Genomic DNA, 56,288 nt, shown 5'->3' with positions numbered 1-56,288 from the left:
GCACTCACTTCAATGCACGCTCTAGACTAGACAACCCGCCGAAGACAACGGCACTCCCCCAATCGACCATGCTCAACAACGACATTCTGCGTTCTATCCGTTACATGCTCGATCTGAGCGACCAAAAAATCGTGGACATCGTGCAACTCACCGACCCGGTGTTTCCTATCGACAAAGCGCAGATTGCCGCCTGGCTGAAGAAAGAAGACGAAGCAGGCTTCGTCGAATGCCACGATGCGGTACTGGCGCATTTCCTCGATGGGCTGGTATTCCATTACCGTGGCCGCGACGAGCGCCTGCCACCGCGCCCGGTGGAAACGCACATTACCAATAACGTGGTGCTGAAGAAGCTGCGGGTGACGTTTCAACTCAAGGACTTAGACATGCACCAGATCTTCTACTCCGCTGGCTTGCCGGTATCCAAGCCGGAGCTATCGGCGCTGTTTCGGCAACCGGAGCACAAGAATTTCCGCCTATGCGGCGATCAGCTACTGCGCAACTTCCTCAAGGGTCTCACCCTGCGCCTGCGCCCAGCCGGCTAAGAGTGGCTAACAAAACGTCGCGAGGCGCTGTCGGGTGGGCGCGGACAGCCCGCCGGAACCGCCGTGTACAGGGGGACATGGGGATTCCGAGCACTGCCCGTGCCCGTCCAGCGGCGACGCCGTCGTTTTCTTAGCTACTCTAAGGCCGGCGAGGCATGCACACCATCGGCCAGAGCGGTTCCGGCGGCGATGCACGCGCCGCCCACAGCGATTCGGTCTAGGATGCGCCAGTTCCGCCACCAGGCGGGCGCGGCCGCCCAAACCGGCAGCGCCCGCTTCCCGTTCCGTTTTGAGGCTTTCATGAAACTAGAGGCGCTGTTCGACCAGTTGCACACCCTGCCGACCATTCCCCAGGTGGCGCAGGACCTGATCCTGCAATTCGATTCCCCCGGCACCAGCCTGGATGCGGTAGCGCGCAACATCGAGCGGGATCCGGTGATCGCGGCCAAGGTGCTGCGGCTGGCCAATTCGGCGCGTTTTCGTGGCGCACGCGATTCGACCACGGTGGAAGACGCCGCGCTGCGCCTGGGCTTCAACACCCTGCGCACGCTGGTGCTGGCCTCGTCGATGACCGGCGCATTCAAGGCCCCCCCGCATTTCGACCTGCGCGGGTTTTGGCTGCACAGCTTCGAGGTGGCCGGGATCTGCCGGCTACTGGCAAGGCAGAAGGGCCTGGATCCGGAAACCGCCTTCACCTGCGGGATGATGCACAACATCGGCGAACTACTGATCCAGACCGGCGCACCGAGCTATGCCGCACAGCTGCATCCGGACGCATCGTCCAGCGGTCGTGCCGCCGACGAAACCGTCCAACTGGGCTTTGGCTATCCGGAAGTGGGCGCGGAGCTGGCGCGGCGCTGGCAGTTGCCGCAGGTGATCCAGGCCGCCATCGCCTATCAGGCACGCCCGCTGCAAGCGCCGCAAGGCGAACCGATGCCACGTGTGGTGGCACAAGCCGCACTGGTCGCCGACGCCTTGAGGCACTACGGCAGCGCGACCGATGAAGCACGCCAAGCGGTGACCGGACCACTGTTGCAAGAGGTGGACCTGGACGCATTGTTCGCCGCCCTGCCCGAGGTGATCGAAGCCGATCGCGCCTTTACCGAAATGCTGCGCTAAGAGTTAACAACAAAACATCCCGAGTCACTGTCGGACCGGCGCGGACAGCGCACAGGAACCGCAGTGTACGGTGGGTACATGAGGATGAAGCAGTTGTTTCGTTCGCCACACTATAGAGTGGCGAACAAAACCTCCGGCACCTCGTTGCAATCTACTGCGACGAAAGCAGATCAGGTTTCGACCGATGGGCATTGACGGCGCGCATGCGCATAGTCGGTGCGTCGGCGCGATGCACCTCCCGCATCCACGGCCATCCGATCCATCTGCCAAGGAGTGTTTCATGTCTCACTCGATTAAATTTGCGCTGCTTGCGGCCTTATTCGTTTCCACCCATGTACAGGCGTATCAATCTCCAACGCACTGCAGCATCTTGCCTAATTACATCCGCGATGCCAGTCGCGACATGGCGTATTGCCTCACCATGCCCAGCCCGATCGCCGCTTGTGGTAACGCACAGTTGGACGTGCAGGTGTTCGGCAACAACGAAGGACGCTTGCCCAAGTCCGGAAACGGGCAGACCTATTATGAAGGCAAGGCAAGGCTCCCTCAGAACGATCAGGCCGGGACGTATCGGCTGGTGTTCCTCGTCACCGATGGCAAAAAGAAAAAGGCGATCGAGCAGCGTTACTACTCCGCCGACCATTACGCCACATTCTGCACGATCCAGTGATACGGGGCGCCCGGGCAGACCTGCGGGCCCTAACGTTCGCGCGACACCTGGACCGATCCTATGCCGCTAGCGCCACAGCTAGCGGCTGCGAGCTTGACGTCAGTCGCGCTGGTGCGCGCGGGATGCGCGTGTGCTGCCCGTCAGTATGAAACAGGGGCTGCCGCCTGAGAGTGCCAAATAGCGCTTGCGATGCCAGCGTCGCGGCAACGCGACTGTGCGGCGAGCGGTCTCCATGCGCTTAGTCCAGCATTGCGATAAAAGCGCCATCGGCCTCACGCCGGGCAGGGCCACGACAGTAGCAACGCACCGGAGCGAGGACGCGACGCTCGCTCCAGCACGCTGGCCATCGAACGAACCAAGACCAGCGGTATCGACTACCATCGCCGCAGTCGTGCGCGACCGACCGCCTCCTTCATCCACGTGCCCATGCCCGCAACCGCTCCGCCACACCCTACCGCAAATGCCCTCGTCAACCGTCTGCGCATCGTCGTCAAGCTCGCCGCCTGCATCCTGGCCTGCCTGCTGCTGATGCCGCTGCAATGGCTGCTGATGCGCTTCATCCGTGGACGCGGCGCATTCGTGCTGCCGCGGCTGTGGTTCACCTGCCTGCGCCAGGCGCTGCGTCTTCGCGTCGAGGTCATCGGCCAACCACGCGCTGCTGGCGGTACCTTGTTCGTCGGCAACCACCTCTCCCACTTCGACATCGTCGTGTTGGGCAGCCTGCTGCGCACACGCTTCATCGCCAAGAACGACATGGAACGCTGGCCCGGCATGCGCCACATCGGCGCAATGGCGCAAACCGTGTTCATCAGCCGCCGTCGACAGGATGCGGCCGCCGTCGCCACCGCCGTCGCCGCGCAACTGCGCCCGGACCATGACCTGGTGCTATTCGCCGAGGGCACCACCTCCTCCGGCGAGCACGTGGCGCCGTTCAAATCCAGCCTATTTTCGCTGTTCCTGGACGCGGACACGAACACGCCGCGCTGGACCTTGCAACCGTTCACAATGGAGCTGCGCAGCGTGGACGGGCAGCCGCTGGCACAAGGCGGCAATCGCGATGCCTATGCGTTCTACGGCGCGATGCAGGCCGGCGCACACGTAATGCAGTTCCTGCGCATGTCCGGCGCAGTGGTACGGGTGACCTTCCACACGCCGATCGCACTGGCGCCCGGCAGCGATCGCAAGGCGTTGGCCGCGCACCTGCACGGCATCGTCTCGTCGGCGCTCACCGCACCGACTCGTCCGATATCGCCATAACCGCCCCCTCTCCCGTGCATGGGAGAGAGGATGCAACGCGACGGCTTACTTCTTTGCCCGGCTGGCAGCAACCTTCTTACCCGCGCTCTTGCGTACAGCGGTCTTCTTCGCCGTGGCGCTTTTCTTGGCAACCCTGGCGACGGTCTTCTTGACCGCCTTCGCCGCTTTCTTTACCGCCTTTTTGACGACGACCTTCTTCGCGGCCACTTTCTTCACCGCTTTCTTGACCGCGACCTTCTTCGCGGCGACCTTCTTGACTGCCTTTTTCGGCGCGGCTTTCTTGGCGGTCACTTTCTTCGCCGGGGCTTTTTTGGCCACCGCCTTCTTTGCCGGAGCCTTCTTTGCCGCTGCCTTCTTGGCGGTCTTCTTCTTGACCGCCTTCTTCAGCGCAGCGGCTTCAGACTTGGCGCTGGCCCTGGCCGCCTCCAGTGTCTTGCGCGCTTTGGCGACGGTCTTCTTGACCGCCTTGCCGGCCTTCTCGGCGCGCTTGGCGACGGCCTTCTCGGCCTGCTTCACCACTTTGCGGGTCTTGGCGACTTGGTCCTGCACACGCTTTTGCACGTTCTCAGCGGTGTGCTTGACACTGGCGACGGCCTCGCTGGCAGTCGCAGCGATGGTCTCGCCCATGTTGGTGGCGGTTTCTTTCATGTTCTCGGCGACTTGCGTCAGCGTCGCCGTTACCCCATTGCCATTGCTCATAAAACCCTCCTCAGGGTGTCGGTGTTTGATACCACACGGACGATGCTATACCGATTGCAGCAAAGCGGGGAGCCAACGAGTGCGACATGCGGCGGACGGTCGGCAAACCCGCGCAATCGCGGCAGGCCACCGCCCAGCCCTGTGTCGGCACGGAGGCACGCAGAAGTCGCCAGCACAACGGGATACGAGCGCTCAGCAAGGAGAACCCTGGTGGCCGCGCCATCGCCCCGCGTTGCCTACAGATACAGTAACCAAGATCGCACGCACGCCAGCGCTCGGCAGCCCGGCTCTCCACGCAATCTGCGGCATGGTGGTGATAGCGACACACGGCGGCGAGGTGGCGGCTTTTCACCGACAGTTAAACGCCGTGCGTTCATCTTGATTTATGCCCTCAGGCGCCCATTTTCCCAATCCGTCTCCCGCGTCCCCCGGAATCCGACTCATGCGCCCGCTGCCCACGCTGCTGACCCTGACCGCCGCTGCTGCCTTCGGCGGTTTCGCTGCAACCGCGATCAACGCCCAATTGAACAATCGCGCCGATGCCGCGCCGACACCGGCGACGCGAGCCGTGGCGAACACGGCGGCGTTGCCGACGTCGGTCGCCGGCACTCCGCTGCCATCGCTGGCACCGATGCTGCAAACTGTCATGCCAGCCGTGGTGAGCATCAACACCAAGCAGGTGGTGCGGGTACGCAACCCGTTCTTCAACGACCCATTCTTCCGCCGCCTCTTTCCGGACATCCCGCAGGAGCGCATCAACGAGTCGCTGGGCTCGGGCGTCATCATCGATGCCAAGAACGGCTACGTGCTGACCAACCATCACGTGGTGGAGAACGCCGACGATGTGCAAGTGACACTGGCCGACGGACGCAGCTTCAAAGCCGAATTCATCGGCTCGGACGCGGACACCGACATCGCCTTGGTCCGGATCAAGGCCGACAATCTCACCGAAATCCGCCTCGGCGACAGCGACAAACTGCGCGTGGGCGATTTCGTCGCGGCGATCGGCAACCCGTTCGGCTTCACCCAGACCGTGACCTCGGGCATCGTCTCGGCGATGGGCCGCAACGGCATCCGCGGCCTGGGTTACCAGAACTTCATCCAGACCGATGCCTCGATCAACCCAGGCAACTCCGGCGGCGCGCTGGTGGACCTGCGCGGCGAATTGGTCGGTATCAACACCGCCAGCTTCAACCCGCAAGGCAGCATGGCCGGCAACATCGGGCTGGGCCTGGCGATCCCCTCGAACCTGGCCCGCGCGGTGGTCGACCAATTGCTTAAGAACAACGGTGTGATGATCCGCGGCACCTTCGGCATCGAGACCCAGAACCTGACCGCGCAGATGGCGCAAGGGCTGGGCCTGCCCTCCCCGCGCGGCGCACTGGTGACGCGGGTGCTGGCGGGCTCGGCCGCCGCCGCAGCCGGACTGCAACCGGGCGACGTGGTAACCGGCGCCAACGGCGAACGTCTGGACAGCGCCGAGGCGCTGCATAACTACGAGGGCCTGCAGCCGGTGGGCAGCACGGTCACGCTGGACGTGCGCCGGGAGGGCAAACCACTGCAACTCAAAGTCCGCCTGAAGGAACAGCCGCGCGCGGTGAGCGGCGAAGCGCTGGACCCGCGTCTGAGCGGCGCCACCTTCACCGACCTGCCCGAATCGCTGCGCCAGTCCGGCGTCTCCGGCGTACTGATCGGCAACGTGGCGCGCGGCAGTCGCGCGGCGCACAACGGCCTGGCCAGCGGCGATATCGTCGTCGCGGCCTCGGCCGGCGAGTTCGCCGACCTGGCCAGTTACCGCGCCAATTTCGCGCGCAAGCCAGCCCAACTGGTGCTGCGCGTGGTGCGCGGCGGCGTGCAGGCCGATTTAATAATGCAATGAGCGGCCACATCGGCACAGGCATGCGGCGCGGCGATTCTACGCGCGCCACCGCCCGTTCACTGACACTTTTTATACTTTAGCGATGGTATACGTCGCCTACATTTTCCGCAGCGTCCGCCAGTGGCGGTCGGAGCGCTCCCTTACCCCAGAGGAGACACGCACATGAATTCCAGCCCCACAAACACCGATCACCTCAAGGACAACCTGAGCGAAGCCGGTGCGCATCTGAAGTCGGCCGCCAGCTACGCAGGCGAGGCAATCAAGGGCGCAGTCGGTGCCGCCAGCGACGAGTTGAAGCTGGGCAAGGCCAACGTCAAGGCCGAACTGTCCGACAGCACACTATCGGGACTGGCGGCGGCCGAATTCGGTGGGGCGGCGGCGAAAGAGCAGGTAGACGCACTCATGGACAAAGGCCGCGACCTGATCGACAGCGCCGCCGACCTGATCCGCGAGCGTCCGCTGGCCTCATTCGGGGTGGCCTTCGCCGCTGGCTGGATCATCGCCAAACTGGCGCGCAGCGGCGGCGACAAGTAAGCCGCGTGAGCGACGCGCAAGCACGCGCCGGCACGCCCGACGGCGCTACGGCGGAACCAACGGCGGCAACGCCGTCGCTGGGGGAATCGTTGCGCATCTTCAGGGCGGCCGGTCGCGAAGGCTTGCACGCCTCACTGCACACCGGGCGCGCCCTGCGCCGGCTAGTGGCCGCAGACTTGGCCTTGGCTCGCGTCGCCCTGGTGCGAGCGTTGGTGTGGCTGATCGTCTCGGTGGCGTTCGGCGCCTCGGCCTGGATCCTGTTAATGAGCGCGCTGATCGCATTGCTGCATCGCATGGGCTGGTCGTGGCTCGCATCGATCACGGCAACTGCGGGAATCAGCCTCTTCTTCACCGCTCTCGGTGCCTGGCAAGCGCTGCGCTACCTGGAGATGAGCAAACTCGACGCCACCCGACGCCAGTTGGCCAAGCTGGGCATTGGCAACAGCGATGAGGACCACAACGACGCGTCCGCCCCGACCGGCAAGGCATCCGAATAATGAAATTGGATCAATTGCAACACCGCGTCGCCCGCGCCGAAGCAGTGCTGGAAGGACGCCGGGAACAGATGCGCACGCACTGGACCACGTTGCAGCAGGGCTGGCGCGAAGGCTGGACACCCCTGCGTATCGTCGTGGTCGGGCTGGGAATCGGTTTCCTGGTGGGACGCGCCGAGCCGGTCGCGGCGCTCGGCAAACTTGGCGGCGCGCGTTGGCTGCAAATGCTCAGCGCACTCTACAAACTGCTCAACGCGGCCACGGCAAGCTCAAACGCTCCCGAGCGCGCCGCAGACACGACGCAGGCGCCTGCCGGTACGGCCCCACATGCTGCGCCAGCGGACACCAGCACCACGGCACGGCACGGCGATCCGCTTGACGCGTCCAGGCCGGACGCCCCCAACCCGACCGACACGGCAACGGCCCTGTCCGAGCCTTGAAACACTTCACAACCGCGCGACAGCTAAGCGCTCGTCATACCGCGTCAGGCAGGATCGGCCTACACTGCGCTTCCTTTTCGAGGCCGGATGCTGCGTGTCTTATAACGCAGTCCAAGGCCACCGTAACGCAGATCCGATGAGTACCGTTCCCGATTCCGCGACCGACGACCACCCCGCGACCGCCGCGCCGCGCGATGCCTTGCCGATGCCGCACACCGCGCGGCCACGCGGCCCGGTGTCGCTGGTGGTGCTGGCGACGCTGGCCGTCGCATACACGCTGTGGGCCGCACAACAGGTGATCCTGCCGGTACTGCTGGCGGCCTTCTTCGCCCTGATCGGCAACCCGATCCTGCGCCTGCTGCGACGGCTGTACCTGCCCCGCTTCCTGGCCGCGCTGGTCGTCCTGCTGTCGGGCATGGCGCTGGCGGCCACGCTCACCGTGCAACTGGCCGGACCGGCCGCAGTCTGGGTACAACAGGCACCCGCACAGATGCGTCACATCGCCACCCAGGTGCACGACCTGACCAAACCGATGCAGTTGGCCAACCAGGCGGCGGAAAGCTTCGCCCGCGCCGCCGGCGGTGACGGCGGCCCCCGCGTACAGGTGATCCGCACGCAGATGGACGATCCCTACCGGGCACTGGTGCGGACCCCACGACTGGCCGCCTCGGCGCTGGCCGTGGTATTGCTGACGTTCTTCTTCATGGTGTTCGGCGAGAACCTGCAACGGCACGCAATCGCCTTACTCCCCAGCCGCCAGCAGCAGAAGTTCACCACCGACATCCTGCGTTCGATCGAACAAGAAGTGTCGCGCTACGTCCTGACCATTAGCGTCATCAACACACTGGTCGGGCTGGTGTTCGCTGTCATTCTGATCCTGCTGAACATCACACCGCAGGAGGCGCTGCTGTGGGGCACGGTAATGGCACTGCTGAACTTCGCGCCCTACGTGGGACCGCTGATCGGTGTGGTGCTGATGCTGCTGATGGGCTTCGTCGCGTTTCGCGACCCGCTGAGCGCAACGCTGCCGGCACTGTTCTACCTGGCGCTGCATCTGCTGGAAGGCCAGGTGGTGACACCGATCGTGCTCGGCCGGCGCATGGCGATCTCGCCCCTGATGCTGATCCTGGCACTGATGCTGTTCGGCTGGCTGTGGGGAATGATCGGACTGCTGTTGGCAGTGCCGTTGTTGGTGTGCATCAAGATAGTGCTGGCACGGGTGGATGGCATGCAACGCTGGGCGCGACTGCTGGAGTAACTCCTGGATCGGCCGGCTCGGGACTCGGGGAAAGATGGATCGCGGCGCTGTCTACCGACAACACTGGGGCGCGACATCGCATCGCGTAAAATGGGCCGAGTGACTTCTTCCCCCACTTTCCCCATCCGCGCGATCACGCTGGATCTGGACGATACCCTGTGGCCCTTCGCGCCGATCGGAGCGCGCATCGAACAGGTGCTGCACGACTGGTTGCTGCAACATAGTCCGCGCACCGCCGCATGCTTCCCGATCCCTGCCATGCGCCAGTTACGCGACACGGTGGTCGCCGCACACCCGCATCTGCGCCACGACATGAGCGAACTACGACGCCTCACCCTGCGTCAGGCACTGCGCGAGAGCGGCGCCGATGAAACACTGGCGGAACCGGCCTATGCGGTCTTCCATGCCGCACGCAACCAAGTGGAATGCTTCCCGGACAGCCTGCCCGCACTGCAACGTATCGCCGCGTGCATGCCAGTGGCGGCACTGAGCAACGGCAACGCCGATCTGGCCACGATCGGACTGGAGCGGTATTTCGCCTTCCAACTCAGCGCCGGCGAACATGGTGCGGCCAAGCCGGACCCGAGTATCTTCCAAGCCGCCTGCGCGCGCCTGGCATTGCCCTGCGCGCAGGTCCTGCATGTCGGCGACCACATCGAGATCGACGTGGTCGGTGCGATGCAAGCCGGCCTGCGCGGCTGCTGGATCAACCGCGAAGGGCAGCTCTGGGATCGGCCTACACCACCGGATCTGCAGTTCGACACGCTCACCGGCCTGGCCGATTGGCTGGAGACCACGCAACCGCTCCACACGGCGCACGCATAAGCAGCGCCGGCCACATCGCTAGCCATTTTCCCTTTCCCTCCCAAGCACAAGAAGGATCTCCCGATGTCTTTGCCGAACGGCTTCACCGACGCTTCGCACACACCACTGCCGCTGTACGTGCTCGAACGCGAACATCTGGCCGAGTGGCGCGCGGCGCAGTCGCCGGCTTGGGTGGCGTGGATGGACACGCAGCAGTTCATGGCCGCACCCGGCACGGTGCTGTTGCTACCGGGCCCTGATGGCGTGGCCGCGGCGGTCCTCGGTGTCGGCGATCGCGGCGATGCCTATGCCTATGCGCACGCGCCGTTCGCATTGCCGGCCGGCAGTACCTGGCATCTGGCCAGTGCGCTGGACACCGAGGCGTTGGCCGCGCTGCACCTGGGGTGGGGCCTGGGTAGCTACCGCTATGCCGGTTACAAGCAACCGCCACGCTTGCCGGCGTCGCTGTTGGCGACACCGCAAGCGGAGGTGCTCGATTTACTCGAAGCCTGCGTGCGCGTGCGCGACTGGGTCAATACGCCAACCGAGCACATGGGACCGGAACAACTGGAAGCAATCGCCCGCGCGATTGCACAAGCGCACGGCGCGCAGTTCGACAGCATCGTCGGCGACGCACTGCTGGAGCAGAACTTCCCGACGATCCACGCAGTCGGTCGCGCCTCCCACCGCGCGCCACGGCTGTTGGTGCTGCGCTGGGGCGAGGACACGCATCCGCACTTGGCGCTGATCGGCAAAGGGGTGTGTTTCGATACCGGCGGCCTGGATCTGAAACCCGCCGACGGCATGCGCCACATGAAGAAGGACATGGGCGGCGCGGCGCATGCGCTGGCGCTGGCCGGGTTGGTGATGGCACAACGCCTGCCACTGCGGCTAACGGTGTTGCTGCCAGCGGTGGAAAACGCGATCGGCCCGAACGCATTCCGCCCTGGCGACATCATCGCCACCCGCCAGGGCACGACCGTGGAAATCGACAACACCGATGCCGAGGGCCGGCTGGTGCTGTGCGATGCACTCGCCTACGCCAGCGAGCAGAATCCGGACGCGATCATGGATTTCGCCACCTTGACCGGCGCAGCGCGCATCGCCCTTGGCCCGGACCTACCGGCGCTGTTCTGCAACGACGACGCGCTGGCGCAAGCCTGGATCGAGGCCGGCGAGCGCCACCGCGACCCGGTCTGGCGCATGCCACTCTGGCGTCCTTACCTACGCTACCTGAGCAGTTCGGTGGCCGATCTGGCCAACGCCGGCTCACGCATGGCCGGCGCAGTGACTGCGGCGCTATATCTGGAGCGCTTCGTACCGGCGCGGCAGACCTGGGCGCATCTGGACGTATACGCCTGGAACGACAGCGAGCGCCCTGGCCGTCCGGCCGGTGGCGAGGCACTGGCATTGCGCTCGGCCTACGCCATGCTCAAGGCCCGCTACACGCGATAGGCAATCGCCGCGCGGCGCAGGGATAGCCCGGACACCGCTGCGCGAAAGCAAGCGTACTTGCGATCGGCGCACGACACCGCGCGCCGACATGGCGCGCCTTGCGCGCGACGCAATCACCGAGGTTTTCTCAGCGATTCAATGCCTGCAGCGAATCGCGCTCGATCCCGGCGTAGATGGCGAATGCGTCATGCACTGTCGCGCCCAGCGCTTGCTCGAATGCGGCACGGTTGGCGTGCGCCGCGTAGCCGCGCTGTTCGCCGCCACCGAGGTTGGACTGGAAGATGCCAGCGGCGCTGACCGGCAAGAAATCCTCATAGACAATCGGGTCGGCGCTGACCAAACCATCGGCGATCAACGCCTCGGCCGGCTTGCCGGCCAGCGCGGTCGCGCCGGCGGCGCGACCGGCGTCGGTGAGTGCATAGCGAAAATAGCCCAAGCCTTCGCGGCGCAGCGTGGCTTCATCATCGGGGAAGTCGGCGAACGCGGCCTGCAGGCGCGCCATGTAGTCGCCACCGGCGCTGCCGTCGGCGCCGCGCGCACGCTCCAGCAGCGCGTCGTACAGCGCGCGGCCTTTCGGCGTCAGTGCCAAGCCCCGCTGTTCGATCTCGCCGAAACGCGCGGTGTGGGTGCCGACCTCGGCACTGCCCGCGCCGGCGGGGAAACGCACGGTTTCTTCCAGTGCCTTGAAGCTGGTCTGGCGTAGCAGGATCGGGCAACGCCGGCGCGGCGGTCCTTCGATCACCGCCTTGGCCTCGATACCACGGTGCAGCATCTGCACCTGCGCCGCGTCGATATCCAGAGTCCGCGGAGTCAGATGGTTAATATGCGGACCGTGGAAGCTAACCACATCGGCAACCAGCTTGTGCGCGTCGCTCAACGCACGGTAGATCGGCAGCGATACAGTCGCATCACTATGCCAGCGAAAGGTTTCCAGTACTTGGGTGACGAAGCGGTGCGCGTCAGCCTCGCCCAGGCCGCCGTCGCGCTCGCAGCGCGCGATCAATTCCAGCGCGCCATCGCTGAAGATGCGTCGCCGCGCGAGAATCTGCGCCGCCTGCGCGCGCAATGCCAAGTCTTCGATCAACTCCAGTCGCAGTAACGAAGTGAACACGCGGAACGGATTGCGCGCCAACGCTGCCGCATCCAGCGGACGGAATGCGGTGGAATGCACCGGCACGCCCGCGACCGAGAGATCGTAGTAATCGACCGGCACCATCCCCATCACCGCGAACAGGCGCCGCAACATGGCCAATTCTTCCGCCGTACCGACACGGATCGCTCCATGCCGTTCCTGATCCAGCCGCGCGCGTTCATCGTTGCGCTGCAACTGCGCTTCCAGCGCCGGATCGGCGGCCAGCGTCTGCGCGTTGACCTGCGCCACCAAGTCCATCAGCGTGCCGTACAACGGCACCTCGGCGCGATACATGTCGGACATGGCCTGCGCGAACAGACTGCGGATGGCGTCCGGCGAAACGAAGGCAGTGGTCATCGGCGCTCCGGAGCAACGGTGATGCCGGCGACTGGACCGGCGGAAGTGGCATTCTCGCGCCGTCACGACGACACGACCAGTCGTGCGATCGAATGCCGCGAATCGGATGCTGCGCCTGCGCCGTAACTACGGTTGCGCTGCGGCGCGGCCGCCGAGTTGGCGGCGCAACAGCGCGTCCAGCACGATCGGCCGGTCCCAATGATCGTAACTGGCGACGATGGCATGGCGCAGCGCGCGGTACGCCAGCGACCCCGGTGGCGCCTGCAATCCCGTGGCGACCTCTGCCCAACCAGCCTGCGCACCAGTGGCGCTGCGGGCGCGTACCACCTCGCGATAGGGTCGTCCGGTAGCCGTGGCCAGGAACCCGGCAAAATAGATATCGCGAGCCGACCAATGGCATTCACGCAGCAACGCCTCGGCGTAGCCGCGCGGCATCTGCGCATAGCGCGCAACCTCGTCGAGAAAACTGTCCGGATAGCGCACGGCATAACGATCGATATCCAGCAACTGGCGATCGACCCAGACATCGCCGCTGGCGGGCATCTCGGCAGGCGCTGCGGCGGCGAACGCAGACACCGACACAGACGTGTCCTGCGCTGCGGCAATGCCGACAACGAGCAGCAATACGAACAGCAGCGAACCAGCAGCGTGCAAACGGAACGACATGCACCGATTCTGCCGGATACCACAGGAGCTGTCAGCGCCCCAGAGGCCCGCCACCGCCTGCAGCCACTCACCGCCATCGATGCAACGCATCGGACGCGAGGCAGTGCTCGGCCGCATGCGCCCAAGGGATGGCATCGGGGGTGGGTGCCCCTGCCGTCCAATACAATCAACGGGTGGCTCCACTTCCGAGCGCAGCAAATTGCCATTCATCACAAAACGTTCGGTGCCGAATTTGACCAGCCCCTGTCGACTGCCGCAGGTCTTCGGATTCTTACCCGATACCACGTCGATGTACGCGAAGAACAACTCGGCAAAACCAGGCGCACCCATCACCGCCTTCACCATCAGACCGATCAGGCCATCTGCATCACCATGATCGACTTAAAGTAGCTAACAAAGCCACTGTGTCGCCGCCGAACGGGCGTGGGCAGTGCTGGGTGCCCCCCTACTGCGGTTGCTGCGCGCTGTCCGCGCCCAGCTGACAACGATTTCGCGACGTTTTGTTAGCCACTCTTATTTTCCGTCACGATTATTGCTGCCGCCAACCATGCCAGCATGATGTTTAGCGACATAGGCTTCGTATTCCTTTGGGGTAAGCTTGCCGTTGTGGTCGGTATCGGCCTGCGAGAAAATCTGGCTCAGACCGGCGTTGACCTGCGCCTCCTGCTTGCTGATGGCACCATCTCTATCGGTATCGACATCGGCCCAAGTCTGACCAGGACCAGACATATCGGATTGCGTTCGCTGCCCAGTGGTGCTGGTGTACGACTGCGCTTGCCCAACGGCATCGCTGCGCTGCGGATGCTGAGCGAAAGCAGGCAAGGCCAACGCAGCGACGAGAAGGACAACGGAACCGAACAGCGGGGTGCGAATACGAATGTTCACGTGTGAATCCTCCTTATGCTCTTTCGGGAAGTGACATGTACCGGCCAATTCCGGCACACACCGCCACAGTGGCTCTACCGAACTGAATCCATTACCCGACGCGAAATTCCATAAAACAGAGTATTAACCACAGCACACAAGCAATGTGCCAACGCCGCAGTTACGATTCAATGAACTTGTGGTGACTCGAGCATTTAAAATATTCAGACTACAGAAAAAACCGTATGGTTTAACGTGTTTCGTGACCATAATCGGCCGCCTTTTTTTTTGAGCAAGAACTGAATACGATCCAGGCCAAAGCCACGCCGGCAAGTGCGCACCCAACCTCCAACACAACACGCGAGCCCAACTCGTCTGGATCGTGGATGCTGGCCAGCGCAATGCGCGCATATAGTGGCGACTCCAGGCGCACGATGCTGGTGTAGAACAGGCTCCAGCAATCGATCCCTGCCGATGCCGTCACCGCAAGCAGGCATGCCCCACCCAGCCGCTGGCCCTCGGACCAACGTAAACGCCGGCCCAGCCGCTGCCACAGCGCATACACTAGGAATCCGACCGCCAACGCGATCAGCCCGGCTTCCAGCGAGCCCAGCAAGCCAAAGTGCAGCGGCAGGTTCATCGGATCGTGTCCTCGGTGGGCAAGAACGCCAGTCTAGACCGTGTCATGCACATTGAAGTAAGTGCAACGCCAGCTGGAGTACGTTGAAACAAGGCGCCCCCATGCCAACATACACGGCCGGCGTGAGACACGCACGAACGACACGCTAGAACTCGTTATGCTCTATCGGCGGCGGTGACGACAGCGATTGCGGCTGCGGCGCAAGCAATGGCTGGGTCAGCGCATAGAGAATGCGCAGATCTTCCGCATCGAACGCGGTGGCTTCATTGCCCCGGTAATGATGATGGAACGCGCGCATCGCGGCGGCGCGATCGCCGATCGGATAACCGAACAGCGCCAGCGCCTGCCACGGATCGAAGCCGGACGGCGCCGGTGGCGCATCGGCGGCCGGCCAACGACCAAACCCGGCATCGGCCAACTGCTTCCACGGGAACAACGGGCCCGGATCGACCTTGCGCGACGGAGCGAAATCCTCATGCCCGACGATCTGGGTACGCGGAATGTGCAGGCGCGTGCACAAATCCTGCAGCAACACCAGCAGGCTATCGATTTGCGCTTGCGGAAACGGGGTCTTGCCGTCGTTGTCCAACTCGATACCGATCGAGGCCGAATTGACGTCGGTGATGGTACCCCAACGTCCGACACCGGCGTGCCAGGCGCGCAGTTGGTCGCTGACCAACTGATAGCGTTTGCCGTCGGGACCGATCAGGTAATGCGCACTGACCAACTCGCCCAAACCGTTTCGCGAACGCAGCGTATCCAAGCTTTCCTGCAATGAATTTTTGCCGGTAAAGTGGATCACGATCAGCTGCGCGCGACGCTGGTTGTAATTGGGCGACGGAACCCACTGCGCCAGCGGATTGTGCGGCGGCGCATGCGCGCAAGCACCGAGCAATGCGACCAGGACCAACAACGATAGCCGATGCACGACGAGCAACGCAGGCACAGTCAAACGACGGATCATGGGCAACTCCAAGATGGATAAGCAAGAATACACATCGGCAGGTCAAAATCATGTCAGAGCGCAACGGCCACCATAGACATTGGCCGAGCAACCCCACTATAGAGTGCCTCGTTAAAACGCCAGCTGTCGCGGGCGCAGGATGCAGCGGGACCGCGATCACACCTTGACAGAAAAAATCCGGGAATCGAAGATCATTCTCGGCATGCGCCAGGTTCCGACATTCTTTCCGCATCATCAGGATTTCATGACCACCATGCGCGGCCTGTGCCTGTTGCTCGCCGCCGCATTGAACAGCACGGTGGCCGCACACGCCGCGGATGCGCTGCCCTGGCAACTACAGACAGTGCAATTGCAGGCCGACCACTGGATCGCGCGGTTGCCCGCATCGCTGCACCCACTACTGGATGCAGCCCAGGTATCCGCTTTCAATGCACATTTGCTGCATCACGATATTTCCATGCACGATCTCGCCGCGCTGCCTGTGCGTCTCAGCGCGGCGCAGGTGCGCGCGCAGATTCTGAGCGTTTCGGCAACACCAACGCACAGGCTTTACGACGCGCGAGGCAACACGCTCGATGCCAAGCAACTGCAGGCATTGCAATCCGCACTTGCGCTGCAAACCCTGCCGGAACAGGTAACCCCGCGTTATGGCCTGGTCGTGCGACACGCGGATTTACGCCTGTTCCCCACTGCGCAACGCGTGTTTAGCGCGCCCGACGACCACGACATCGACCGCTTCCAGGAGTCGGCCCTGGCCCCCGGCAGTGCGGTGGCAATCCTACATGTCAGCCATGATGGCCAATGGCTGTTCGTCCTGGCGTCGAACGAAGCGGCCTGGATTGCTCGCGACCGTGTCGCCGAAGCCGAGCGTGCCACGGTGCTGGACTACATACAGCGCGAGCCGCGGCTGCTGGTGACCGGCACCCGCGTGTTCACCGTCTTTACTCCAGAGCTACCGGACGCATCGCAGGTGGCTTTGGACATGGGCAGCACACTACCTCTGATGCAGAAATGGCCACCATGGCAACCCGTCAACGGCCAATCGCCGCTGGCCGCCTACGTGGTGCAATTACCGCTGCGCACACCTGACGGCCACTTGCAGTTGGCACCAGCGCTGGTCCCGCGCGTTGCGGATGCGCGCGACGCACCACTCCCCGCGACCCCGCACGTTCTACTGCAGCAAGCATTCAAGTTTCTCGGCGAGCGCTATGGCTGGGGCGACAGCCACGATGGGCACGACTGCAGCGGCTTCGTCGTCGATGTCTACCGCAGCCTCGGCATTCTCTTGCCGCGCAACACAGACGACCAGGCACGCAGCCCCAGCCTCACCACCGTACCCTACAACGCTGGCGCGCCGCTGCCGCAACGACAGAAAGTGCTAGCGCAGTTGCAGGTCGGCGACTTGGTGTACATCCATGGCCACGTGATGCTGGTGATCGGCCACGAGCACGGCCGCACTTGGGTGATCCACGACGTGGCCGCAGCCAGCGACCGCAACGCCGCCGGACAACTGCAACGGGTGCCATTGAACGGTGTTTCGGTCACGCCGCTGGAATCGCTGTTGCTCGCCGACGGCACCCCCTTCATCGACCGCATTACCCGCATCCAGCGCATCCTGCCGATTCCGAGCCAATGAAAATCACCGACATTCGCCTGGGAATGCTGCGCGTGCCACTGCACACTCCGTTCAAAACCGCACTGCGCACCGTGCAGGCAATCGAGGACGTCGTGGTCATGGTGCACACCGACAATGGCCATATCGGCTACGGCAGCGCCGCGGCCACGCCACCGATCACCGGCGATACCCACGGCGCGATCATTGCGGCGATCGAGCACTGCATCGCACCACGCCTGATCGGCGAAGACATCGCCGATCTCAATCGGATCATCGGCCGGATCCAGCGCGCGCTCGCGCACAACAACAGTGCCAAAGCCGCGCTGGACATCGCCATCCACGACCTATGGGCGCAAAGCTATGGCGCGCCACTGTATCGCCTGCTCGGCGGCGGCACTCCGACCCTCGTCACCGACCTCACCATCAGCGTGAACACAATCGACACGATGGTGCGCGATGCGCACTCGGCCATCGCGCGCGGTTTCGTCGCGTTGAAGATCAAGGTCGGCCAGGACACCGCCGAGGACATCGCGCGGGTCAAGGCAATCCACGACGCGGTCGGTGGCCGCGCGCAACTGCGGCTGGATGCCAACCAGGGCTGGACACCGAAACAGGCGGTGCACGCCATGCGCACGCTGGAGCAAGCCGGCGTGGTGCTGGAACTGCTGGAGCAACCGGTCAAGGCCGACGACCTCGACGGGCTCAAGTACGTCACCGAACGGGTGCAAACCACGGTGATGGCCGACGAAAGCGTCTTCGCGCCAGCGCAGGCGATCGCGCTACTGCGGCAGCGCGCGGCGGACATCCTAAACATCAAATTGATGAAAGCCGGCGGCATCGCCAATGCGCTGCGCATCGCCGACATCGCCGCAGCCTATGGCGTGCCGTGCATGATCGGCTGCATGTTGGAATCGAGCATCGGCGTGGCCGCGGCAGCGCACCTGGCGGTGGCCAGAGCGAACATCATCACCAAGGTGGACTTGGACAGCCCATCGTTGGGAATGTTCGATCCGGTAGACGGTGGAGTGCGCTTCGACGAGGCGCAGATCCACATCAGCGATGCGCCGGGGCTGGGCATCCGCGCGATTCGTGGACTGGAACCGTTGCCGCGCAGCGCATAATCGCCACGATCCGATCCCACGCGACCGAAAGGACTCCATGATCCAATACATTGCACAGGTCCCACCCAGCGCAGGACATCGCCTCTGCCTGCACCCTTGGCGCGCACCCGACGAAACCAGCACCGACAACGCCGCGAACATACCGACCGACATGCCGGAACCGCCGCCCGGTCGGTGCCCCATGGCGGCATCGCGCTGCGTGTTGTCCTCGCCTCGTGCATGCGCTCGGCGACGCGTGCGCTGGGCAGTTCAGGCGACAGAATCCGCGCCATGAACCGACCGCCCACGCCAAGCCTGGTCCGTGCGGTCAGCCGCTGGCAAATCGTCGGCCTGTCGATCAACGACGTGATCGGCAGTGGGATCTATCTGCTGCCCGCCGCCGCCGCTGCGCTGCTGGGGCCACTGAGCCTGTGGGCGGTGCTGCTGGCCGGGCTGGCGGTTGCCTTGCTGGTGTTGTGCTACGCGCAGGCGGCCAGCTACTTCGACGACCCCGGTGGCAGCTATCTGTATGCGCGCGAAGCGTTCGGCCGCTTCGTCGGCTTCGAGATCGGCTGGATGATCTGGCTGACCCGGATCAGTTCAGCGGCGGCGCTGGGCAACGGGCTGGCGGACGCCGTCGTGCGCTTCTGGCCGGCCGCCGCGCATGGCGGCGCACGCCTGAGCATCGTCGTCGGCGCGCTCGGCCTGCTGACCGCGATCAACGTGATCGGGGTGAAGTCGGCGGCACGGACCGGCGTGGCACTGGTGATCGGGAAGTTGCTGCCGCTGGCGCTTTTCGTGGGGATCGGCCTGTTTTATGTGGATCCATCGTGGGTCTTCTCCGGCAAGACCCCGGACCTGCACGATGTCGGCACCATGGGCGAAGCGGCGTTGTTGCTGTTGTTCGCCTATGCTGGTTTCGAAAACATCCCTGCTGCGGCAGGCGAGTACCGCAATCCGCGCCGCGACGTGCCATTCGCGCTGATCACGATGATCGTCACCGTCACCCTGATCTACGCTGCGGTACAGGTGGTGGCGCAGGGGACGTTGGCCAACGTCGCGCAATCGGCGACACCGCTGGCCGATGCCGCCAGCGGCTTCGGCGGCGAGGCGCTGGCACTCATCCTCACCATCGGCGCCACCATCTCCATCCTGGGCACCACCAGCAACACGGTGATGCTGGGGCCACGCTTTCTGTTCGCGCTGGCCAAAGACGGCTACGGCCCGGCGTTCCTGGCGCGGGTGCATCCGCGTTTCCATACCCCGGCGGCGGCGATCCTGTTGCAGGGCGTGCTGTCGCTGGCACTGGCGCTGTCCGGCTCGTTCGTGCGACTGGCGCTGCTGTCGATGGTCACGCGCTTGTTCGCCTACACCGGCACCGCCGCGGCAGCCTTGGTGCTGTCGCGGCGCTACCGCGACCGCCCCGGTGCGCTGCGCCTGCCTGGTGGGCCGCTGATCCCACTGGCCGCATTGCTGTTGGCGTTGGCACTGCTGCTCAGCGCCAGTTGGCAGAACCTGGCCGCCGCCGGCGTGGCATTGCTGATCGGCGCGCTGCTGTACCGCTTTCCGCGCAAGACACCGGGATGAAACATGCTTGCGCATGTCTCGCCATCGCGACATGCATGCGGGCGAAATGACCCTCCCGTCACCACCGACCGTAAAGCGCGCCGTGCTGTTATCAGGCTTGTGCGAGTAACTCGAACCCCACCGGCTCGCCGCTGGTCGCGGACGCGCACACCCATAGATCGAATTGTCCAGGTTCGGTTGTGCAGCATCCATCGCGACCGGTGAAGGCGAGCGCGTGCCGGTCCAATGTGAACACCACCTCCATGCCCTGCCCCGGCGCCAGGCGTACCTTACGGAACGCCTTCAATTCGCGCACCGGACGCACCCGACTGGCGACGCGGTCGTGGATGTACAACTGCACCACTTCCTCGCCCTCACGCTCGCCAACGTTGTCGATGCGGGTGGTGACAGTCAGCGTATCGTCCCAGCCCAACCGCACGTGGTCGAGTTGCGGCGTGCCGTAAGCGAAACGGGTGTAGCTGAGGCCATGACCGAACGGATACAGCGGCGCGTTCGGCACCTCGCGCCAGCGCGCCTTGAACTCGCGCATTGTCGGCAATTCCGGTCGTCCGGTGCGCGGGTGATTGTAGAAATACGGCTGTTGCCCGGCATCCAGCGGAAAGCTCACCGGCAACCGCGCAGAAGGGTTGTAGTCGCCGAACAACACATCGGCCACCGCCGGGCCGGTCTGCGTGCCCAGGTACCAGGTCACGACGATGGCGGCGGCATCGCGCACCGCGCCCTGCAGTGCCAGCGCGCGGCCATTGCGCAGTAACACCACCACGGGCGTACCGGTGGCGGCGACGGCCTCGGCCAGTGCCTGCTGCGACGGTGGCAACACGATCTGCGTGCGCGACTGCGCCTCGCCGCTGTAGCGCTGCGGCTCGCCCAGCGCCAGCACGGCCACGTCGGCGGCGCGCGCGGCGGCGACGGCCGCGTCGATGCCGCCGTCCAGCGGTGCTTCCAGCGCGCAGCCAGGCACCACGGCCAACGCCTGCGCATCGTCCAGCGCTGCGCGCACCCCATCCTCCAGGGTCACGTAGCGCTCTTTGTCTCCGAACAACGTCCAGCAACCTTCGATGTTGTCGCGGTCCTGCGCGAACGGACCGATCAGTGCGATCTTCTGCCCGTATTTCCGCAGCGGCAGTACCGGACCATCGTTCTTGAGCAGCACGATCGAGCGCCGCGCCGCCTCGCGCGACAGCGCATCGTGTGCGGGGAGATGAGACTGGTCGGCCTCGCGTGCCGGATCCAACGAACGATACGGATCCTCGAACAGGCCGATGGCATCCTTCAGTGCCAGCACACGGCGCACCGCCGCGTCCAGCAATGCCATCGGCACGTCGCCGTCTTCCACCAGCGAGGGCAGATGCGCGGCGTAGAAACCGCTCTGCATACTCATATCCATGCCGGCGAGAAACGCTTTTTTAGTCGCGTCGCGCTCGTCGGCGGCGTAGCCGTGCGCGATCAGTTCCATGTCGGCGGTGTAATCGGAAATCACCACGCCGGGGAACTGCCATTGCCCGCGCAGGATGTCGGTCAACAACTCTTGGTTAGCGCTGGCCGGCACGCCATTGATGTCGTTGAAGGACGTCATCACGGTCAACGCGCCAGCGCCGAAGGCCGCCTGGAATGGCGGCAGGTGCACATCGCGCAGAGTCTGCGGTGCGATGTCCACGCTAGCGTATTCCATCCCCGCAGCGACCGCGCCGTAAGCGGCGAAGTGCTTGGGCGTGGCCAGCAGCGCATCAGGCGCACGCAGGTCGGGCCCCTGAAAACCGCGCACCCGCGCGGCGGCGAACGCGCAGCCCAGCACGACATCCTCGCCCGCGCCTTCGGCGCCCCGGCCCCAACGCTGGTCGCGGGCGATATCCACCGCCGGCGCATAGGTCCAATGCAGACCAGCGGCGGTGGCTTCGATTGCGGTGGCACGCGCGGTGCGCTCGGCCAACTCCGGCTCGAAGCTGGCGGCCTCGCCGAGTGGGATCGGGAACACCGTGCGCATGCCGTGGATCACATCCGCCGCCAGGATCACCGGAATCCCCAGGCGGCTCTCCTCCAGGGCCACCTGCTGGATGCGTCGTCCCAGTTCCGCGCCCACGCCATTGAACAGCGACCCCACCCGCCCGGCACGCACTTGCTGTATCACCTCGTCGGCATTGCTCACGTTCACTTCCGGATTCACGTCGGGCGCGAACGGACGCACCATGTCGGCAAAGACACCGAGCTGGCCAACCTTCTCCTCGACGGTCATGCGGGCGATGAGCGATTCGATACGATCCGAAGCCATGAGGTCCTTTGAGAAAACGCTTACATAGGCGCTGAGTTTAGCGCTGGGGCCAGACGATGGGGCAAATCCCGGCGAGCGCACGACCTGTTCAGGACATTGCTCCCCGCCCGGCCACGATCCAATTGCCACACCGGTCGGCCTGCCGCGCCATGACCGCCCGAAACACTGCCGACGGGAGCGGCGACCAGAACGGCGCGCCTGGATGCACCGCAGGATCGTGTACACAACGGACAGCAGCGGCGCCGAATCCCAAACGATAGGAAGCCACATGCACGCGCGCCGTCATGCGTTGCGCCACTGGCAGTCTCAACACACTTCAGCAGGGCTCGTACTCACGGCAACGTCCATCACATGCTCTCGCCGCTGCCGGATCTCGGCATCGCAGAAGCAGCGCTCGCCATGGTTTCAATGACCGTATGCGGCATACGCCGTACATCCCACGCCGCTTCATCCACACGGGCGGCTGCGCTCGATCATCACGCCCACGGCCTGTGCGCCGCGCACCGCACCCGGTTTGCTCAGCTTCAAACGCAACCAACGCACCGCGAACTCGTCCAAAACCATCGCCGCACAGCGCTCGGCCAAGGTTTCCACCAGGCCGTGATCGGATTGCTCGACCAACTCCACCATGCGCTTGCTGATCGCCTTGTAATTGAGCGTATCGGCAATATCGTCGCTGGCTGCGGGTATGCGGTTATCGAAACCCATTTCCAGGTCGAAACGCAGTGTCTGCCGGATCCGCCGCTCCCAAGCGTAGATGCCGATCAAGGCATCGATTTCCAGACCTTCGATAAAGACTTTATCCATTGCCAGCACCTGAAATTCGGGACTCGCCCCCGGCAACAGCAACAGTTGGAACATCGCTGGGGCTGTTGGTACGCGCACCCTGCGTCGGCAATCCCGCCACCAACGGCGGCAGCGACGCCATGTCCCAACGCGGGGTCACCTGCACGGCGGCCGTGGCGTCGTGTAGCCCGGCCTGCAAGCGCAACGCGCCGGCGAAGGCGATCATCGCGCCATTATCGGTGCACAGCGCCGGGCGCGGAAAGCAGGCGCGGCCACCGCGCGCCTGCGCCATCGCCTGCAAGCGCGCGCGCAGGCGCAGGTTGGCGCCGACACCGCCGGCGACCACAAGGGTATGGCTCCCGGCCGCATCCAACGCACGCTCGCACTTGATCGCCAGCGTTTCCACCACCGCGTCCTCGAAACCGCGCGCGATATCCGCGCGCACCGCGTCGGACTGGTCGCTGCCGCGCCAGGCCAGCAGCACCTGGGTCTTGAGCCCGGAAAAACTGAAATCCAGACCCGGCCGGTCGGTCATCGGGCGCGCGAAACGAAAGCGCCCCGGCGTGCCCTGCGCGGCCAGTGCCGCCAACTGCGGACCGCCAGGATACGGCAGCCCCATCATCTTGGCGGTCTTGTCGAAGGCCTCGCCGGCCGCATCGTCCAGGGTTTCGCCGAGCAGTCGGTAACGGCCGATGGCCTCCACCGCGATCAACTGCGTGTGCCCGCCGGACACCAACAGCGCCACGAATGGCGGCGCCGGCACGCCGTGCGCCGGGTCGGGGTCTTCCATCAACGGCGCCAGCAAGTGGCCTTCCATGTGGTGTACGCCGATCGCCGGCACTTCCAACGCCCAGGCCAGCGCGCGGGCGACGCCGGCGCCGACCAGCAGCGCGCCGACCAGGCCCGGCCCGGCGGTATAGGCCACGGCATCCAAGTCGCGCACCCGCAGGCCGGCCTCGGCCAGGGTCTGGCGGATCAAGGGCAGCAGCTTGCGCACGTGGTCGCGGCTGGCCAGTTCCGGCACCACCCCACCGTATTCGGCGTGCAGGGCGATCTGGCTGTACAGCCCGTGCGCACGTAGCGCAGCCGCGCCGGAGCGGGCGGTGTCGTAGACAGCGACGCCGGTTTCGTCGCAACTGGATTCGATGCCGAGCACATTCATGTGTGCATTGTGGGGCCGAATCGGCGGCAGGCCAAACCCCACGCTTGCAGCCGGAGAATCCGTCGCTATAATGTGCGGCTCGCCGGGCTTGACCCGGCCACCCTTGTGTCCCGGAGATTCCATGCCCAGCGTCAAAGTCCGCGAGAACGAGCCCTTCGAGTTTGCGCTCCGCCGCTTCAAGCGCACCTGCGAAAAGGCCGGCGTACTGGCCGAAACCCGCAAGCGCGAGTTCTACGAAAAGCCGACCCAGGAACGCAAGCGCAAGGCCGCTGCTGCGGTGAAGCGTCAACTGCGCCGCACCTCGCGCGACGTCACCAAGCGCCAGCGCCTGTACTGAGGATCGCGGCCTACGGTAGCGCGGCCCGCGGGTCTGGGCAGGCGCTACGGTAAGCCCACGAAGCCGGCACGCGCAAGCGTAGCCGGCTTTTTGCGCTTCTCCTCGCTGCCTCCGCCACACGTCGCGATCAAACCGTTGTCGCCGTCGCGCCTGTACTCCCATGCGCAGCGGCTTATCCCGGTGGCGTTGCCTAGAATGCCCCTGTCTTTTTCCTTCACTGTGGAATCCGTCATGCCCCTCAAACAGCAGCTCACCGACGACATGAAGGCCGCGATGAAGTCCGGCGACAAGCACAGCCTGGGCGTGATCCGGCTGATCAACGCCGCGATCAAGCAGAGGGAAGTGGACGAGCGCGTGGACATGGACGACGCCGCGGTGATCGCCGTGATGGACAAGATGGTCAAGCAGCGCAAGGACTCGGTGAGCCAGTACGAGGCCGCCGGCCGCGAGGATCTGGCCACGGTCGAGCGCGAAGAGATCGCGGTGATCGCGCGCTATCTTCCGGCCAAGCTCGGCCAGGCCGAGATCGTTGCCGCGATCCAGGCTGCGATCGCGCAGACCGGCGCCAGCGGTCCGGCCGACATCGGCAAGTTGATGGGCGCGCTGAAGCCGATGCTCGCCGGCAAGGCCGACATGGGCCAGGTCTCGGCCCTGGTCAAGCAGCAACTGGGCGGCTGATCCGGCGCGTCACGCTTCACCCATCTTTAGCGCAGGACTGCTACAACACCGGCAAGCCCGCGCTTTCACTTACCGCGCGCAGCGCGGGGCTGGTGTTTCGACGCCGCGCGCTTAAGGTTCTGGCGACCATGTCCCTATCATCCGCACGCCTGCACACGCACTTGGACCGCCTACAGCAGAGCCTGCCGGCGGCACTGGCACGGCGCTTCACCGAGATCGATCTGATGACCCAGGCCGCCTCGCTGTCGTTCTACGCGCTGCTGTCGCTGGCGCCGCTCCTGGTGTTGCTGCTGTGGCTGACCGCCTCGCTATATCCACAAGCGCAGCAAGCGCTGATCGCACAGATCGGGCAACTGGCCGGGAACGGCGCACGCGACGTCGCACAGACGGTGATCGACAACGCCAAGCACCAGCCCAACATCGGCTCGCTGGCCGGACTGTGGAGCACCTTGTTGCTGTTCGTCGGTGCCACAGCGGTATTCGCGCAACTGCAAAATGCGCTGAATCTGATCTTCCGCACCGACAAGCAGCAGCTCGACGGTTTCCTACCGTGGCTGAAAAAACGCGTATTCTCTTTCGGCGTGGTCTTCGCACTAGGTTTCTTGCTGCTGATCTCGATGATCCTGACCACCGTGTTGCAGGTCGCCTTCGCGCGGATGCCATCGCTGCTGCCGGCGGTGGGCTACTTCTCCACGCTGGCGATCTACGTACTGGCCTTCGCCGTGCTCTACCACTACCTGCCAGATCGGCGCGTGGAGTGGCGGCAGGCGATCATCGGCGGGGCCATCACCGCCTGTCTTTTCGTGATTGGGCGCTATGCGATCGGCGTATACATCGCCACCGCCGCACCGGGCAGCGCCTACGGCTCCATGGGCGCGCCGGTGATCCTGCTGGTGTGGATCTACTACGCCACGGTGGTGTTCTTCGTCGGCGCGCTGATCACCGCCGTCATCGACGAGCGCCAGCGCGCGCGGCGCCCCCTCGACGACGCCGGGATCGACCCGCCCAGCGCCGTGACCGCAGCGCCGCCTCACTGAATCCACCACACCGCGCAGCACCCGATCCGTGGCGACGACGCACACGCGTGGCATCCTATGCCGATGGCCCGCATCCCCGACGCATTCATCGACGATCTGCTCGCCCGCACCGACATCGTCGAGGTGATCGGCACGCGCGTGCCGCTGAAGCGCCAGGGCAAGGAGTACGCGGCACGCTGCCCATTTCACGACGAGCGCTCGGCCTCGTTCACCGTCTCCCCGACCAAACAGTTCTATCACTGCTTCGGCTGCGGTGCGCACGGTACCGCGATCAGCTTCCTGATGAACTACGACCGCCTCGAATTTCTCGACGCGGTGGACGAGCTGGCCAAGCGCGCCGGGATGGAAGTACCGCGCGACGCGCAACAACGCGGCGCCGCACAAGCCGCCGGCGAAGACCATCGCGACCTGTACTCGGCGCTGGAAGCGGCGACGAAATTCTTCCAACGCCAGCTCGACACCAGCGACAAAGCACGTACCTATCTGGATGGTCGTGGCGTGGATGCGGAGAACCGCGCACGCTTCCAGATCGGCTATGCGCCAGACGGCTACAGCGCGCTCAAGGATGCCTTGGGCACCGACGAGCGTCGGCATAAGTTGCTCGACCGCGCCGGACTGTTCTCCAAGAACGACCGTGGCCACGTCTACGACAAGTTCCGCGACCGGGTGATGTTCCCGATCTTCGACCGCCGTGGGCGGGTGATCGCCTTCGGCGGCCGCGTCCTCGACAAGGACGATGGCCCCAAGTATCTGAACTCGCCGGAGACTGCGCTATTCCACAAGGGACGCGAGCTGTACGGCCTGTGGCAGGTGCGCCAGAGCAACCAGAAGATCGAGCGACTGATCGTGGTCGAGGGTTACATGGACGTGGTCTCGCTGTTCCAGTTCGGCGTGACTCAGGCGGTGGCGACACTGGGCACGGCGACCACGCCGGAGCATGCCGAATTACTGTTCCGCAATGCGCCAGACGTGTTCTTCTGCTTCGACGGCGACGCCGCCGGGCGCCGCGCTGGCTGGAAGGCACTGGAATCGGTGCTGCCGCGAATGAAGGACGGACGCCAGGCATTCTTCCTGTTCCTGCCCGAGGGCGAGGATCCGGACACCATCGTGCGCAAAGAAGGCGCGGCGGCGTTCGACACGCGCCTCGCCCAGGCCACGCCACTGTCGCAATTTTTCTTCGACGAGCTGTCGCGCGAAATCAATCTGAGCACGCTCGATGGCAAGGCGCGTTTGGCCGAGCGCGCGCGACCGATGCTGGCGCAGATTCCCGACGGCGCGTTCGGCGACCTGATGCGCCAGCGCCTGACCGAACTCACCGGCATCGGCGCCGCCGCACCCGCCACTACATCGACAAGCCGACCGCCGCTGAGGCCAGCGCGGTCGGCGCACAAACGCAGCCTGGTGCGCGAGGCAATCGCACGTTTGCTGCAAGTGCCAGCGCTGGCGCTGGAGTTAACGCCGCCCTATCCGTTCGCTGGCCTGCGTCTACCCGGCGTCGAGTTACTCATCGAACTGTTGCAGATCGTGCATACACGGCCGGAAATCACCACTGGCGCGCTACTCGAACACTTCCACGAACGCGAGGAACTGGCCGCACTACAAAAATTGGTGGTGCAGGAGATTCCCGGCGACACCGCGAGCTGGCGTCAGGAGTTACTCGATGTGATGGTGCAACTGGAAAAACAGACCCTGCAACAACGCCTGGACGAACTGCAGGCCAAGCAACGCGCGCAAGGACTGGACGAGACCGATAAGTACGAACTACGCGAACTGCTGAAGATCCTTGCGACGTTGCGCTGAACGCTAGCCGGCGGATACGATGCATTCGCCGGATGCTGCGAAACCTAACCTGGAACAAGTGATGTCCTTGAAGTGAATGCGAAGTCACCTGAGGCGCGTTGAGACAAGTCGACATCGCCGATGTCGCGGTGGCTTCTAACCTAACGTCGTCGACACATCGCCGAGCGCTTCAAGTCGCTTGAGCAAGGCATAGAACTCCGCCTCCATGTCCATTTCCACCGTTTGCCGTTTCTTCGCCGGCGGCACCACCGGCTTCAACCGATGCGCGATCAGCGCGGCGTAGGCGGTTGTATGTTGGGTTTCTGCCTGTTCAATGAACTCCCAAAGCGTGGTCGGGATGCCGCTCAACGTTCCCGAAAGTCGCTGGTTCGCAATCTGGCAGTACGCGATACCCGACGACGATGCATACTGCTTGGCCATATCGACAATGGCGTTGATCAACAACATCGGCGCGTTTGCATACAGCGTCTTGATCTGCTCGAGCATCGCGAGATCCCAGCCATGCGGCACCACATCGTACGCGTTCCACAACACGCGATTCCATACCCGATAACCGTTGCCACTCGTCGGCGGCAATACCCTCGTGCATAGCTGCGCAAAAGCGGCATTTCCCGGCGTGGGGCCAGCGGTGGGATAGCAATACACCGCCGTGCACTCGTCCAGCCTGTGGGTATTCTTGAACCAGGTTGCCATGGTCGGCGACAACGCCCCCCCCAGGCTATGGCCAGCGAAAATCACGCTTGCGCCACTGCTGGTTACTTTCTTCAAAAATCCATCCAGCGTATCGCCAGGCGACACGCCAGACGGTGGACTCACCATGTTGAGCAAGTGCCAGACACCCAGCGCGGTGCCCATCGAGATGACCGGATTGGTCTGGCTCGGATGCAAGAGTCGAACCGGTGCGGTACTCGCGGTGGGATCGTAGGTCGAAAAGTCGACCACCTTGGCGACGTCGAAGTCCTCCACCACCCAGTCGTAGAGAGAGAACGCATTGGTGGCGGTGATCACCACAACGTAAACGTCCCCGGCGATATCGCCGAGGTTGCGCGTCTTGACGACGCACATGGCGTTGTCCGACCGATTGGAGTTCTCCGCCTGCCAGACCTGCGGCCCCCAGGCCAGCTCCCAGACCCCGATCGTCTGCGGCACCGGCGGCGACGCCAGCGTCGCCATGAGTACCTTTTGATAATCGGCCTGCAACGCTTGCGCCGTGCCAATTTGATTGCTGATCCAACTGGCCAGGGTCGAAAGCGCGAAGACGGTCTGATACGGGTCGTATCGCATATGCATGTTCCTAGTCGCTAGTAATTTATGGAAAAACGCCAGACGTGGAACACCTACTACCTTCGATATTGCCCGGCCGCATCCCCCATCAACACGATGCGCGGAAATTTAGCAAGCAACCGATCGGTGAACTTGGCAAAAGCCATCATTGCCACAGCATGCTGGAAAGTTGTCTACGCAGCGCGTCCGGACTCGCCTCCTGCGTCTTCGCTTCCTACAATGCAGACCCGACAACACCGCCCCGCGCCATGATCAGACCCTGGCTCGCTCGTCTGCGTATCGAACCATTCACCCTTTCGCTGTTGTGTACGGTGCTGCTGGCCTCGCTACTGCCGGTGTCCGGGCGCGCGGCGCGGATCATGGACGCGTTCACCGATCTGGCCATCGCCGCGCTATTCTTCCTGCACGGCGCGCGGCTGTCGCGCGAGGCCATCCTGGCTGGTGCGTTGCACTGGCGCCTGCACCTGACCATCTTCGCCGCCACTTTCATGCTGTTTCCGTTACTGGGCTTGCTATTGAAGCCGCTATCGCACTGGATGTTGACCCCGGCGTTGTACATCGGCGTGCTGTTCCTGTGCACGCTACCATCCACGGTACAGTCGTCGATCGCGTTCACCTCGATGGCCGGCGGCAACGTCTCGGCCGCCGTGTGCAGCGCCTCGCTGTCGAGCCTGCTTGGCGTGTTTCTGACCCCGTTGCTGATGGGCCTGCTGGCCGGCGCACAGAGCGCCATGGCCAATCCGCTGGAAGCGATGGGCAAGATCATGCTGCAGTTGCTGGTGCCGTTCCTGGCCGGTCATCTGTTGCGACCATGGATCGGCACCTGGGTCGATCGCCGCCGCGCGCTGCTGCGCTACACCGACCAGGGCACGATTCTGCTGGTGGTGTACACCGCCTTCAGTGCGGCGGTGATCGAAGGTTTATGGCGCAAAACGCCGCTGCCGGCACTGCTCGGCGTGGCGCTGGTCGGAGCCTTGTTACTAGCGCTGGCAATGCTGCTGATCACCATCAGCGCACGGCGACTGGGCTTTTCCCGCGAGGACGAAATCCCGATCGTGTTCTGCGGTTCCAAGAAGAGTCTGGCCACCGGCGTGCCAATGGCCAAGGTGCTATTCGCCAGTGGCAGCCTCGGCGCGATCGTACTGCCGGTCATGATTTACCATCAGATTCAGTTGATCGTCTGCGCGGTGATCGCGCAGCGCTATGCGCAAACCGTGAAGTCGGCGCGCGGCCAATAAACCGATTCCTCGCATCTGCGGTGCGCATTTAGACGAGGGGAGACACCCGCCCGATGCCACGATCGTGTGCCCGGTCACGATGTTATAAGCACAGACGCAACCGTCATGCCCCCGCGGCGGCGGCACTGGGTAAAGTAGGGGACCGCTGTGGCCCCCGCCACGCCTCCCTCCCCTTACCGGTGCCCCATATGAGCCGTATGCTCCGCCGTCCCGCCATACTCTGCACAAGTCTAGCCACGTTGCTGGCCCTGAGCGCCTGCGAAAAGCCGCCCGCTCCGGCCACGCCCACGGCCGCCGCGCCAGCCCCCACCAAGGACAGTGCCGGCATTGCCTGGCGCGAGGGCGACCTCGACGATGCCTTCGCCGAAGCCCGTGAACAGAACAAACCCTTACTGCTCTACTGGGGTGCGGCGTGGTGCCCCCCCTGCAATCGACTCAAAGCCACGCTGTTCAAGGACCCGGCATTCATCGCCCGTACTCGCGCCTTCGTGGCGGTGCATCTGGACGGCGACTCGGAAAGTGCACAAGCCTGGGGCGACCGTTTCGGTATCAAGGGCTATCCGACCATCATCGTGCTGCGTCCGGACCGCAGCGAAATCACCCGTCTGGCCGGCGACAGCGACACCGCCCATCTGGCCGAGGCGCTGCGGGTGGCGGCAACCCATACCTCCAGCTCGACACAATTACTGCAGCAGGCCCTGAAAGAACCGGCTACGCTCAGCAACGACGACTGGACCATACTCAGCCAATACGACTGGAGCGTAGATGGCGCGCACTTGATCAAGTCCGAACACACCGCCGACGTGCTCGCACGCCTGGCCGCCGCCGTGCCGCAGCCTGCGCTGCGCCGTCGCTTCGGGTTGTTGGCGCTGAGCATGGACAAAACCGGCACACCGACGCCCAAACAGCGCGCCGCCAATCGCGCCCTGCTACAGGCCGTGCTGTCCGATCCGGCCGAAGTGCGCGCCAACCTCGGCGCACTAACCTATTCGGCACGTGAACTGGTGCAGGCATCAGCGGCGAATGCAGCCGAGCGCGCTACGTTGTCGAGCGCGCTGACGCAGGCACTGGACAAGGTCTACACCGACAGTCGCTTGCCGATCAGTGATCGCCTGGAGACGGTCTATGCAGACATCGCGCTGGCGCGGCTGGCGCAGGGCCAGCCGGAGGTGGAGACGCATACTCCGCCGCCACTGCCGGCGGCCTTGGTCGAAAAAATACGGCAACGCGCGCACTGGGCCGAACAGGCCGCACACAGCGATGCCGAACGCCAGTCCACGATCAGCAGCGCCGCCGACCTGCTCTATTTAGTCGGCGACAAAGCCGACGCCGAACAGTTGTTGCTCGCCGAACTCGGACGCAGCAAGACGCCTTACTACTACATGCCCGAATTGTCCGGGATGGCCGAGGAGCGCGGCGACAAGCAAACCGCGCTGTACTGGCTGAAGAAGGCCTATGCGAGCGCACAAGGCCCGGCCACACGGGTGCAATGGGGTGTGGTCTATGTCAAGGGCCTGATCCGCCTGCAACCGGACAACACAACCGCCATCGAAAACGCCGCAGGCCAGGTCATCGCCGAACTGGCTAGCCAGCCCGACGGCTACCATCAGCGTACCCGGCAGCGCTTCGACACCCTGGGCAAGGCGCTAAAGGTCTGGAGCAAAAATCACAGCGGTAGCGCCGTGCTGGCACGCCTGCAGCAGAAAATGCAGCAGAACTGCGGCCACCAGGACACCGACAACTGCCAACACTGGCTGAGTTGAACCCCGTCGCGGTCGCGCAGGACGCGGTGCCGACGGCGCCGCGCCCTAACCCGGCAGCAACCAGTGATCGACCAGCAGGAACGCGAACAACGCCATCAGGTACACGATGGAGTAGCCGAACATTCGCATCGAGAACATCTCATCCGGTGGGTCGAGCATGCGCCAGGCGTACCAGAGAAACACCGCATCCAGCACCAGCGTGCCGCCAAGATAAAACACGCCACTCATGCCCACGACCACCGGCAGCAAGGTCGCCACGACAAGCAGCAGCGTGTACAGCAGAATCTGCTTGCGCGTGTGCGCCACACCATGGGTAATGGGCAACATCGGAATCGCCGCCTTGGCGTAATCGGCGCGACGGAAGATCGCCAGCGCCCAGAAATGCGGCGGCGTCCATACAAAGATGATCAACACCAGCAACGAGGCGTAGGCCCAGTCCCACTGGCCCTGCATACCGGTGATCGCGGCCCAGCCGAGCAGCGGTGGCGCGGCGCCGGCCAGGCCGCCGATGACGATGTTCTGCGGCGTGGTGCGCTTGAGGAACACCGTATAGATCACCGCATAGCCAATCAACGAAGCGAAGGTCAACACCGCTGTGATGACGTTGACCCACACCACCAAGACCGTCATCGACAGCGCGGTGAGCACAGCGGCGAACAACAACACCTGCCACGGCAGCACCTTGCCCACCACCAACGGACGCCAGGAAGTGCGCGCCATCTGCGCATCGATGCGCGCATCCAGCAACTGGTTGATCGCCGCCGCCGCCGAAGCGGCCAGCCAGATACCGAAGAAACCGAGCAGCCCGGTACGCACCTGCTCCCAGGTCGGCACGCCCGGGATCGCCAGACACATGCCGACCAAGGCGGTGAACACGATCAGCGCCACCACCTTGGGTTTGGTCAAATCCCAGTAATCGCGCCAGTAGACGCCACGGGCGCTCATTGCGGCGCTCGCAACCGCGCCAGCAGCGACACCAGCACGAACAGCAATGCCACCGCACCCGCGTTGTGCAACACCGCCACCGGCAACGGCAGCGCCAACTTGACGTTGAGAATGCCCAGGCTGATCTGAGCAAGCAATAACACCAGCAGCGCCACCGCCCAACCGCGCATGCCCGGCGAACGGCTCAGACGCCAGCTCAACCACACCAGATAAGCGGACACGCCCAGCGCCATCATCCGATGCGCCATCTGGATGGCGATACGCGCCGCGCCGTCGAGGACACCGCCTTCGTAGTCCACGCCGATGGCACGCCACAGGGTGAAACCGGCGCGGAAATCGTGCGGCGGCCACCACTGGCTGACGCAGCGCGGGAAATTGTCCGCCGACCAGCTGCCGCCGCCGCAGGCCAATGCCGCGTAGTTGGCGCTGACCCAACCGCCAAGTGCGATCTGCACCACCAGCAACCCCACGCCGATGCGCAGCAGCCACTGCAACTGCACCGCATCGGCCAGGGTGATCGGCAAGTGCGTGGCGCGCCAGGCCATCCACACCAGCAACGAGAACATCGTCAAAGCCCCCAGCAGATGCCCCATCACCACGATCGGCTTGAGCAGCAGAGTCACCGTCCACATGCCCAGCAACGCCTGGAAAATCACCACCGTCAGGGCCAACACCGCCACGCGGGCGAGATCGGCATTGGACCAGCGCCACGCCGCCAGCAACAGGATCCCCTCGGCGCTCACCGCCAACCCCATTGCCAGCACCGGCCAGCCGGACATGTACAGTGGAATCGACAGCGCCACCAGCAGCGCGGCCGCGAGGATCCGGACAATCCCCAGCCGACGTCGACGCGCCGCCAGCAGCGACAGCACCAACACCTCCACCCCCAGCGCACCGGCGAGAAAACGGTGTACCTGCTCGCGCCAGGCTTTGTGCGTCTCCAGCGGACGGATCTTGCTGGCCGCATGGGTGTTGGCTTCGGCACTGGTCTGCGGCCATGTCACCCGACCGTAGCAGGTCGGCCAGTCCGGGCAGCTCATGCCCGCATCGGACAGGCGCACGAACGCACCGAACATGATGGTGCTGGCGGTGAACAGCGCCGCCAGCCAGGCCATGCGGTGGAAGTGGCGGAACAGCGCCGGCGGCGCGAACAAGCTCATAGGGAGGTGGCTCACAGAAGTTTCAACAATTTCGCCAGATCGGCATGCAAGCCGGCCGGGTCGAAACCGGGGGCATAGCGCAGCACGACGAAGCCATTGGGATCGATGACGTAGACCGGCACCCCCGCGGCATCGTGTACCCGCGGCAGCGCGGCCAACAGCGCCGGATCCGCACGCAGCACGCGCACCTGCGGCAGTGTGCGTATCCATGGCGAGGGCGTGCCGATCCACAGGATCTGCACGCGATCGGCGTCGTGGCCGAACAATTGCCAGACCTTGTCCAGTTCGCGCGCCAACGCGTCGCAGGCACTGGCACACTCCGCTGGCGGCGCCAGCGCGATGCGCCACAGACGCTGCTGCGGTCGCCAGGCATAACCGCTGCCATCGGCCAGGAGAGGTTGCAGCACACGCAGATCGGCCGGTGGCGTCAGCAGTTCCCCATGATTGCGGCGCGCTGGCGGCTGCCAGCCGGAAAAGCGCAGCACACCGGCACCCAGCATCGAGCCGAAAAACAGCACGAACAGCGCGACCAACGGCCAGCGGCCGCGCGCGGCCGCCTCACGCGGAATCGGAGGGGAAACAGTCATGCCGGAGATTTTCTCATGCGCGCGCACTCAGCGCCCGTCTCGTCCCCTGCGTCTGCGCCAACTGAGCAATGCGGTCGTGACCAGCACCAGCAGTGCCAGTCCGAACCACTGCACCGCGTAAGCCAGGTGGCGCTCGGGCGGCAGCGTGTTCGGCAACGGGTCCAGATCGCGCGGATAGCCCAGCGGCAGGGCCGGATCCAGGCGCAGCACCTGCGACAAAATGTCGCGGCGGCCGAGCGCCACGCCAATCGCCGCCGGCTCGATCCGCATCGCCAACCAGCGCTGCGGCGACGGCGCCGCGACCAGCGCCGGGCCCAATGTCAGGCCATGCGACGGTGGCGGCCCGAGCAGACCGACCAGCACGTACCGGCCTTGCAGCGGCGCTGGACTCGGTAGGGCGCGGTCGGCAGGCAACGGCAACCAGCCCAGCTCGACCAGCAACGGCACCGACACGCCATCGGGCAGGAACGGCTGATACAGCTTCATCCCACTACGGCCCTGGCGGATCTGGTTATCGAGCAGAATCTGCCCAGGCAGGAAGCGGCCTGCGCCGTGTACCCAGGCCAGCCGCTCAGGTCGGCCCGTGCGCAGCGCATCGGCCAGCGCCTGCGGACGATCGCGCACGTGCGCCGCCTGCGCGAGCAGCGCCTGCTTCTCATGCATGCGCTGCAATTGCCAACGGCCCAGCGCGCAAAATCCCAGCGCCAACGCCAGCGCAACACTCCAGCCCAGCCACAACGGCATGCGCCGGTGCGCGCCCGCACGCGAGGCGGCGGCGAGGGTCATAATGCGGAAACACCATGCGCCGAGACGCCCATGAACGACTCACTGAAAACCCTGCTGATCGTCGCGTTCCTGCTGGTCATCCTATGGAACCTCGGCGCCGGTCTGTACTACCTGTTGGTGGACCGCGGCCAGAGCAAGCGCACGGTGAACGCATTGACCTGGCGCATCGGTTTGTCGGTCTGCCTGATCTTATTGGTGATCTTGGGCATCTACACCGGCACGATCAAGCCGCACGGGCTGGGGCAGTAAGAAGCAGAACAGCTGCCATGCCGCGCGGCACACCATCGCGATCAAGCGATGGGATGCACGGGAAAAGGAACGCATGTCGAAAACCAAACCGCCGTGCCCTAGCGGCCGTTTCGAGACGGTTTGCAGCCACGATGCATCGCCATTCGGCAAACTCGCGCCGCTAGAAAATCCGGAACGCCCGCATGACGCACATTCTCGCAATCTCGCGTAAACCGGCTCGCGATCTCAAAGCACATACACGAACAGGAACAGCGCCAACCACACCACGTCGACAAAGTGCCAATACCAGGCAGCTGCCTCGAAAGCGAAATGATGATCGCGACTGAAGTGCCCGCGCGCCGCGCGCAACCACATCACCAGCAGCATGATCGTTCCCAGCAGCACGTGCGCGCCGTGGAAGCCGGTGAGCATGAAGAAAGTGGAACCATAGATGCCCGATCCCAGCGTGAGATTGAGCTCGTTGTAGGCGTGGATGTATTCCTCGCCCTGGCAATACAGGAACGTACACCCCAGTAACACGGTCAGCGCCTGGAACACCAGAAGGCGCGTGCGCTGCCCCGCCTTGAGCGCATGGTGGGCAATGGTCAGGGTCACTCCGGAGCTGAGCAGGATCAGCGTGTTGATCAATGGCAATCCCCAAGCCTCGATGGTCTGGAAGTGCCCGCCGATCGCCCCTGGCCCGTTGGTCGGCCACGCCGCGGAATACCCGTCCCATAGCAGCGCGTTGGTCATCACGCGATAGCTATCGCCGCCCAGCATCGGCAGGATGAAGGTACGGGTATAGAACAGCGCGCCGAAGAACGCGCCAAAGAACATCACCTCGGAGAAGATGAACCAGACCATCCCCATCCGGAACGACACGTCGACCTGACGGTTGTAGTGCCCGGCGATGGACTCGCGGATCACATCGCCGAACCACATGAACAGTGTCGCCAGCAACATCGCGATGCCAGCGAAGAACGTCCATTGGCCCCAGGCCGCGTCGTTGAGCCAACTGGCCACGCCAATCATCGTCAGAAACATGGCGATGGAACCGATGAACGGCCAACGACTCTGGCTGGGCACGTAATAGGCGGTGGCGTCGGTGCTGGGTTGGGCCATGGCAGGCATTCCGGTCGGGTGTCAGAGAGCTGCGCGTGCGGAACCGGCCAGTCTCGGCGATTGCAGTTCCTTGCTCAGCGCATCGTTCTTGTAGAAGGTGTAGGACAGAGTGATGGTAGTGATGTCGCGCGGCAGGTTGGGATCGACGATGAAGCGTACCGGCATGTCGCGCTGCTCTCCGGCCTGCAAGGTCTGCGCGGTGAAGCAGAAACACTCGGTCTTGGTGAAATAACCGGAGGCGCGTGCCGGCGCCACCGATGGCACCGCGCTGCCGACGATGGCGCGACCGCTTTCGTTGCGTGCGTAGTACAGCGCTTGATTGAGCTGGCCGGGGATCACCTCCATGGTCATCTGCTCCGGATGGAACGACCACGGCAGCTTGGAATTCACCCCGCCATCGAACTGCACCTTGACCGTGCGCTTGTCGACCAGCGGCGCGCGCGCCTGCTGACCTTCGCCCGGACCGCGCTCCAGGCGAATGCCGAACACCTTCTCGCAAGCGATACGGTACAACGGCACCAGCGAAAAGGTCAGCACGAACACAGCAAGCGCCACACCGACCAGCTTGAACAATCCGGCACTGCTGTGCACGTGCGGTGCCGGCGCGTTCATCGGCCCAACACCCCGGAGAGGATGAAGCCGACGTAGATTGCCAGCGCGACCACGCCGACCACCAGGGCGGTACGCGCCGCACGTTTGCGGCGCAGGACCAACTCGTCGAGTGGCGGCTGGGCAGTCATCAGTGGCCGATGTCGTCGTGGGCCAGATCACCGGGCTTGAGCACCGGCGGCAGGGTGAAGGTATGCGCCGGCGCTGGCGACGGCACCGTCCATTCCAGGCCGCGCGCGCCTTCCCACACACGCGCCTGCGCATGCGCGCCGTTGCGCAGCGACGCCAGCAGGATCGAGGCCATCAAAAACGGGGTGACGAACATGCCGAACGCGCCGATTGAACTGACCAGGTTCCAGTCCGCGAACACCACGTTGTAGTCCGGAATACGCCGAGGCATACCGGCCAGACCGAGGAAGTGCTGCGGGAAGAACAGCAGGTTGACGAACAGCATCGTCCACCAGAAATGGAACTTGGCCCAGCTCTCGTTGTACATGCGCCCGGTCCACTTCGGCCACCAGTAGTACACCGCCGCGATCAGCGCGAACACCGCGCCGGTGACCAACACATAATGAAAATGCGCAACCACGAAATACGTATCGTGGTACTGGAAGTCGGCCGGCACGATCGCCAGCATCAGCCCGGAAAAACCACCGATGGTGAACAGGATGACGAACGCCACCGCCCACAGCATCGGCGACTCGAAGCTCATCGCGCCTCGCCACATCGTGCTGATCCAGTTGAATACCTTCACCCCGGTGGGGATGGAGATCAGCATGGTGGCGAACATGAAGTAGATCTCGCCACCCAGCGGCATGCCCACGGTGAACATGTGGTGGGCCCAGACGATGAAGCTCAGGAACGCGATGGCCGCGATCGCATAGACCATCGCCTGGTAACCGAACAGCGGCTTGCGGCTGAAGGTGGGAATAATCTCGCTGATCACGCCGAACGCCGGCAGGATCATGATGTAGACCTCCGGATGCCCGAAGAACCAGAAAATATGCTGGTACATCACCGGGTCGCCGCCGCCGGCCGCATTGAAGAACGAGGTACCGAAGAACTTGTCGGTCAGCAGCATGGTCACCGCGCCGGCCAGCACCGGCATCACCGCGATCAGCAGGAACGCGGTGATCAGCCAGGCCCAGCAGAAGATCGGCATCTTCAGCAGGTAGATGCCCGGCGCGCGCATGTTGAGCACAGTGGCGATGATGTTGATCGCCCCCATGATCGAACTGATGCCGGCCACATGGATGGCGAACACCGAGAAGGCCACGTTGTAACCACCCTGCAGCATCAACGGCGGGTACATCGCCCAGCCGGCGGCTGGCGCACCACCGGGCAGGAACAGGGTCAACAGCAGCAAGGTGAACGCCACTGGCAATAGCCAGAACGACCAATTGTTCATGCGTGGCAACGCCATGTCCGGCGCGCCGATTTGCAGTGGGATCATCCAGTTGGCCAAGCCGACGAAGGCCGGCATCACCCCGCCGAAGATCATCACCAGCGCATGCACGGTGGTCATCTGGTTGAAGAACTCGGGCTTGACGAACTGCAACCCCGGCTGCGCCAACTCGGCACGAATCACCACGCTCATCGCTGCACCGATGACGAACATGGTGAAGCTGAAGAGCAGGTACAGCGTGCCGATGTCCTTGTGGTTGGTGGAAAAGAACCAACGTGCGACGAAGCTCTGCGAATGCCCGTGCTCGTCGTGGTGATCGACTGCGGAATGGGCCATGGCGGCTACCTCAGGAAAGGAAGGCTGGGAATCAGGTGGTTTGCACGATCACGTGCGAACCGGGACGAGGACGCGGGCGCGACTGTTGTGCCTGCGGTGGCACCGTCGGCGCCGCCGCATGATCCGGAGCGGACACCGCCGCGGGCGCGGCTGGAGCGGCCACCGGAGCCGGAGTGGACGCCGGCGCTGCGGCGGCCGGCGCTGGCTTGCGCGACGCCAGCCACTTGCGGAAATCCTGCTTGTTCATCGCCTCGACCACGATCGGCATGAAGCCGTGATCCTTGCCACAGAGGACAGCACACTGACCACGGTACACCCCCGGCGTGTCGATGCTGGTCCAGGCCTCGTTGACGATCCCGGGAATGGCGTCCTGCTTCCAGCCCAGCGCCGGCACCCACCAAGCATGGATCACATCGTCGGCGGTGATCAGGAAGCGTACCTTGGTGTTCACCGGCAATACCAAGCGGTTGTCCACGTCCAGCAGATAGTGCGGATCGTGTTCGACGGTCGGCACCGCGCCGCTCTGGCGCATGCGGTCGGAACTGCGCGCCAGACGACTGGTGAAGGACACATTCTCGCCCAGGTATTCGTAACGCCACATCCACTGGTAGCCGGTGATCTTCACCGTCATTTCGGCATCGCGGGTGTCGTACATCGCGATCAGCTTGGCCGTGGCCGGCCATGCCATCACGATCAGGATCAACACCGGAATCACCGTCCAGACGATCTCGGCCTTGGTGTTGTGGGTGAACTGCGCCGGCACCACACCCTTGGACTTGCGGAAGGTGAAGAGCGCATACGCCATCGCGCCGAACACCAGCACACCAATCACCACACATACCCACAATGCGAGCATGTGGGCAGCATAGGCATTGTGTGCGCTCTGGGTGACGCCACGGCCCATGTTGAGCTGCCACGGCTTCGGATCGGCCGCCTGCGCCCACGCCAGCGGCGCGGTCACTACCGCCACCAGCGCCATTCCTGCCTTGATTGCCTGTTGCACCCACCTGCCGCATTGCTTCATTGCCTAGACCCCTTGGCGTGTCATCGGTTGCGGCCAGTCGCGGCCGCCAGCAAGCCTTGCAGGGTCTGCGCCAGTTCGCGGCGCTCGTCGGGACCGAGGAACTCGCCCACCCGAACCTGCTTGCCGCTGGATGCCAGCACCACCCTGTCGTCGCCTTCGATCCGCAACCGCACCCAATGCGGATGGGCGCGGAACGCTGGCGTTCCCGCATTCGGACGGGTCACTTCCACACAAGCCGGACCCACCCGGATATCTTCTTCGCGCTCGCCCACACGCCATGACCAGCGCAGCGCCAGCGCGACCAACATGCTATGCAACAAGGCGAATACAGGCGCGAACACATTACCTGCGAGCCACCCAATCGCTGCTACGGCCCACATCGCCCCGGCGAGCGCAGCGAACAACAAGACGAACTGCCGGGCGTTGAGTGCCCGCGGCGGGCGCAGCCGCAGCTGCGCACCCGACCCCTCCGGAGAAAACGGAAACATTTCGATCATGTCGAACCGCGCTTCCGAACCGCCTCGCCTTCAAGTCGCGAGTACGCCTGGATGGTAGCCCTGGGCCTGCCCCGCGGCAAGCGCGGGTGCATCACAAAAAAATGCTGCAATGCAACCAGATCGGCACGCCATGTCGCCCGGCATCACAGCCGTCGACGCTGCCGGCCACACCCAGCCGACGCGGGCACTGACATAAAATGATCGCTTCCATCCCTGGCCTTTCCCGCATGAACGCTCTGTCTGGCGCCGGCTCTCCCTCGACGATGCCATCGGCGTTGCCTTCGCCGCTGCTCGCCCCCGAACTTCCCCCCGCAGCGCACGCCTTGCGCGCCGCGATCACCGCCGCCTGGCTGAAGGACGAAGCCGAACACGTGCGCGAACTGCTCGAACAAGCCCGCCTGCCGACCGCCGACCAGACCAAGGTACAGGCGCTGGCCGCCGATCTGGTCACTCGCGTGCGCGCCCGTGCGCAGCACCAGGGCGCGATCGAAGCGTTCATGCGCCAGTACGACCTCGGCAGCGAGGAAGGCGTGCTGCTGATGTGCGTGGCCGAAGCGCTGCTGCGCATCCCCGACCAGGACACCGCCGACAAGCTGATCCGCGACAAGCTCGGCGACGCGGACTGGAAGAAGCACATGGGCGAGAGCGATTCGATCCTCGTCAATGCCTCCACCTGGGGATTGATGCTCACCGGCAAGCTGGTACAGATCAACGACCTCACCCGTGCCGACGTGGCCGGCGCATTCAAACGCCTGATCGGCCGCGTCGGCGAGCCAGTGATCCGGCTGGCGGTGCGTCAGGCGATGAAGATCATGGGCCACCAGTTCGTCATGGGCCGCACCATCGGCGAGGCGTTGGCGCGCTCGAAGAAGGGCGACAACGCGCACTACCGCTATTCCTTCGACATGCTCGGCGAAGGCGCGCTGACCATGCGCGACGCACAGCGCTACTTGGATGCCTATCGTCAGGCGATTCACGCCATCGGCACGCACTTCGCCACGCAACGCCAACGCGACACCGGCAAGGAGGCGGTGTTCGCCGCGCCCAGCATCTCGATCAAACTCTCCGCGCTATACCCGCGCTACGAGCACGCCAAGCGCGCACGGGTAATGGCCGAGCTGGCGCCGGGGGTGCTGGAGCTGGCGCAGTTGGCCAAGTCCTACGGCATCGGCTACACCGTCGATGCCGAAGAAGCCGACCGTCTGGAACTGTCGTTGGACATCATCGCGGCCACCTTCTCCGATCCATCGCTGGACGGCTGGGAAGGCTACGGCCTGGCGGTGCAGGCGTATCAGAAGCGTACACCGTATACGATCGACTTTCTTGCCGATCTGGCGCGCCGCGTTGGCCGCCGTATTCCGGTGCGCCTGGTCAAGGGCGCTTACTGGGATGCAGAGATCAAGCGCGCGCAGGTCGAGGGCCATTCTGGCTACCCGGTATTCACCCGCAAGCAAAATACCGACGTGTCCTATCTGGCCTGCGCCAAGCGCCTGTTCGCGCACAGCGACGCGCTGTATCCGATGTTCGCCACGCACAACGCGCAGACCATCGCGGCGGTGCGCGCCATCGCCAACGGCAGGGACTACGAGCACCAGAAGCTGCACGGCATGGGCGATGACCTCTACGCCGAGGTCATTCCCGCCGATCGCCTGGGGGTGCCCTGCCGCGTGTACGCGCCGGTCGGCTCGCACGAGGACCTGCTGCCGTATCTGGTGCGGCGCCTGCTCGAAAACGGCGCCAATTCCAGCTTCGTCAATCGCATCACCGACGAGAACGTGGCCATCGAGGAGCTGATCCGCGATCCGATCGAGGCCGTGTCCGCGTTCGCGTCCATCCCGCATCCGAAGATTCCGCTGCCGGTCGACCTGCTGCGCAGCCAGCACCACAACAGGAAAAACTCCATGGGCGTCAACCTCGCCAACGACAACGACCTGCGCGCACTGGCCGATCAACTCAACGCCGCGCTCAAACCCTGGCACGCCGTACCGCTGGTACCCGGCGCGGTGATCGCCAGCGAATCGCTGCCAGTGACCAATCCGGCCGACCGCCGCGAGATCGTCGGCCGCTGGCAGCCAGCCGATGCCGCGAGCGTGGAAAAAGCGCTCGCCAATGCCGTCAACGCACAACCGACCTGGAACCGCACTCCCGCCGCCAGCCGCGCCACCATCCTCGAACACGCCGCCGACCTGCTGGAAGCGCGGATGCCCGAGTTCATGGCGCTGTGCGTCAAGGAAGCCGGCAAGACCTTGCCCGACGGCGTCGCCGAAGTGCGCGAGGCGGTGGATTTCCTGCGCTACTACGCTGGCCAAGCACGCGCCCAGTTCGGCGCGCCCGAGCGGTTACCGGGGCCGACCGGCGAATCCAACGAACTGCAGTTGCACGGTCGCGGCGTGTTCGTGTGCATCAGTCCCTGGAACTTCCCGTTGGCGATCTTCCTCGGCCAAGTCGCCGCGGCGTTGGCCGCCGGCAACAGCGTCATCGCCAAGCCCGCCGAGCAGACCAACCTGGTCGGTCACGCCGCGGTGAAGTTGCTGCACGAGGCGGGCGTGCCGGAAGCGGTCGTGCAGTTCCTGCCAGGCGATGGCGCCACCGTCGGTGCCGCACTCACCCGCGATCCACGCGTGGCCGGTGTCGCCTTCACCGGCTCCACCCAGACCGCCCGCGCGATCAACCGTGCGCTGGCCGCGCGCGAAGCCGCCATCGGCGTGCTGATCGCCGAAACCGGCGGCCAAAACGCCTTCATCGCCGATTCCTCGTCGCTGCCGGAAGCGGTGGTCAAGGATGCAATCGCCAGCGCCTTCATTTCCGCCGGCCAGCGTTGCTCGGCCGCGCGCGTGCTGTTCGTGCAGGACGACATTGCCGACAAGGTGATGACCATGCTGGCGGGTGCGATGGCCGAACTGAAGATCGGCGATCCGGGCCTGCCGTCCACCGATGTCGGCCCGGTCATCGACGCCGACGCGCTGCAACTACTCACCGAGCACGCCGCGCGCATGAACCGCGAAGCACGCTTGATTGCCGTGACCGCCACCGACGACAGCACCGCACACGGCAGTTTCTTCGCCCCGCGCGCCTACGAATTGCAATCGCTGGCGCAATTGCAGCGCGAGGTCTTTGGCCCGGTGCTGCACGTGATCCGCTGGAAGGCCGACCAGCTCGACGCGGTGATCGACCAGATCAACGCCACCGGCTACGGCCTGACCCTGGGCGTACACTCGCGCATCGACGAAACCATCGAGCGCATCGCCGCGCGCGTGGCGGTCGGCAACGTCTACGTCAACCGCAACCAGATCGGCGCGGTGGTCGGGGTGCAACCCTTCGGTGGCCAGGGGTTATCCGGCACCGGTCCCAAAGCCGGCGGCCCGCACTACCTGCTGCGCTTTGCGACCGAGAAGGTGGTGACCGTCAACACCACCGCCGCCGGCGGAAATGCCTCGCTGCTGACGCTCGGCGATTGAGCGACCCACGGTTGGCGTCGCCAGTCCATGCCGCCTGCACGCAGCGATCGCGGCAAGCGTGCCTGGACAAGACGATCAACCTTGCCTGCCTCGCTTCGCATGGAGCGATGCAGAACCGCACGAGGAGAAGCGAACGTCGCAGAAAAAACCCCGCAGAAGCGGGGCTTTTTCATGATCGGCGCAGCGGTTGCGATCAGAACTTGTAGTTGACCGAGCCCGCCAACACGTTGCCGTTCAGGTCGTAATGGCCGACCAGCGTGTTTCCCGTCGCACTGGTGGTGGCGACCCTCGGATCGTTGATGAACAGATGAGTGTAGCCAACGCTGTACTCCACCTGCTGAGACGGCTTCCAAGTCAGACCCAGCGAAGCCCATTTGCGGCTTTGGTCCGGTACGCGCACGTCGCGGTGCTGATCGGTGGTCGGGGTTTGGTCGTAAGCCACACCGCCGCGCAACGTCAGGGTGTCGCTCATGCGGTATTCGGTGCCAAGTGCGACGGAAGTGGTATCGCGGTAGGAGAACAGCAGCGTGTTTTCGGGCTGATTGGAAGCGAAGTCAACGGTGATCTTGTCGAACTTTTTCCAGGCGGTGCGGGTGACGTCGGCCATCACCGTCCACTGCTCGTTGACGTTGTGGGTGAAGCTGGCGGTGGCGCTGGCCGGCAGCTTGACCGTGGCACGGCCCTTGGTGTCGACAAAGGTGCCCGGCGCAGCAACGGCCAGCACGGTGGCGACATTGCCCCAGACGGTGAAATCGACGTCACCATCGGTGATTTTGTGCTTCACCTGCGACCGGTAGCTGAAACCGATGTGGGTATTCTCATCGACGCTGAACAAGCCACCCAGAGTGAAGCCGGCCGCGGTGTTGTCGCCCTTGAGACGCGAGAAACCGTCGACACTGCCCGGCGTGAAACCCGGCACCCGACGTGAAGCCAGGATGGTGCCGAAATCGATGGCGTTGGTCAGATCGATGTTCAAACGCTCGGCGAACACCGATGCGCCGAAGGATACGTACGGATTGACGTCGTAGGAGAAAGCGGCGTTCAAGTCGATCGTCTGCAATTCGGTCTTGACACCGTTGTAGCGACCAACCCAATCGCGGTCGTATTGGGTCTTGAAACCGAATGGCACGGTCAGCGAGGTGCCGAAATGCATGTTGTTGTCTGCGCCGAATGGCATGTGTAAGTAGAACGCCGGGACCGGGGCGATCATGCCGGCGTCGCCGCCATTGCCACCGGAGATCGGCGCACCGTTGGCATAGGTACCGCCATTGCCCCGGTACTTGGCGGAGAACTGAATGGCGCTGACGTCGGCCTGGAACACCGAGCCATCGAGTTGGCGCATGCCCGCCGGATTCACGGCGATGATGGAAGCGTCGTCAGGCGCACTCCCGGCACCGGCGAAAGCACGACCAAGCCCCTTGGCGCTGTTTTCCTTGAGCTGAAATGCGGCGCCATGTGCCTGACCCATGGTCAGTGCACCGACGATACCCACGGCCAGTGCAGTGAAACGGACGAACTGGGTTGCGTTTTGCATGGATCTTCTCTCCGGACTAAAGGGAAATCTGTGTTCGCGCCTGCGCATTGCTGGCCTGAGAAGCCGGACGATGCATCCTGGCCCCCTTCGGACATACCGCGCGTTATGCTGCATAACGCCTTGCTTTAACTTAACTATAACAATATTCCGCATGAACAACATGCTCCGTTCAGGTTCGTATGGAGCCCGCCTATGTCCTGTCGTATGAAGCCCGGTATCTTTGCCATCCGAAGCTTTCCGGTATTCGCATGTTCGTCTCCATCCCCACTCGCGAACGGACCAAGCTGCGCTGGGCCGCGCCGCTGCTATTGGCAGCGATATGGCTCGCCTTCCTGTGGTCCATCAATCTCCCCAATGAAGCCCGCGTGACGTTGTGGCTGGACTGGGGCGCGCTGTCGACCGGCGTCAGCCCGCGCGACTGGCTGGCAACCCTGCATGACGGCAGCGTGCTGCGCCTGTTCACCGCACTGTTCCTGCATGCCGACTGGTCGCACCTGCTCGGCAACCTGGTGTTCCTGCTGATCTTCGGCCTGCCCACCGAACGTGTGCTGGGTCCGTGGCGCTTCCTGCTGCTGTTCCTGAGCGGAGGTGCGATCTCCAACCTGGCGGCCGTATTCGCGATCGACACCCCGGATCGGGTCATCATCGGCGCCAGCGGCGCGGTCTCTGCCTTGATCGGCACCTATCTGGCACTGTTCCCGCGCGCCAAGCTCGGCGTGGTTCTGCCTCTCGGGCTGTTCCTGGAGTTCGTCCGTGCCCCCGCCTCGCTGCTGATCGGTACCTGGGTCGTATTGCAGGTCGTGTTCGCCTACATCGGCCCGGCATTCGGCATGGTGGCATGGTCGGCGCACCTGACCGGCTTCGCCTTCGGCATCGGTTACGGGTTGTACGTGCGCGCTACGCCGGACAAGCGCAACGCCTTCTGAGCCTGGTCCGGCGACAGTGGCGTCTTATACTGCGGGCATGTTCAAACACCTCTACAAAGTGACCTTCCTCAACCACGGCAAGGTCTACGAACTGTATGCACAGCACGTCGGCAGCAGCCATCTGTGGGGATTCACCGAAATCGGCGCGCTGCTGTTCGATGTGCACGATGGTTTGGTGATCGATCCCACCGAGGAACGACTGCGCGAAGAGTTCGGCAACACCAAGACGTTGCACCTGCCGATGCAGAGCATCGTGCGGATCGAACAGGTGGAAAAGAAGGGCCCGTCGGCGATCCGCGAGGCGGCCACCGGCGAAAAGGTGGTCACGCCATTCCCGATGCCCGGCAAACCACGCTGATCCGATGCGCATCCTGGTCGTCGACGATTATCAGGATGCGGTACGGCACCTCTCATGCTTCCATCGGCTGCTGGGGCATCGCGTGCAAGTATTGACCGCGCCGTCGCCCGATCCCGATACCCTCGTTCGCCACGCTGGCGAGGCCGAGGCGCTGGTGCTGATCCGCGAGCGCACCCGCATCGATACCGCGCTGCTGGCGCGGCTGCCTTCCCTGCGCCTGATCAGCCAGACCGGCAGGATCGGCGAGCACATCGACCTGGCCGCATGCACCGCACGCGGCGTCGCTGTCGCCGAAGGTGTCGGTTCGCCGGTGGCGCCAGCAGAACTGACCTGGGCGCTCCTGATGGCGGCCAGCCGGCGCCTACCTGCATACCGCGACGCGTTGCTGACTGGGCGCTGGCAGGCCACCGGCGATGCTGGCCTGGGCCGCAGCCTGGAAGGACTGACCCTGGGCGTGTGGAGCTACGGCAAGATTGGGCGTCGCGTCGCCGCTTACGGCCGTGCATTCGGCATGCGCGTGCAGGTCTGGGGTGGCAAGGATACCTGCGCGCATGCGCGCGCCGACGGTTTCGAGATCGCCGCCAGCCGCGCCGCCCTGTTCGCCGACAGCGACGTGCTCAGCCTGCACCGTCGCCTGGTCGCGGCCACCCGCCACCAAATTGTGCTGGACGATCTGCTGCGCATGAAGCCCGATGCGCTGTTGGTCAACACCAGCCGTGCCGAGCTGCTCGCCCCCGGCGTACTGCTGGCGGCGCTGGCGGCCGGACATCCGGGACAGGCAGCGCTGGACGTGTTCGAACAGGAACCGCTGCTGGATCCGCAGCACCCGCTGCTACGGCATCCGCAGGTGCTGGCGACACCGCACCTGGGCTACGTCGAGCAGTCCAGCTACGAACTGTACTTCGGCGCTGCCTTCGACAACGTGCTGGCCTTCGCCGCAGGGGCACCGCAGCATCTCGCCAATCCCGAGGTGCTGACGCAGGGCTAATCGGCAGAGCGATACCGACGCCTGCACGGGGGACGGCCACGCGGCGCCACTGGCTCAGGAACCAGGCGTCGGCGCTACTGGCTCAGGTTTTTCGGGTTCGGTCTTGCCGTGCGCAGGCGTCTGCGGCGCAGACTTGGTCGAGGGTGTACCCGGTTTGTGCGCCGGTGCCGCCGTCGGCTTGGATTTCGACTTGAGCGGCTTGGCTGCGGCGGCCCTGGCCACCGCGCCAGGCTGTTTCAGTTCGGCAAGCGCCTGCGCGATCGGCGCATCGCCCGGGAGCGGGTCGCCGGCACTGTACCCCTCGGCCCCCTCGTCGTCGCCGCGCAGATGACCCGGCAACGTGGCTTCGCTGTAGTCCGCAATCGCCGCCGGCTTGTCCGCATCCTCCGCCTCGCCTTCAGGGTGCAACACCACATCGGGGACGATGCCGCTGGCCTGGATCGACTTGCCACTGGGGGTGTAATAGCGTGCCGTGGTCAGCTTGACCGAATCGCCGTTGTCCAGCGGCAGCACGGTCTGTACCGAGCCTTTGCCGAAGGTGCGGCTGCCGACGATGCGTGCGCGCTTGTTGTCGCGCAGCGCGCCAGCGAGCACTTCCGAGGCACTGGCCGATCCAGCGTCCACCAGCACCACCATCGGTGCGCCGTTGAGCAGATCGCCGGGGGTGGCATCGAACTTGGAATCGCTGACCGAGATGCGCCCGCGCGTGCTGACGATGGTGCCCTTGTCGAGCAGGTCGTCGGCCACCTGGACCGCTGCGGTCAGCAGTCCGCCGGGATTGCTGCGTAGATCCAGCACCAGGCCACGCAGTTTGCCGCCCGCCTTAGAAAGCAACTGCTGTAGCTGCTTGCGGAAATCTGCGCCGGTATCGGCCTGGAAGGTGCTGATGCGGATGTAGCCGTAGCCCGGCTCCAGCATGCGACTGCGCACACTGGCCACGCGGATGGTCTGCCGAGTCAGCGTTACGTCGAAGGGTTTATTCACCTTGTCGCGCTCGATGGTCAACACGACCTTGCTGCCCGACTGGCCACGCAATGGTTCCATCGCCTTGATCGCACTGATCGGCTTGCCGTCGATGGCGATAATGATGTCGCCCGAGCGCAGGCCGGCGCGCGCGGCCGGGGTGTCGTCGATCGGCGACACCACCTTGAGGGTGTTATCCGGCAGCTGCAGCAATTCCACGCCAATGCCATCGTAGGCACCGCTGGTCTGCTCATCGAATGCTTCGGCGTCTTCTTTGCTGAAATAGGTACTGTGCGGATCGAGATCGAGCAACAGGCCACGGATCGCAGACTGCATCAGTTTCTTGTCGTCGACAGGATCGACGTAGGCTTCCTTCACCGCGTTGTAGACCGCGACATAGCGGCGGATTTCGTCCAGCGGCACCTTCGACGCGGCCGACTCGGTGGCATCGGGATCATCGGCGCTGGCCGCCGGTGCCGTGGATGTCTGCGTGGCGGCATGCTGCGCCATCAGTGGCAGCGGCGCCAGAGCAAGCAACAGGGCTACGGACAGGACTACGCGCATGAAGCACTCCGATTGGGGAAGGCCTGCGCCATCCACGGCACAGTGACCACGATTATGCGCGAAATCACCCTGGATTCGCGTTGACCCGCACTGCGATGCTGCAGTTCAGCGTCGCTGCAGCCACGACGCCGGATCCACCGGCTGGCCGTTGTGACGCAATTCGAAGTACAACGCCGGGCGCCCCTGACCGCCGGAGTTACCGACCTTGGCCACCGGATCCCCACGTTTGACCCGGTCGCCGGCATCGCGCAACAAGGTGTCGTTGTGCGCGTACAGGCTCATGTAGCCGTTGCCATGGTCCACGATCAGGATCATGCCGTAACCGGTCATCCACTCCGAGAACACCACCGTGCCATCGGCAACCGCCGTGATGGTACTGCCGGCTGGCGCAGCGATCAGCACACCATTGCTGGTGCGTCCATCGGGCAGCCGGCCGCCGTAACGCGCGAGCAGGTCGCCGGACAATGGCCAGCCAAGCCCACCGACCTTCAACGGTGGTGCCGAGGCCACCACCTTGGGCGGGACCTTGCCGCCACCGTGCGGGTTATTGCCCGCCTTGGCCTGCGCGGCCTGTTCGGCCGCTGCACGCCTGGCCGCGGCACGCCGCTCGGCCTCGGCACGCGCAGCGGCCGCGCGCAGATTGGCTAGCAGGGTCTCCAGGGCCTTCGCGTCCTGGCCGAGCGCTTTCTCGCGCTCGCTACGATCCTGATAACGCTGATCCAGTTCCGACACCACGCTGGCGCGCTGCTTGCGGTCACGCTGCAATGCGGCCGCCTGCTCTTGCTGACGACGCTGCGCTTCGCTCAGCTGCTGCCGCTGCTGCGCGACATCGCGCTGCACCTGTTCGAGTGCCTGCAATTCGTGGGTCAAGCTGGCGATGCGTTGCGCACGTTCGCGCTGCAGATACCGGTGATAGGTCAGTAGCCGGTTGGCATCGGCCACGCGATCCTGCGCCAGCAAGAGCTTCAACGGTGCATTGTCACCGATGGCATAGGCGGCACGCAGCCATTGCGCCAATTCGGCGCGCTGGCGGGTCAAACTGGCGCGCAATGCATCGCGTTTGTGCTCCAGTTCGGCCAGGGTCTGCTGATGCTGACGCAGTGCCTGCTGGGTCTGTGCCAGGCTACGTCCGCTGGCGGCGACCTTTTCGTCGGCGTCACGCAACTGCCTTGCGGCGTCGCCGCGCTTACCCTCCAACTGATGCCGCTCCTCGGCCACGCTCTTCAATTCACCGCGTACTTTCTCCAGACGGCGCTCGGCGTCGCGTGGGTTCTGTGCAGCAACCAGGCCCACAGCCAGCAAAAGTACCGCCGCCGTCACAAAACGTATCGCCCTATGCCGCTGCCCGCCAGCATAGCCACACGCCGCACCGAGCGAAGCGGAGCGCGAATAAACGGAAGTGGCTGCGGGCAAGGTTGGATCCAGTGACTTCAGGCAGGTGTGGATTGTAGCGAAGCGTGTTGTGATGCCCACACAATTGGTCGCTGCCGGATAGCCGGTGTTGGGGGAGGTTGAAAATGAAGCGGATGCATCCGGTGATACTGTTGGCCATGGCCCTAACGGCCGGCTCCGCGCTGGCGGCCGACGACATCAGCAAGGTCAACGGCAACATCACGGCTATCGCCGGCAAGCAATACGGCAACCTGGACATCGTCAACGGCAACATCAGCGTCGAACACAACGCACACGTAGGCAATGTGGAGACGGTCAACGGCGATGTCAGAATTGCCGATAACGCCCAGACCCAAAGTCTGTCCACAGTCAACGGTGGCATCAACATCGGCGAACGTGCGCAAATCGGTGGCTCCATCAAAACGGTCAACGGCAGCATTTTCGTCAATAGCGGCGGGCGCGTCAGCGGCGGGATCGAGAGCGTCAACGGCAGCATCGGCGTGATCGCCATACAACTGGATCGCGGCATCGAGACCGTCAACGGCGACATCACCGTAGGCCATGACGCACATCTCGGCGGCGGAATCACGATCAACAAGCCAAGCTTCAGCATGTCGTTCAACCCCACACGCACGCCGCGTGTCATCGTTGGACCACATGCGGTGATCGACGGTCCGCTGAGGTTCGAGCGCAAGGTCACGCTGTACGTCCACCGCAGCGCCAAGATCGGGCCGATCAGCGGCGCCACCGCACAATCGTTCGACACCGACACTGCACCGAAAAACTAAGCCGAACGCCTCGGGGGCGCGAGGCGTGGACATGCGGCTTGCTTATAGAATTCGGAAGTTACCTCGACACCAGAAGCCCGCATGTCCCGTATGCTCGTGTTGTGCTTGGCTGCAGCGGCGGCATCGAAGCCGGGCGGCGCGCGTCCGCAGCCTACGCCAAGCGTTACCATACGCCGGCCAACGAATACGATTCGACACTTTGGAAACTCGATGGTGTGATGGAAGACCTGCAAGCGGTGTATGCAATCGGCACGGCATTGGGAAGCAGCGGCATCTGGCCGAACTGGTATCCGAACAATCCATTCAAAGCATCCCGGGACAAGATGATCAAAAAAAGCAAGCCGGCCGCGTCGGCCTCCGGCACCTGATCGATTGCTGCCCGCCTCCAAGGTTCCGCGCTATCAGCGTGCCTGGGTAGGGTGCTGATATAGACAGGCGGCGACAGCTGCAACGACCGCATCAGCCATGCTGATCTTCGGATTTTCGTCCATCCCCATTCGCTGAATTCGGCCACTGCGCCATAGCCGTCGTCCCTGCCTCCTGTGAGCCGACGGCGCTCTCGCGGATGCGTCCCCCTGCCGATCAAGCGAATGTCATGGCCTCTACGAAAAAGCTCCGGCCACCCACCCGGATCTCATTGGCATGGCTTAACCTGCTGGCGCGACATCACGCTGCGTGCTTGGCTTTCGGCAGGCTAGCCATGTCGATGACGAAGCGATACTTCACATCGCCGCGGAGCATACGCTCATACGCTTCATTGATCTGCGCCATCTCGATCGTCTCGATATCGGACACGATCCCGTGCTTGGCACAAAAATCCAGCATCTCCTGGGTCTGGCGAATACCGCCAATCAATGAGCCGGCCAACTGGCGACGCTTCATGATCAGGTTGAAGACTCCAGGGGAGGGATGCGACTCGGCCGGCGCGCCAACCAGAGTCATGGTGCCATCGCGCTTGAGCAAGTTCAGGAAAGCATCCAGATCGTGCGGGGCCGCCACCGTGTTAAGGATGAAATCGAAACTGTTGGCATGGGCAGCCATTTCTTCCGCGTTCTTGGATATCACGACGTCGTCGGCACCGAGACGCCGCGCGTCGTCGCGCTTGCCCGCCGAGGTGGTGAATAGCACCACGTGCGCACCCATCGCATGCGCGATCTTTACGCCCATGTGTCCGAGCCCCCCAAGGCCGACGATGCCAACCTTCTTGCCTGGCCCGACCTTCCAATGATTCAGCGGCGAATATGTGGTGATGCCTGCACACAGCAGCGGTGCCACAGCCGCGAGATGTTGTGCGCCGTGGCGGATGTGGAGCACATACTTTTGGTCGACCACGATGTGATCCGAATAGCCGCCATAGGTATTTTCGCCACCGAACATCGGACCGTTGTAGGTGCCCACGAAACCGTTCTCGCAGTACTGCTCCTCGCCATCGGCACAAGAAGCACAATGGCGGCAGCTGTCGACCATGCAACCGACACCCGCCAGATCACCAACCTTGAACCCATCGACCTGATGACCCACCGCCGTAACGCGCCCGACGATTTCATGGCCGGGCACGGACGGGTACTGGGTGTTATGCCATTCGTTGCGAGCAGTGTGCAAATCGGAATGGCAGACCCCACAGTAAAGGATTTCGATGCGGACATCCTGGGCGCCAACCACACGACGCTCGAACGCGTAAGGGATCAGCGGCTGATCGGATGCCAGGGCAGCGTATCCATTGGCTTGGCTCATGCGAAAGCCCTCGTGTCAGTGGAAAGGAACGGCAAAACACATCGCTCGATACAAGTACTTCCCCATCAAGCGACTACCAGATTCTGCTCAGTCTAAGGGGGATGGCATGAAAAGCACCCATCATCGGTTAGAACGCTGCGATGCGCATTCTCTGAGATGGATTTCATGATCTTTGCGGTGGACGTGCTCAATGAAGAAAGCATCTGACGCATGCCGGCTCCAACACCGCAGGGTTCTAGCTAGCCACCCCACATCCTCTGCGGTGCGGCCAATGTGATGTATCCCCCAGCCCAAGAGTGCCGCTGTGGAGGCAGCATGCGGGGTATGGGCTTGGAGGTTTTGGGATGGACGCCTCACAGGAAACCCGGCCGCTACTCAGGGCGGGGAGACGTCGCAAGCACGTGTCTTATCAGCATTGTGGAGCGTTTGGCTTTTGATGGTGCAATAAAAAATCCCCGTCTTTTAGGGACGGGGATTAGGGGTGAAGCCCCTGGCGATGACCTACTCTCGCATGGCTTGAGCCACACTACCATCGGCGCAGCTGCGTTTCACTTCCGAGTTCGGGATGGGATCGGGTGGTTCCACAGCGCTAATTTCACCAGGGAGACGGTTGGAGTGTCGCCGTTGTCGTTCGGTACTGTTTTTATGGGTACCGAGGACGGGATGGCGCCAGCCTCTCATGGGGTGTGATGTAGCGAGCGATTGTGAAGCATTCGACGTGTGTCGTGCTAAGGAATGCTTTGGAAGCACCTTGAGGTTATATGGTCAAGCCGCACGGATCATTAGTATCAGTTAGCTCAATGCATTGCTGCACTTACACACCTGACCTATCAACCACGTAGTCTACATGGTTCCTTTAGGGGACTTGTGTCCCGGGAGATCTCATCTTGAGGCGCGCTTCCCGCTTAGATGCTTTCAGCGGTTATCGCTTCCGAACATAGCTACCCGGCAATGCCACTGGCGTGACAACCGGAACACCAGAGGTTCGTCCACTCCGGTCCTCTCGTACTAGGAGCAGCCCCTCTCAAATCTCCAACGCCCATGGCAGATAGGGACCGAACTGTCTCACGACGTTCTGAACCCAGCTCGCGTACCACTTTAAATGGCGAACAGCCATACCCTTGGGACCGACTACAGCCCCAGGATGTGATGAGCCGACATCGAGGTGCCAAACACCGCCGTCGATATGAACTCTTGGGCGGTATCAGCCTGTTATCCCCGGAGTACCTTTTATCCGTTGAGCGATGGCCCTTCCATACAGAACCACCGGATCACTAAGACCTACTTTCGTACCTGCTTGATCCGTCGATCTTGCAGTCAAGCACGCTTATGCCTTTGCACACAGTGCGCGATGTCCGACCGCGCTGAGCGTACCTTCGTGCTCCTCCGTTACTCTTTAGGAGGAGACCGCCCCAGTCAAACTACCCACCATACACGGTCCCCGATCCGGATTACGGACCTAGGTTAGAACGTCAAGCACGACAGGGTGGTATTTCAAGGATGGCTCCACCACAGCTAGCGCCATGGTTTCATAGCCTCCCACCTATCCTACACAGACGAACTCAACGTTCAGTGTAAAGCTATAGTAAAGGTTCACGGGGTCTTTCCGTCTTGCCACGGGAACGCTGCATCTTCACAGCGATTTCAATTTCACTGAGTCTCGGGTGGAGACAGCGCCGCTGTCGTTACGCCATTCGTGCAGGTCGGAACTTACCCGACAAGGAATTTCGCTACCTTAGGACCGTTATAGTTACGGCCGCCGTTTACTGGGGCTTCGATCAAGAGCTTCGCCTTGCGGCTGACCCCATCAATTAACCTTCCAGCACCGGGCAGGCGTCACACCCTATACGTCCACTTTCGTGTTTGCAGAGTGCTGTGTTTTTGATAAACAGTCGCAGCGGCCTGGTTTCTGCGACCCTCTTCAGCTATAGCTCGCACGAGCCACCAAAAAGGGTGCACCTTCTCCCGAAGTTACGGTGCCATGTTGCCTAGTTCCTTCACCCGAGTTCTCTCAAGCGCCTGAGAATTCTCATCCTACCCACCTGTGTCGGTTTACGGTACGGTCTGCGTAAGCTGAAGCTTAGGAGCTTTTCCTGGAAGCGTGGTATCAGTGACTTCGTCTCAAAGACTCGTCTCGGTGCTCGGTCTTAAAGGACCCCGGATTTGCCAAGGATCCAAACCTACCGCCTTTCCCCGGGACAACCAACGCCCGGTACACCTAACCTTCTCCGTCCCTCCATCGCACTTACGCGAGGTGCAGGAATATTAACCTGCTTCCCATCGACTACGGCTTTCGCCCTCGCCTTAGGGGCCGACTCACCCTGCGCCGATTAACGTTGCGCAAGGAAACCTTGGGCTTTCGGCGTGCGGGTTTTTCACCCGCATTATCGTTACTCATGTCAGCATTCGCACTTCCGATACCTCCAGCAGACTTCTCAATCCACCTTCGCAGGC

General features: G+C 63.8%; 51 protein-coding genes, 2 rRNA genes and 2 other RNA genes (1 of these 55 cut by a window edge). 27 read left to right on the top strand and 28 right to left on the bottom strand.

The features are described from left to right. The first annotated feature begins 68 nt into the window (after positions 1-68). Positions 69-542 (top strand): YehS family protein, encoded by a 474-nt coding sequence (locus XaFJ1_RS01875; protein WP_012914991.1) that lies wholly within the window; start codon positions 69-71, stop codon positions 540-542. Between the two features lie 4 nt (positions 543-546). Here XaFJ1_RS01875 and XaFJ1_RS01870 read toward each other — a convergent pair. Next, positions 547-621: non-coding RNA, sX9 sRNA (locus tag XaFJ1_RS01870), on the bottom strand. A 221-nt stretch (positions 622-842) separates the two neighbouring features. Between XaFJ1_RS01870 and XaFJ1_RS01865 the strand changes: the two genes are divergently transcribed. After that, positions 843-1,661, top strand: coding sequence for an HDOD domain-containing protein (locus tag XaFJ1_RS01865; RefSeq protein WP_045757168.1), 819 nt, complete (start codon positions 843-845; stop codon positions 1,659-1,661). Between the two features lie 4 nt (positions 1,662-1,665). Here the strand turns inward: XaFJ1_RS01865 and XaFJ1_RS01860 are convergent. Further along, a non-coding RNA gene (locus XaFJ1_RS01860) (sX9 sRNA) lies at positions 1,666-1,741 on the bottom strand. 200 nt (positions 1,742-1,941) lie between these two features. Between XaFJ1_RS01860 and XaFJ1_RS01855 the strand changes: the two genes are divergently transcribed. Continuing rightward, positions 1,942-2,331, top strand: a complete 390-nt coding sequence (locus tag XaFJ1_RS01855; protein ID WP_012914989.1) for a ribonuclease domain-containing protein — start codon at positions 1,942-1,944, stop codon at positions 2,329-2,331. A 477-nt stretch (positions 2,332-2,808) separates the two neighbouring features. Further along, positions 2,809-3,588 carry a lysophospholipid acyltransferase family protein gene (locus XaFJ1_RS01850; protein WP_080931579.1) on the top strand — a complete coding sequence of 260 codons (780 nt, stop codon included), beginning with the start codon at positions 2,809-2,811 and terminating at the stop codon, positions 3,586-3,588. Between the two features lie 45 nt (positions 3,589-3,633). Here the strand turns inward: XaFJ1_RS01850 and XaFJ1_RS01845 are convergent, their stop codons facing one another. Then, a complete protein-coding gene (locus XaFJ1_RS01845) occupies positions 3,634-4,287 on the bottom strand; it encodes a hypothetical protein (RefSeq protein ID WP_012914987.1) in 654 nt (217 codons plus the stop codon). Positions 4,288-4,729: 442 nt separating this feature from the next. On the opposite strand from XaFJ1_RS01845, the gene XaFJ1_RS01840 reads away from it, so the two are divergent. From XaFJ1_RS01840 to XaFJ1_RS01810, 7 genes are all read left to right on the top strand, one after another. Further along, positions 4,730-6,166 carry a Do family serine endopeptidase gene (locus XaFJ1_RS01840; protein WP_012914986.1) on the top strand — a complete coding sequence of 479 codons (1,437 nt, stop codon included), beginning with the start codon at positions 4,730-4,732 and terminating at the stop codon, positions 6,164-6,166. Between the two features lie 162 nt (positions 6,167-6,328). Further along, a complete protein-coding gene (locus XaFJ1_RS01835) occupies positions 6,329-6,700 on the top strand; it encodes a hypothetical protein (protein WP_012914985.1) in 372 nt (123 codons plus the stop codon). Between the two features lie 5 nt (positions 6,701-6,705). Next, complete coding sequence (locus XaFJ1_RS01830) at positions 6,706-7,197, top strand: hypothetical protein (protein WP_012914984.1); 492 nt, start codon at positions 6,706-6,708, stop codon at positions 7,195-7,197. Continuing rightward, complete coding sequence (locus XaFJ1_RS01825) at positions 7,197-7,634, top strand: hypothetical protein (protein ID WP_012914983.1); 438 nt, start codon at positions 7,197-7,199, stop codon at positions 7,632-7,634. Before XaFJ1_RS01830 ends, XaFJ1_RS01825 begins: the two co-directional genes overlap by 1 nt. A 136-nt stretch (positions 7,635-7,770) precedes the next feature. After that, the gene (locus XaFJ1_RS01820) at positions 7,771-8,892 is read left to right on the top strand and encodes an AI-2E family transporter (RefSeq protein WP_045756703.1); all 1,122 of its coding nucleotides are present in this window, start codon (positions 7,771-7,773) and stop codon (positions 8,890-8,892) included. Between the two features lie 99 nt (positions 8,893-8,991). Beyond that, positions 8,992-9,717 carry an HAD family hydrolase gene (locus XaFJ1_RS01815; protein WP_012914981.1) on the top strand — a complete coding sequence of 242 codons (726 nt, stop codon included), beginning with the start codon at positions 8,992-8,994 and terminating at the stop codon, positions 9,715-9,717. A 63-nt stretch (positions 9,718-9,780) separates the two neighbouring features. Continuing rightward, positions 9,781-11,151 (top strand): leucyl aminopeptidase family protein, encoded by a 1,371-nt coding sequence (locus XaFJ1_RS01810; RefSeq protein ID WP_012914980.1) that lies wholly within the window; start codon positions 9,781-9,783, stop codon positions 11,149-11,151. 127 nt (positions 11,152-11,278) lie between these two features. Here XaFJ1_RS01810 and hglS read toward each other — a convergent pair whose 3' ends face one another. The 5 genes from hglS to XaFJ1_RS01785 form a co-directional block, all read right to left on the bottom strand. Next, positions 11,279-12,640 carry a 2-oxoadipate dioxygenase/decarboxylase HglS gene (hglS, locus tag XaFJ1_RS01805; protein ID WP_012914979.1) on the bottom strand — a complete coding sequence of 454 codons (1,362 nt, stop codon included), beginning with the start codon at positions 12,638-12,640 and terminating at the stop codon, positions 11,279-11,281. 126 nt (positions 12,641-12,766) lie between these two features. Next, positions 12,767-13,306, bottom strand: coding sequence for a hypothetical protein (locus XaFJ1_RS01800; protein WP_045757167.1), 540 nt, complete (start codon positions 13,304-13,306; stop codon positions 12,767-12,769). Positions 13,307-13,819: 513 nt separating this feature from the next. Next, on the bottom strand, positions 13,820-14,191 hold the full coding sequence (locus tag XaFJ1_RS01795) for an EF-hand domain-containing protein (protein ID WP_012914977.1): 372 nt from the start codon (positions 14,189-14,191) through the stop codon (positions 13,820-13,822). 229 nt (positions 14,192-14,420) lie between these two features. Continuing rightward, positions 14,421-14,810 carry a hypothetical protein gene (locus XaFJ1_RS01790; protein WP_012914976.1) on the bottom strand — a complete coding sequence of 130 codons (390 nt, stop codon included), beginning with the start codon at positions 14,808-14,810 and terminating at the stop codon, positions 14,421-14,423. A 145-nt stretch (positions 14,811-14,955) separates the two neighbouring features. Continuing rightward, a complete protein-coding gene (locus XaFJ1_RS01785) occupies positions 14,956-15,774 on the bottom strand; it encodes an N-acetylmuramoyl-L-alanine amidase (protein ID WP_012914975.1) in 819 nt (272 codons plus the stop codon). A 244-nt stretch (positions 15,775-16,018) separates the two neighbouring features. Between XaFJ1_RS01785 and XaFJ1_RS01780 the strand changes: the two genes are divergently transcribed. The 3 genes from XaFJ1_RS01780 (at position 16,019) to XaFJ1_RS01770 (ending at position 20,076) form a co-directional block, all read left to right on the top strand. Then, positions 16,019-17,410 (top strand): C40 family peptidase, encoded by a 1,392-nt coding sequence (locus XaFJ1_RS01780; protein WP_045757166.1) that lies wholly within the window; start codon positions 16,019-16,021, stop codon positions 17,408-17,410. Then, a complete protein-coding gene (locus XaFJ1_RS01775) occupies positions 17,407-18,510 on the top strand; it encodes a dipeptide epimerase (RefSeq protein WP_012914973.1) in 1,104 nt (367 codons plus the stop codon). Before XaFJ1_RS01780 ends, XaFJ1_RS01775 begins: the two co-directional genes overlap by 4 nt. Before the next feature lie 270 nt (positions 18,511-18,780). Beyond that, positions 18,781-20,076: an APC family permease gene (locus XaFJ1_RS01770; protein WP_045757165.1), complete on the top strand. Its 1,296-nt coding sequence runs from the start codon at positions 18,781-18,783 to the stop codon at positions 20,074-20,076. Between the two features lie 91 nt (positions 20,077-20,167). Here the strand turns inward: XaFJ1_RS01770 and XaFJ1_RS01765 are convergent, their stop codons facing one another. The 3 genes from XaFJ1_RS01765 to tsaD all read right to left on the bottom strand — a co-directional run bounded on the left by XaFJ1_RS01765 (position 20,168) and on the right by tsaD (position 24,293). Beyond that, positions 20,168-22,345 (bottom strand): glycoside hydrolase family 3 N-terminal domain-containing protein, encoded by a 2,178-nt coding sequence (locus XaFJ1_RS01765; RefSeq protein WP_012914971.1) that lies wholly within the window; start codon positions 22,343-22,345, stop codon positions 20,168-20,170. Between the two features lie 447 nt (positions 22,346-22,792). Then, a complete protein-coding gene (folB, locus tag XaFJ1_RS01760) occupies positions 22,793-23,152 on the bottom strand; it encodes a dihydroneopterin aldolase (RefSeq protein WP_012914970.1) in 360 nt (119 codons plus the stop codon). Next, positions 23,145-24,293 carry a tRNA (adenosine(37)-N6)-threonylcarbamoyltransferase complex transferase subunit TsaD gene (tsaD, locus tag XaFJ1_RS01755; RefSeq protein WP_012914969.1) on the bottom strand — a complete coding sequence of 383 codons (1,149 nt, stop codon included), beginning with the start codon at positions 24,291-24,293 and terminating at the stop codon, positions 23,145-23,147. The genes folB and tsaD overlap by 8 nt, the downstream gene beginning before the upstream one ends. Before the next feature lie 121 nt (positions 24,294-24,414). On the opposite strand from tsaD, the gene rpsU reads away from it, so the two are divergent. The 4 genes from rpsU (at position 24,415) to dnaG (ending at position 28,145) form a co-directional block, all read left to right on the top strand. Beyond that, positions 24,415-24,630, top strand: coding sequence for a 30S ribosomal protein S21 (rpsU, locus tag XaFJ1_RS01750; RefSeq protein ID WP_003465342.1), 216 nt, complete (start codon positions 24,415-24,417; stop codon positions 24,628-24,630). Between the two features lie 231 nt (positions 24,631-24,861). After that, a complete protein-coding gene (locus tag XaFJ1_RS01745; RefSeq protein ID WP_045756700.1) occupies positions 24,862-25,308 on the top strand; it encodes a GatB/YqeY domain-containing protein in 447 nt (148 codons plus the stop codon). Between the two features lie 128 nt (positions 25,309-25,436). Then, a complete protein-coding gene (locus XaFJ1_RS01740) occupies positions 25,437-26,345 on the top strand; it encodes a YihY/virulence factor BrkB family protein (protein ID WP_045756699.1) in 909 nt (302 codons plus the stop codon). A gap of 63 nt (positions 26,346-26,408) precedes the next feature. Further along, positions 26,409-28,145, top strand: coding sequence for a DNA primase (gene dnaG / locus XaFJ1_RS01735; RefSeq protein ID WP_012914966.1), 1,737 nt, complete (start codon positions 26,409-26,411; stop codon positions 28,143-28,145). Between the two features lie 135 nt (positions 28,146-28,280). Here dnaG and XaFJ1_RS01730 read toward each other — a convergent pair whose 3' ends face one another. After that, entirely contained in the window at positions 28,281-29,318 is a 1,038-nt protein-coding gene (locus XaFJ1_RS01730; protein WP_230596652.1) for a lipase family protein, read from the bottom strand. Between the two features lie 359 nt (positions 29,319-29,677). Here XaFJ1_RS01730 and XaFJ1_RS01725 point away from each other — a divergent pair, with 359 nt between their 5' ends. Beyond that, complete coding sequence (locus XaFJ1_RS01725; RefSeq protein WP_045756697.1) at positions 29,678-30,667, top strand: bile acid:sodium symporter family protein; 990 nt, start codon at positions 29,678-29,680, stop codon at positions 30,665-30,667. 188 nt (positions 30,668-30,855) lie between these two features. After that, positions 30,856-32,430 carry a thioredoxin family protein gene (locus XaFJ1_RS01720; protein WP_045756696.1) on the top strand — a complete coding sequence of 525 codons (1,575 nt, stop codon included), beginning with the start codon at positions 30,856-30,858 and terminating at the stop codon, positions 32,428-32,430. 45 nt (positions 32,431-32,475) lie between these two features. On the opposite strand, the gene cyoE is transcribed toward XaFJ1_RS01720, so the two are convergent. Genes cyoE through XaFJ1_RS01700 form a run of 4 tightly spaced genes read right to left on the bottom strand, consistent with a single transcriptional unit; the run spans position 32,476 to position 35,908 of the window. Continuing rightward, the gene (gene cyoE / locus XaFJ1_RS01715; RefSeq protein WP_012914962.1) at positions 32,476-33,375 is read right to left on the bottom strand and encodes a heme o synthase; all 900 of its coding nucleotides are present in this window, start codon (positions 33,373-33,375) and stop codon (positions 32,476-32,478) included. Beyond that, positions 33,372-34,535: a COX15/CtaA family protein gene (locus XaFJ1_RS01710; RefSeq protein WP_012914961.1), complete on the bottom strand. Its 1,164-nt coding sequence runs from the start codon at positions 34,533-34,535 to the stop codon at positions 33,372-33,374. Before XaFJ1_RS01710 ends, cyoE begins: the two co-directional genes overlap by 4 nt. A gap of 11 nt (positions 34,536-34,546) precedes the next feature. After that, positions 34,547-35,122 (bottom strand): hypothetical protein, encoded by a 576-nt coding sequence (locus tag XaFJ1_RS01705; protein ID WP_012914960.1) that lies wholly within the window; start codon positions 35,120-35,122, stop codon positions 34,547-34,549. A gap of 27 nt (positions 35,123-35,149) precedes the next feature. Next, positions 35,150-35,908, bottom strand: coding sequence for an SURF1 family protein (locus tag XaFJ1_RS01700; protein ID WP_012914959.1), 759 nt, complete (start codon positions 35,906-35,908; stop codon positions 35,150-35,152). 30 nt (positions 35,909-35,938) lie between these two features. Here XaFJ1_RS01700 and XaFJ1_RS01695 point away from each other — a divergent pair, with 30 nt between their 5' ends. Beyond that, positions 35,939-36,157, top strand: coding sequence for a twin transmembrane helix small protein (locus XaFJ1_RS01695; RefSeq protein WP_012914958.1), 219 nt, complete (start codon positions 35,939-35,941; stop codon positions 36,155-36,157). A gap of 225 nt (positions 36,158-36,382) precedes the next feature. On the opposite strand, the gene XaFJ1_RS01690 is transcribed toward XaFJ1_RS01695, so the two are convergent. From XaFJ1_RS01690 to XaFJ1_RS01670, 6 genes are all read right to left on the bottom strand, one after another. Then, positions 36,383-37,258: a cytochrome c oxidase subunit 3 gene (locus tag XaFJ1_RS01690; protein ID WP_012914957.1), complete on the bottom strand. Its 876-nt coding sequence runs from the start codon at positions 37,256-37,258 to the stop codon at positions 36,383-36,385. Between the two features lie 21 nt (positions 37,259-37,279). Then, positions 37,280-37,870 (bottom strand): cytochrome c oxidase assembly protein, encoded by a 591-nt coding sequence (locus XaFJ1_RS01685; RefSeq protein WP_012914956.1) that lies wholly within the window; start codon positions 37,868-37,870, stop codon positions 37,280-37,282. Then, complete coding sequence (locus XaFJ1_RS16340; protein WP_012914955.1) at positions 37,867-37,998, bottom strand: hypothetical protein; 132 nt, start codon at positions 37,996-37,998, stop codon at positions 37,867-37,869. Before XaFJ1_RS16340 ends, XaFJ1_RS01685 begins: the two co-directional genes overlap by 4 nt. Beyond that, complete coding sequence (ctaD, locus tag XaFJ1_RS01680; protein ID WP_012914954.1) at positions 37,998-39,608, bottom strand: cytochrome c oxidase subunit I; 1,611 nt, start codon at positions 39,606-39,608, stop codon at positions 37,998-38,000. Before ctaD ends, XaFJ1_RS16340 begins: the two co-directional genes overlap by 1 nt. A gap of 31 nt (positions 39,609-39,639) precedes the next feature. Further along, complete coding sequence (coxB, locus tag XaFJ1_RS01675; RefSeq protein WP_425509571.1) at positions 39,640-40,587, bottom strand: cytochrome c oxidase subunit II; 948 nt, start codon at positions 40,585-40,587, stop codon at positions 39,640-39,642. 65 nt (positions 40,588-40,652) lie between these two features. Next, positions 40,653-41,129, bottom strand: a complete 477-nt coding sequence (locus tag XaFJ1_RS01670) for a DUF2244 domain-containing protein (RefSeq protein WP_012914952.1) — start codon at positions 41,127-41,129, stop codon at positions 40,653-40,655. A 227-nt stretch (positions 41,130-41,356) separates the two neighbouring features. On the opposite strand from XaFJ1_RS01670, the gene putA reads away from it, so the two are divergent. Further along, positions 41,357-44,587 carry a bifunctional proline dehydrogenase/L-glutamate gamma-semialdehyde dehydrogenase PutA gene (gene putA, locus XaFJ1_RS01665; protein WP_045756695.1) on the top strand — a complete coding sequence of 1,077 codons (3,231 nt, stop codon included), beginning with the start codon at positions 41,357-41,359 and terminating at the stop codon, positions 44,585-44,587. A gap of 193 nt (positions 44,588-44,780) precedes the next feature. Here putA and XaFJ1_RS01660 read toward each other — a convergent pair whose 3' ends face one another. Continuing rightward, entirely contained in the window at positions 44,781-46,121 is a 1,341-nt protein-coding gene (locus XaFJ1_RS01660) for an outer membrane protein transport protein (RefSeq protein WP_012914950.1), read from the bottom strand. Positions 46,122-46,369: 248 nt separating this feature from the next. On the opposite strand from XaFJ1_RS01660, the gene XaFJ1_RS01655 reads away from it, so the two are divergent. The 3 genes from XaFJ1_RS01655 to XaFJ1_RS01645 are packed head-to-tail and all read left to right on the top strand — an operon-like array spanning position 46,370 to position 48,393. After that, a complete protein-coding gene (locus tag XaFJ1_RS01655) occupies positions 46,370-47,047 on the top strand; it encodes a rhomboid family intramembrane serine protease (RefSeq protein ID WP_012914949.1) in 678 nt (225 codons plus the stop codon). Positions 47,048-47,084: 37 nt separating this feature from the next. After that, positions 47,085-47,405: a DUF1820 family protein gene (locus XaFJ1_RS01650; RefSeq protein WP_045756693.1), complete on the top strand. Its 321-nt coding sequence runs from the start codon at positions 47,085-47,087 to the stop codon at positions 47,403-47,405. 4 nt (positions 47,406-47,409) lie between these two features. Continuing rightward, positions 47,410-48,393, top strand: a complete 984-nt coding sequence (locus tag XaFJ1_RS01645) for a D-2-hydroxyacid dehydrogenase family protein (RefSeq protein ID WP_012914947.1) — start codon at positions 47,410-47,412, stop codon at positions 48,391-48,393. Between the two features lie 54 nt (positions 48,394-48,447). Here XaFJ1_RS01645 and XaFJ1_RS01640 read toward each other — a convergent pair whose 3' ends face one another. Both XaFJ1_RS01640 and XaFJ1_RS01635 read right to left on the bottom strand, forming a co-directional pair. Next, on the bottom strand, positions 48,448-49,920 hold the full coding sequence (locus XaFJ1_RS01640; RefSeq protein ID WP_012914946.1) for a S41 family peptidase: 1,473 nt from the start codon (positions 49,918-49,920) through the stop codon (positions 48,448-48,450). A 105-nt stretch (positions 49,921-50,025) separates the two neighbouring features. Beyond that, entirely contained in the window at positions 50,026-51,240 is a 1,215-nt protein-coding gene (locus XaFJ1_RS01635) for a murein hydrolase activator EnvC family protein (protein WP_012914945.1), read from the bottom strand. Positions 51,241-51,437: 197 nt separating this feature from the next. On the opposite strand from XaFJ1_RS01635, the gene XaFJ1_RS01630 reads away from it, so the two are divergent. Together XaFJ1_RS01630 and XaFJ1_RS01625 are read left to right on the top strand one after the other, a co-directional pair. After that, positions 51,438-52,100 carry a DUF4097 family beta strand repeat-containing protein gene (locus XaFJ1_RS01630; protein WP_012914944.1) on the top strand — a complete coding sequence of 221 codons (663 nt, stop codon included), beginning with the start codon at positions 51,438-51,440 and terminating at the stop codon, positions 52,098-52,100. Positions 52,101-52,318: 218 nt separating this feature from the next. Next, positions 52,319-52,468: a hypothetical protein gene (locus XaFJ1_RS01625; RefSeq protein ID WP_155393051.1), complete on the top strand. Its 150-nt coding sequence runs from the start codon at positions 52,319-52,321 to the stop codon at positions 52,466-52,468. Between the two features lie 298 nt (positions 52,469-52,766). Here XaFJ1_RS01625 and XaFJ1_RS01620 read toward each other — a convergent pair whose 3' ends face one another. The 3 genes from XaFJ1_RS01620 to XaFJ1_RS01610 all read right to left on the bottom strand — a co-directional run. Continuing rightward, positions 52,767-53,834 (bottom strand): NAD(P)-dependent alcohol dehydrogenase, encoded by a 1,068-nt coding sequence (locus XaFJ1_RS01620; protein ID WP_012914942.1) that lies wholly within the window; start codon positions 53,832-53,834, stop codon positions 52,767-52,769. 488 nt (positions 53,835-54,322) lie between these two features. Beyond that, positions 54,323-54,437, bottom strand: a 5S ribosomal RNA gene (rrf, locus tag XaFJ1_RS01615). Between the two features lie 158 nt (positions 54,438-54,595). After that, positions 54,596-56,288, bottom strand: a 23S ribosomal RNA gene (locus XaFJ1_RS01610) (it continues 1,186 nt past the right edge of the window).

This window comes from Xanthomonas albilineans, from assembly GCF_009931595.1.
GTDB lineage: Bacteria > Pseudomonadota > Gammaproteobacteria > Xanthomonadales > Xanthomonadaceae > Xanthomonas_A > Xanthomonas_A albilineans.
The sequence above is the reverse complement of the archived record's forward strand: the minus strand, read 5'-3'. Positions and strand labels throughout refer to the sequence as shown.

What these genes read in the sequence shown, in the direction of transcription:
- XaFJ1_RS01685 (WP_012914956.1), bottom strand. Translation starts at nt 37,870, where the DNA reads ATGAACGCGCCGGCACCGCACGTGCACAGCAGTGCCGGATTGTTCAAG.
- XaFJ1_RS01670 (WP_012914952.1), bottom strand. Translation starts at nt 41,129, where the DNA reads ATGATCGAAATGTTTCCGTTTTCTCCGGAGGGGTCGGGTGCGCAGCTG.
- XaFJ1_RS01660 (WP_012914950.1), bottom strand. Translation starts at nt 46,121, where the DNA reads ATGCAAAACGCAACCCAGTTCGTCCGTTTCACTGCACTGGCCGTGGGT.
- cyoE (WP_012914962.1), bottom strand. Translation starts at nt 33,375, where the DNA reads ATGAGCGCCCGTGGCGTCTACTGGCGCGATTACTGGGATTTGACCAAA.
- XaFJ1_RS01690 (WP_012914957.1), bottom strand. Translation starts at nt 37,258, where the DNA reads ATGGCCCAACCCAGCACCGACGCCACCGCCTATTACGTGCCCAGCCAG.
- XaFJ1_RS01845 (WP_012914987.1), bottom strand. Translation starts at nt 4,287, where the DNA reads ATGAGCAATGGCAATGGGGTAACGGCGACGCTGACGCAAGTCGCCGAG.
- XaFJ1_RS01640 (WP_012914946.1), bottom strand. Translation starts at nt 49,920, where the DNA reads ATGCGCGTAGTCCTGTCCGTAGCCCTGTTGCTTGCTCTGGCGCCGCTG.
- XaFJ1_RS01770 (WP_045757165.1), top strand. Translation starts at nt 18,781, where the DNA reads ATGAACCGACCGCCCACGCCAAGCCTGGTCCGTGCGGTCAGCCGCTGG.
- XaFJ1_RS01780 (WP_045757166.1), top strand. Translation starts at nt 16,019, where the DNA reads ATGACCACCATGCGCGGCCTGTGCCTGTTGCTCGCCGCCGCATTGAAC.
- XaFJ1_RS01790 (WP_012914976.1), bottom strand. Translation starts at nt 14,810, where the DNA reads ATGAACCTGCCGCTGCACTTTGGCTTGCTGGGCTCGCTGGAAGCCGGG.
- XaFJ1_RS01620 (WP_012914942.1), bottom strand. Translation starts at nt 53,834, where the DNA reads ATGAGCCAAGCCAATGGATACGCTGCCCTGGCATCCGATCAGCCGCTG.
- XaFJ1_RS01710 (WP_012914961.1), bottom strand. Translation starts at nt 34,535, where the DNA reads ATGAGCTTGTTCGCGCCGCCGGCGCTGTTCCGCCACTTCCACCGCATG.
- XaFJ1_RS01625 (WP_155393051.1), top strand. Translation starts at nt 52,319, where the DNA reads ATGGAAGACCTGCAAGCGGTGTATGCAATCGGCACGGCATTGGGAAGC.
- XaFJ1_RS01820 (WP_045756703.1), top strand. Translation starts at nt 7,771, where the DNA reads ATGAGTACCGTTCCCGATTCCGCGACCGACGACCACCCCGCGACCGCC.
- tsaD (WP_012914969.1), bottom strand. Translation starts at nt 24,293, where the DNA reads ATGAATGTGCTCGGCATCGAATCCAGTTGCGACGAAACCGGCGTCGCT.
- XaFJ1_RS01775 (WP_012914973.1), top strand. Translation starts at nt 17,407, where the DNA reads ATGAAAATCACCGACATTCGCCTGGGAATGCTGCGCGTGCCACTGCAC.
- XaFJ1_RS01740 (WP_045756699.1), top strand. Translation starts at nt 25,437, where the DNA reads ATGTCCCTATCATCCGCACGCCTGCACACGCACTTGGACCGCCTACAG.
- XaFJ1_RS01645 (WP_012914947.1), top strand. Translation starts at nt 47,410, where the DNA reads ATGCGCATCCTGGTCGTCGACGATTATCAGGATGCGGTACGGCACCTC.
- XaFJ1_RS01725 (WP_045756697.1), top strand. Translation starts at nt 29,678, where the DNA reads ATGATCAGACCCTGGCTCGCTCGTCTGCGTATCGAACCATTCACCCTT.
- XaFJ1_RS01730 (WP_230596652.1), bottom strand. Translation starts at nt 29,318, where the DNA reads ATGGCGACGCTGGCGTCGCCGCCGGTGCCGCAGACGATCGGGGTCTGG.
- XaFJ1_RS01765 (WP_012914971.1), bottom strand. Translation starts at nt 22,345, where the DNA reads ATGGCTTCGGATCGTATCGAATCGCTCATCGCCCGCATGACCGTCGAG.
- XaFJ1_RS01785 (WP_012914975.1), bottom strand. Translation starts at nt 15,774, where the DNA reads ATGATCCGTCGTTTGACTGTGCCTGCGTTGCTCGTCGTGCATCGGCTA.
- putA (WP_045756695.1), top strand. Translation starts at nt 41,357, where the DNA reads ATGAACGCTCTGTCTGGCGCCGGCTCTCCCTCGACGATGCCATCGGCG.
- ctaD (WP_012914954.1), bottom strand. Translation starts at nt 39,608, where the DNA reads ATGGCCCATTCCGCAGTCGATCACCACGACGAGCACGGGCATTCGCAG.
- dnaG (WP_012914966.1), top strand. Translation starts at nt 26,409, where the DNA reads ATGGCCCGCATCCCCGACGCATTCATCGACGATCTGCTCGCCCGCACC.
- XaFJ1_RS01800 (WP_045757167.1), bottom strand. Translation starts at nt 13,306, where the DNA reads ATGTCGTTCCGTTTGCACGCTGCTGGTTCGCTGCTGTTCGTATTGCTG.
- XaFJ1_RS01865 (WP_045757168.1), top strand. Translation starts at nt 843, where the DNA reads ATGAAACTAGAGGCGCTGTTCGACCAGTTGCACACCCTGCCGACCATT.
- XaFJ1_RS01705 (WP_012914960.1), bottom strand. Translation starts at nt 35,122, where the DNA reads ATGACTGTTTCCCCTCCGATTCCGCGTGAGGCGGCCGCGCGCGGCCGC.
- coxB (WP_425509571.1), bottom strand. Translation starts at nt 40,587, where the DNA reads ATGGCGCTGGTGGCGGTAGTGACCGCGCCGCTGGCGTGGGCGCAGGCG.
- XaFJ1_RS01630 (WP_012914944.1), top strand. Translation starts at nt 51,438, where the DNA reads ATGAAGCGGATGCATCCGGTGATACTGTTGGCCATGGCCCTAACGGCC.
- XaFJ1_RS01650 (WP_045756693.1), top strand. Translation starts at nt 47,085, where the DNA reads ATGTTCAAACACCTCTACAAAGTGACCTTCCTCAACCACGGCAAGGTC.
- XaFJ1_RS01810 (WP_012914980.1), top strand. Translation starts at nt 9,781, where the DNA reads ATGTCTTTGCCGAACGGCTTCACCGACGCTTCGCACACACCACTGCCG.
- rpsU (WP_003465342.1), top strand. Translation starts at nt 24,415, where the DNA reads ATGCCCAGCGTCAAAGTCCGCGAGAACGAGCCCTTCGAGTTTGCGCTC.
- XaFJ1_RS01835 (WP_012914985.1), top strand. Translation starts at nt 6,329, where the DNA reads ATGAATTCCAGCCCCACAAACACCGATCACCTCAAGGACAACCTGAGC.
- hglS (WP_012914979.1), bottom strand. Translation starts at nt 12,640, where the DNA reads ATGACCACTGCCTTCGTTTCGCCGGACGCCATCCGCAGTCTGTTCGCG.
- XaFJ1_RS01840 (WP_012914986.1), top strand. Translation starts at nt 4,730, where the DNA reads ATGCGCCCGCTGCCCACGCTGCTGACCCTGACCGCCGCTGCTGCCTTC.
- XaFJ1_RS01720 (WP_045756696.1), top strand. Translation starts at nt 30,856, where the DNA reads ATGAGCCGTATGCTCCGCCGTCCCGCCATACTCTGCACAAGTCTAGCC.
- XaFJ1_RS01655 (WP_012914949.1), top strand. Translation starts at nt 46,370, where the DNA reads ATGTTCGTCTCCATCCCCACTCGCGAACGGACCAAGCTGCGCTGGGCC.
- XaFJ1_RS16340 (WP_012914955.1), bottom strand. Translation starts at nt 37,998, where the DNA reads ATGACTGCCCAGCCGCCACTCGACGAGTTGGTCCTGCGCCGCAAACGT.
- XaFJ1_RS01875 (WP_012914991.1), top strand. Translation starts at nt 69, where the DNA reads ATGCTCAACAACGACATTCTGCGTTCTATCCGTTACATGCTCGATCTG.
- XaFJ1_RS01855 (WP_012914989.1), top strand. Translation starts at nt 1,942, where the DNA reads ATGTCTCACTCGATTAAATTTGCGCTGCTTGCGGCCTTATTCGTTTCC.
- XaFJ1_RS01825 (WP_012914983.1), top strand. Translation starts at nt 7,197, where the DNA reads ATGAAATTGGATCAATTGCAACACCGCGTCGCCCGCGCCGAAGCAGTG.
- XaFJ1_RS01695 (WP_012914958.1), top strand. Translation starts at nt 35,939, where the DNA reads ATGAACGACTCACTGAAAACCCTGCTGATCGTCGCGTTCCTGCTGGTC.
- XaFJ1_RS01745 (WP_045756700.1), top strand. Translation starts at nt 24,862, where the DNA reads ATGCCCCTCAAACAGCAGCTCACCGACGACATGAAGGCCGCGATGAAG.
- folB (WP_012914970.1), bottom strand. Translation starts at nt 23,152, where the DNA reads ATGGATAAAGTCTTTATCGAAGGTCTGGAAATCGATGCCTTGATCGGC.
- XaFJ1_RS01700 (WP_012914959.1), bottom strand. Translation starts at nt 35,908, where the DNA reads ATGACCCTCGCCGCCGCCTCGCGTGCGGGCGCGCACCGGCGCATGCCG.